The following is a 55,520-nucleotide window of genomic DNA, read 5'->3' as shown; positions in this document are numbered from 1 at the left end:
GAAATTTGCGGCAATTCCCGCCATGCTCGACCGGACGCCGGCCTTGATCGCCCGCGGCGGATGGCTCGACTGCGAATGCCTGCTCGGCCCCGTCGATCATCCCTTTCACATCTCGATCCGTCGCGGCGCCATTGTCGATATGACGCCGGCGCCGGTTCTGATGCGGTCCTGGCGGTTTGCTTACCGGGCTTCGCCCGTGGCCTGGGCCGAATACTGGCAGCCGATGCCGCGACCGGGCTGGCACGATCTTCTAGCGCTGACCAAGCGGAAGCAGGCGACCCTTGAAGGCGATCTGCATCCCTTCATGACGCATTTGCAGTATTTCAAGGACCTGCTCGCGCTTCCGCGTGCGCATGGCAGAGAGACCGCATGAACGGCGCGATCGAACCGATGGTCGGTCGCTATGTGCACGTCGATATCGGCGGCGAAGACCATCGCATTTATTTCGAAGAGAGCGGCGCGGGCATTCCTCTGGTCTGCCTGCATACGGCCGGCTCCGACGCAAGGCAGTGGCGGCATCTGTTGTCGGATGCGGAACTGACCAGGCATTTCCGCATCATCGCCTTCGACATGCCCTGGCATGGCAAATCGAATCCGCCGGAAAGCTGGGACGGCGAGGAATATCGCCTCACCACCGCGCGCTACACCGAGACAATCCTGGCGTTCTGCCGGGCGTTGAAACTGGAAAAGCCGGTCGTGATGGGCTGCTCCATCGGCGGCCGCATCGTGCTTAATCTCGCAATCGAACAGCCCAGAGAATTCCGCGCGCTGATCGGGCTCGAGGCGGCCGACTTTCAGGCGCCGTGGTATGATACCAGCTGGCTCAACCGGCCTGACGTTCACGGCGGCGAAGTCTGCGCGGCGCTGGTGTCGGGCCTGATCGCGCCGCAAAGCCCGAAAGGCCCGCGAGCCGAGACGCTGTGGTGCTACAAGCAGGGTGGACCCGGCATATTCAAGGGCGATCTTTACTTCTACCGGGTCGACGGCGACCTGCGCGGGCGCATCGAGGGGATCGACACGACAGCCTGTCCGCTCTATTTGCTTACCGGAGAATACGATTTTTCCTGCACGCCGGAGGATACGGTCCGTACGGCGGCAGCCATCAAGGGCGCGCACGTCACCACCATGGCGCAACTCGGTCATTTTCCGATGAGCGAAAACCCGGCGCAGTTTCGAACCTACATCGCGCCAATCCTTAACCAGATCCGCCTCGACCAGATTCGAAAACATTCCAAATCGGATAGCAAGTCGGATAAACAGGGAGTCACTTCATGAAAAGAACGTTTATTGCAGGCGCAGCCTTTGTTGCGAGTGCAACCTTGGCCGTTGCGCTGTCGGCGAGCCCGGCGCTCGCGCAGGAACTGACGGGAACGCTGAAGAACATCAAGGAGACCGGCGCGATCACGCTCGGCTATCGCGATTCTTCGATTCCGTTCTCCTATCTCGACGACAACCAGAAGCCCATCGGCTACGCCATGGACATCTGCTACAAAATCGTCGACGCCGTGAAGAAGGAACTCAAGCTCGACAAGCTCGAGGTCAAGCTCAACCCGGTCACGTCAGCGACGCGTATTCCGCTGATGGCCAACGGCACCGTCGACCTCGAATGCGGTTCGACCACCAACAACGCCGAGCGGCAGAAGCAGGTCTGGTTCACCAATACTCACTTCCTCACCGCGAGCCGTTACGTCTCGAAGAAGGCGAACAACATCAAGTCGATTGACGACCTCAAGGGCAAGTCGGTGGTTTCGACCTCCGGCACCACCAATATCAAGCAGCTCAACGAAGCCAATGCCGCGCGCGGTCTCAACATCAACATCATCCCGGCAAAGGACCATGCCGAAGCGTTCCTGATGGTGGAAAGCGACCGCGCCGTCGCCTTCGTGATGGACGACATTCTGCTCGCGAGCTTTGTCGCCAGCTCCAAGGATCCGAGCGCTTACGTCATCTCGACCGACGCGTTCTCCAAGCCGGAGCCTTACGGCATCATGGTTCGCAAGGACGACGTCCCCTTCAAGAAGGTGGTCGATGCGGCGACCGCCGCGCTCTACCAGAGCGGCGAGGGCGCAAAGATCTACGACAAATGGTTCATGCAGAAGATTCCGCCGAAGAACCTCAACCTGAACGTACCGCTTGGACCGGAGCTCAAGAACGAGTTCGCCCATCCATCCGATTCGCCTGATCCGGATTCCTACAAGGCGATGTAAGTTGGATTAGACGGGGGACACATGCGGCGCTTGCGCGGGATAAGCCTTGCCCTGGCGGCGGCTTACATCGCCGCGCAAGCGATTCTGGGCGTTGCACCGGCGCGGGCCGAAGAGCTCTCGGGCACGCTCAAGAAGATCAAAGAGACCGGCTCGATCGCGCTCGGCTATCGCGACTCTTCGATTCCCTTTTCCTATCTCGACGACAGCCAGAAGCCCGTCGGCTATGCGATGGATATCTGCTACGCGATCGTCGATGCCTTGAAAAAGGAATTGAAACTCGACCGGATCGCGATCGAACTGGTGCCGGTATCGTCGTCGACCCGCATTCCCTTGCTTGCGAACGGCACCATCGACCTCGAATGCGGCTCGACCACCAACAATCCTGAACGCCAGCGGCAGATCACCTTCAGCTACACTCACTTCCTCACCGCGACGCGCTTCATTTCCAAGAAAGCGAACAAGCTCGACAGGATCGAGGACTTGAGGGGCAAGTCGGTGGTTGCGACGTCCGGCACCAGCAACATCAAGATGCTGATCGAGACCAACGCCGCACGCAATCTCGGCATCAATGTGATCCACGCCAAGGATCACGCCGAGGCGTTCCTGATGGTCGAGAACGACCGCGCGGTCGCGTTTGTGATGGACGATATTCTGCTGGCGGCTTTCAAGGTCGGCTCCAAGACCCCCGACGCCTACGCGATTTCGTCCGACGCGTTTTCGAAGCCGGAACCTTGCGGCATCATGCTGCGCAAGGACGACGCTCCCTTCAAGAAGGTGGTCGATGCGGCGACGTCGGCGCTCTACCGGAGCCCGGAAGGACCAAAACTCTACGACAAATGGTTTATCTCGAGCATTCCGCCGAAGGGTCTCAATCTCAATGTGCCGATGGGGGCGGAGCTCCGCTACGAATTCGCGAACCCGTCCGACTCCTCGGATCCCGATGCATACAAGGTGATGTAGGGATCACGGATGGGACGGCCCGGTCCTTGCATAGGCTACGCCAAGCGTGTTGGCTAAAGAGTAATAATCGTGTTTCGTACTGCTGGAGTGGGGATGATGGGGATGAATTGCGCACGCGCGTTGGGAGTTGTGTTGGCCGCGGCATTTTTCGCCGGCCAGGCCGACGCTGACGAACTTACCGGCACGCTGAAAAAGATCAAGGATACCGGCGTCATTAACATCGGTTATCGCGAATCCTCCATTCCTTTCTCCTATCTCGACGACAACCAGAAGCCGGTCGGCTTTGCGATCGATATCTGTCTCAAGGTCGTCGACGCCGTGAAGAAGGAGCTGAAGCTCGACAAGCTCAATGTCGAATTCAATCCCGTGACCTCGTCGGGACGCATTCCCTTGCTTGCGAACGGCACCATCGACCTCGAATGCGGCTCGACCACCAACAATCCTGACCGGCTGAAGCAGGTTGCCTTCACCAACACCCACTTCCTGACCGCAACGCGTTTCATCTCGAAGAAGTCGAGCCACCTCAATTCGATCGACGACCTCAAGGGCAAGACGGTCGCGTCGACTTCCGGCACCACCAATATCAGGCAACTTACCGAGACCAATGCCGCGCGCAATCTCGGCATCAATATCGTTCCGGCCAAGGAGCATGCGGAGTCGTTCCTGATGGTCGAGACCGACCGCGCCGTCGCGGCCGTGCTGGACGATATCTTGCTGGCGAGTTTCGCGGCCGGCTCCAAGGATCCGGACGCCTACGTCATTTCGACCGACGCGTTCTCCAAGCCTGAACCTTACGGGATTATGCTGCGAAAGGATGACCCAGCCTTCAAGAAGGTGGTGGACGCCGCCACGGCTGCGCTTTATCAGAGCGCGGAAGGCGAGAAGCTCTACGCAAAGTGGTTCTTGCAGAAGATCCCGCCGAAGGGGTTGAACCTCAACGTGCCCATGGGTGCGGAATTGAAGAAGGCGTTCGCGAAGCCGACAGACTCGCCGGACCCGGATTTCTACAAGGCGATGTGAGCGACGATGCGAGATCTGACTTAGGGCAGGTGGGACAGCGGTGGGACAGCGGCCTTGAATTATCATTGGAACTGGCACGTTTTCTTCGAGCCGTCGCCGAACGGCACCGGCAACTATCTCGATATGCTGCTGTCGGGGCTCGAGGTGACGATCGTCACCGCGCTCGCGGCCTGGGTCATTGCGCTTGCGACCGGCGCAGTCGTCGGGGTGATGCGCACGTTGCCGTCAAAGGCTGCCAATCTGTTCGGCTTCTGCTATGTCGAGTTCTTCCGCAACATGCCGCTCCTGGTGCAGCTCTTCCTGTGGTTCTTTGTGCTGCCGGAACTGCTCCCCTCAGCCTGGGGGATCTGGCTGAAGCAGCTGCCGAACGCACCGTTCTATACGGCCGCGATCGGCACCGGTCTGTTCATGTCGGCGCGCGTCGCCGAGCAGACGCGGGCCGGCATCAATTCGCTGCCGCGGGGCCAGCGGATGGCGGCGACCGCGCTCGGCCTGACCACCTCGCAAGTCTATCGTTACGTGCTCTTGCCGATCTCGTTCCGCATCATCCTGCCGCCGCTGACGTCGGAATTCCTCTCCACCATCAAGAACACCTCCGTTGCGCTCACCATCGGCCTCATTGAGCTCACTGCCGAAGCGCGTGCGATGCAGGAATTCTCGTTTCAGGTGTTCGAGGCCTTCACGGCTGCAACCGTGCTATACCTCATGATCAACATCGTCGTCGTCATCTTCATGCACTTCGTGGAGCGCAGCGTGGCGATCCCCGGCTACATCACCGGGAAATAGAAGATGTTCGCCAATTTCGATTTCGACGTCATTTACCGCTCGCTCAGCTACCTGTTTGTCGACGGCATGACCTTCACGCTGATGCTCACGGGTCTGGCGACCCTCGGCGGCATCGTCTGGGGCACGCTGATCGCGATGATGCGGCTCTCCGGCATCTGGATCCTGTCGCGCTTCGCCCAGCTCTATGTCGACCTGATGCGATCGCTGCCTTTGGTGCTCGTGATCTTCTGGTTCTACTTCCTGGTGCCCTATATCGGACAGTGGCTGACCGGCGCGTCGCGGCCGGTCCGCGTCGGCGCCTTTGCCTCCTCGCTGCTTACCTTCACGCTGTTCGAAGCGGCGTATTTCGCCGAGATCATGCGCGCCGGCATCCAGTCGATCTCAAAGGGACAGCCGGCGGCGGCGTCCGCGCTCGGCCTGACCTACGGGCAGACCATGCGTTACGTCGTGCTGCCGCAGGCCTTCCGCAACATGTTGCCGGTGCTGCTGACGCAAACCATCGTGCTGTTCCAGGACACTTCGCTGGTTTACGTGCTGTCGATCACCGACTTCCTCGGCGCCGCCAGCAAGGTCGCGCAGCGCGACGGTCGGCTGGTCGAGATGTACCTGTTCGCGGCCGTCGTCTACTTCGTCATTTCCGGCATCGCGTCTTTCGGCGTGCGGCGCCTGCAGGCGCGTATTGCCATCGTTCGTTAGAGAATATTCGGGGTTGTCATGATCGAGATCAGCCACGTCGACAAATGGTACGGTACGGCCTTCCAGGCGCTGAAGGATTGCACCACGAGCGTCGCCAAGGGCGAGGTGGTGGTGGTCTGCGGCCCTTCGGGATCGGGCAAATCGACTCTGATCAAATGCGTCAACGCGCTGGAGCCGTTCCAGGGCGGCACGATCACGGTCGACGGTGTCTCGGTCGGCGACGCCAGGACCAATTTGCCGAAACTGCGCGCGCGGGTCGGCATGGTGTTCCAGCACTTCGAGCTGTTTCCGCATTTGCGCATCATCGACAACCTTTGCCTCGCACAGGAAAAGGTGCTGGGACGCTCGCATGCGGACGCGGTAGTGAAAGCCTCAAAACTGCTCGACCGCGTCGGCCTGAAGGATCACGCGCAGAAATATCCGGCGCAACTGTCCGGCGGCCAGCAGCAGCGTGTCGCGATCGCGCGGGCGCTGGCAATGGACCCGATCGCGATGCTGTTTGACGAGCCGACCTCGGCGCTCGATCCCGAGATGATCTCGGAGGTGCTCGACGTCATGGTGGACCTCGCGCGATCCGGCATGACCATGATGGTCGTGACCCACGAGATGGGTTTTGCCAGCAAGGTCGCCAACCGCGTCATCTTCATGGACCAGGGCGAGATCGTCGAGGACGCGATCAAGGACGATTTTTTCAACAAGCCGCGCAGCGAACGTGCGCAGAAGTTTCTGTCGAAGATCCTGTCGCACTAATTCCTCAGTGCAGGCAATGCCGGAATAACGTCAGGTTATACCGATAATGCTTTTCGGAAGGGTTTATCCGCGGCTGCATTTTGCGTATATGTCGCCGGGATGATTTTCTGCGCCTCAGGAGAACTGATTTGACCCCGATCGCGTACGTCAACGGCGACTTCGTGCCGCTCAGCGAAGCCAAGGTTTCGGTTTTGGACCGCGGCTTTTTGTTCGCCGACGGCATCTACGAGGTTTCGGCCGTGCTCGGCGGCAAGCTGGTCGATAACGACTCGCATCTCGCGCGCCTGGAGCGTTCGGTCGGCGAGATCAAGCTGCCGCTGCCGGAGACGATCGCGCGCATCAAGGAGATTCAGCACGAGCTGATCAGGCGGAACGCGCTGAAGGACGGCCTGGTGTACATCCAGGTCACCCGCGGCGCCGACGTCGGGCGCGACTTTGCGTTTCCGAAAGGGGTCAAGCCGACCTTGATGATGTTCACCTCGGTCAAGGACATCGTCAATGCGGCGTCGGCCAAGAGCGGCATCGGCGTCATCACCGTGCCCGACATCCGCTGGGCGCGACGCGATATCAAGAGCGTGGCGCTGCTGGCGCAGGTGCTCGCCAAGCAGGCGGCGGCGGAAGCAGGCGCCGGCGAGGCCTGGATGATCGAGGACGGCAGGGTCACCGAAGGTGGATCGTCTTCAGCTTTCATTCTCACCAAGGATGACGTGCTGGTCACGCGCGAGAACTCGTCGGCGATTTTGCCGGGCTGCACCCGCAAGGCGGTGGTCAAACTCGCCGAGGAACGTCAGCTCCGTGTCGAGGAGCGGGCGTTCACGATCGATGAGGCGCTGAAGGCCAAGGAAGCCTTCATCACCAGCGCCTCGTCCTTCGTGCAGCCGGTCGTGAAGATCGACGGCAAGCCGGTCGCCGACGGCAAGCCCGGGCCGATGGCCCAGCGCCTGCGCGAAATCTATATCGATTTCGCCCGCGCCACCGGAGAGTAGGGCGCCAGGCTTCTGTCTGGTTGCCTACTTGCTGTCGTAGGTCGTCAGCTTCGCGCCATCGTCGGCGACGAACACCGCAAGGATGCTTGCGGGTTCGGTCGCGCTGGCATTCTCGCTGACGAGATGGGCGCTGCCGGGCGGCTCAAAGAAGGTTTCTCCGGCTTTATAAACCTTGGCTGGTCCCATTCCCGACACTTCCGAGCGAACTTGTCCCGAGAGGACGTAGACGAACACGCTGCCAGCGTGATGATGGCTTTGCGATTTGCCGCCGGGCGCATAGGTCACAACGACGGCGGTCAGGCTCTTGCCGGGCACATTGGGAAGCTTTTCGCTTTGCACCGGCCTCGCGACGACGGGATCCTCCGCACGCGCGACGCTCGCGATGACCGCCATTGCAATGACGGCCGCCAAGGCGGTTGTGATCAAGGCCGTTCTGATCAAGGCTGTTCTGATCATGGGTATCTCCGTTCCAGCCGGCTTCAAGGCTTGAGGATCAGCTTCTGCACGCGCCAGTTCAGTAGCTCGGCGACATAAAGCACATTCTCTGACGGACACGCCATCGCGTGAATCCAGCCGAATTGTTTGAGCTGCTTGCCGGACTGGCCGAGCACGCCCAGGACCTTGCCATCGAGACTGAGCTTGTAGATGCGGCCGGGCCAGGCGTCGGAACTATAGAGGACCTGATGCGGCGGTGGCGTGATGCAGATCGACCATGGCGAGCCCGGCGCGAATGTGCCCTTGGCTTTGGTTGCCTCGTCCGGGATCTTGCCGATCGCGGGCTTTGCGTCCGGCGGCACCGGCACGTCGATCACAAATTGCCGCTCGAATTTGCCGTCCTTGTCGAACACCTGGATGCGATGGTTGCCGCGGTCGGCAACATAGACATTGTCATTCGCATCGGTCGCGATCGAATGCGGCGTGTTGAACTGGCCGGGCCCGTTGCCGGGCTCGCCCCATGACTTGATCCAGTTGCCGTCCTTGTCGGCCTTGGCGACGCGTGAGTTGATGTAGCCGTCGCTGATGAAGGTGTCGCCGGCCTTGTCCCAGGCCACGTCCGTCACCTGGCGGAAGCGGCCGTCATCCGGCGGCAGCGGTGGCTTCGGATGCTTCAACGGCTCGGTGCCCTCGTCGGACGCTTCCTGCTTGCGGCCGAACACCATCACAACGCGACCGTCGGGATCGAACTTGATCACCATGTCCGAGCCCTTGTCGGTCACCCAGATGTTGTCCTGGGGATCGACCTTCACGGTATGGGCAAAGGACCAGGCGTAGAGGTTCTTGCCGATCTCGCGGATGAATTTCCCGTCCTTGTCGAATTCCAGGAGCTGCGTGGCAGCGGCGGCGTAAGCGGGGCCGGTCGTATTGCCGCGCGACAGCGCGAACACATGGCCCTTCGAATTGACCGCGACGCCCGACACTTCGCCGAAATACATGTTGGTCGGCAGCTTCAAGGGATTGGAAACGGACTCGAAATTGATCGTCGGCACGGCCTGCTGCGCGAGAGCCTGTGGCGCCACCAATAGCGGCAAAACAAACAGCCAACGCCTCATGACTTTCTCCCGAATGCTTTTCCAAAGTGTTCTCGTTGCCGCGGAGGCTAGTTCAAGTGAGCTTCCGTCGTCCATATTGGCCCATGCACGCTCATGTCATAACGGAACGTCGCTCCGCGCATGGCGCAGTACGTGAAGGTACGTGAAAGAAGTCTGCTATAAGCGTTCAAAACCACCGCCACCGGGAGGGCGCGCATGCAGTTTTCTCGCATCAAGACGGCTGTATTTGCGTTCGTGCTGGCTTCGTCGGGTCTGTCCGCCTGCGCGGGGGCATTTGCCGCCGCAACCTATCCCGAGCGGCCGGTCAAGATCGTCGTGCCGTTTGCGCCGGGCGGTGGCACCGATGTGGTCGCGCGCACGCTGGCGCAGGGGATGGAACAAGACCTCGGCGCTTCCGTCTTCATCGAGAACCGGCCCGGAGCGGGGACCATTGTCGGCACGCAAGCGGTCGCGGTCAGCAAGGCCGATGGCTATACATTGTTGATGGGAACGTTCGCCAATGCGGTCAATCCGAGCCTGAACGCCAAGCTGCCTTACGACGCGCACAAGGATTTTGCCCCCGTGGCGCTGATCGCGCGCTCCTTCAACATCGTCGTCGTCAATCCGAAATCGTCCATTCACACGATTGGCGACTTGATCGCCGCGGCAAAGGCCAGTCCCGACAAGCTCACTTTCGGCACGTTCGGCGCCGGCACCTCGGCGCATCTCGCCGGCGAGTTGTTCAACTCCATGGCCGGTGTCAAGCTGACGGCGGTGCCTTACAAAGGCGCAGCGCCCGGGATCACCGACCTGATCGGCGGCCAGATCGACGTGATGTTCACGACGGTGGCAAGCGCGGCCGCACTCGTCGAAAGCGGCCAGTTGCGGGCCATCGCCGTGACCTCGGCCGCGCGCTCACCGGCCTTTCCGCAACTCCCGACCGTTTCTGAAGCGGGTGTTCCCGGCTATGCGGCCGAAGCCTGGTATGGCCTGTTCGCGCCGACCGGCACGCCGGCCGATATCATCGCGCAGCTCAATAAATCGGCAGCGTCGGCCGTGCAGTCCGAGGCGTTCAAGAAGCTTGTCGTCAACGAGGGGCTGGTGACAGTCGCGCAGCCGCCTGAAGCGCTGGAGCGATACGTTCAGGCTGAGGAAGAGCGCTGGCGCCGCGTCATCAGCGAGGCCGGGATCAAGGTCGAATAGGCTGATGATTGCAATGGCCGGACGTCGGATTTAGCGGTAGGTTTCGGGTGGCGCGCCATTGGCGGCGTACCCGACGGGGCATTGGTGATGATTCTCAACGCTTCGGAAAGCCGCGTGCTCTCGCGGATCTTCGGCCTGCTCGCCGAGGACCTCACCGAGCGTGACGTGCGCGAGGCGCTGGGCCACAATCTGCTCGAGTTGTTGCAGGCCGATTATTACGCGTCCTTCGTCTGGCAGGACGATGCGCGGCGGTTCGATCACGCCGTGTACCAGAACATGGATCCGAAAAACCTCGCCAATTACGAGGCCTACTACCAATATCACGACCCCATCACCTTCAAGCTTCAGGCAAGGCGCGCGCCGACGCTGGTGACACAGGTGATGCCGCAGCGGGACCTGCTGCGCACCGAGTTCTTCAACGACTTTCTCGGCCGCGACGGGCTCTATTGGGGCGTCAACGCCTATAGCTATGTCGGCAATCGCAATATCGGCGACTTGCGCATCTGGCGTGGCCGTCGTCGCGAGAATTTCAATGGCCATACGCTGGAGTTGTTGCGCGTGATCCAGCCGGCCTTTACCGGCGCGCTGGTTCGCGCGCGCGGCGAAATGGCGGTCGATGATGCCGGATCGGCGCGGTCGCTTTCGCTGTCGGTGCGCGAACTCGAAATCGCGCGGCTGATTGCCGAGGACCTCAGCGACAAGGAAATCGGGCGCCGGCTCGGCATCGAAAGCTCGACCATCCGCACCTACGTCAAGCGCATATTCACCAAGCTTGGCGTCCGCCGCCGTAGCGGTGTCGCCAGCCTGTTGTCGAAGGATCTCTAGCTCGCTTTAATTGCTCGGCGGTGGGGGAAGCCGCCCGAACAGCTTCTCCATCGAGAGCCCGATCGCGATCAGGCGGCGGTCGCTGCCGGACGGTCCATCGAGCTCGAATCCGACCGGCAGTTTCGTTGTGGCTCCGAGTCCGACGGGAAGCTGCAAGCCGGGTATGCCGGCATTGCTGCCGGGGTCGGTATTCCGGATGAACAGCAGGAAGTTTTCGAGGCTGCTCGACTCCGGGTTTGCCGCGATCGCAACCTTCGGCACGGTCGGAAAAGCGATGGCATCAAGTTTGTTTTTCGCGAACGTGTCGCGATAGAGCGCCTGAAGCGCCGGCCGCGCCGTCTTCATTGCGGCTTCATAGGCCGGCTTGGCATCGACCACCGTGTTGTTCGGCCCCGGCAGCTTGCGCGGGATCACGAGCCCGTCATAGGTGCCCTTCACGTCGGGGCTTGCAATCGATTTCGCCACCGCTTCGATGGTGATGCCGGTGCCGGTGTGCTTGAGATAGGCCACCATGTCGTCATAGGCCTCGTACAGCGCTACCGGAAAGCCGACCTGGCCATTGAGCTCGGCGAGCTTCGGCATCTCGACATCGACCACCGTGACGCCGGCTGATTTCAGTTTGTCGATCGCTGCATGGAACGCCTTGTCGGTGTCGCCGTCGAGATTGGCAAGCATGCTGCCGACGATTCCGATGCGGACCTCCTTGAGCGCGGCCGGCGCAATCGTGCCGCCGCCGGTGATGGCGCGGTCGAGAATTGCAACGTCGCCCATGCTGGAAGCCATGGGGCCGGGTGTGTCGCGCGTGTGGGAGATCGGCGCGATGCCGCCTTGCGGATAGCGCCCGACAGTCGGCCGCAACGAGGAACAGCCGTTGAGTGCGCAGGGCAGGCGTACGCTGGCGCCGGTGTCGGTGCCGAGACCGGCGGTGACGATCCGCGCACCGATCGCCGCAGCTGTTCCCGAGGAGGAGCCGCCAGCGATTTTCGTCGCATCATAGGCATTGCGCACGCCGGGTTCGGGCCCGGTCTGGAACGTCGGATTGTAACCGGAAATGCCGAAGGCGAGCTCGTGCATATTGGTCTTGCCGATGATGATCGCGCCGCTCGCGCGCAACTTCTCGACCACCGGAGCATCCTGCTTCGGCACATAATCTTTCAGCGCAGGCGTGCCCGCGGAGGACGGCAGCCCCGCCACCTCCGTATTGTCTTTCACCACAACAGGCACGCCGCCGAGCGGCTTGCAGTTCTTGCCGGGTTTGTGGCTAGCATCGAAGGCCGCCGCGGCCTTCATGGCGCCCGCCTCGTCGAGCGTGACGAAGGCGTTGAGATTGGCCTTCGCCTTGGCGCGAGCGAGCGCGGCGGAGACCAGCGCCTTGCTGGTGATGCGGCCGGCACAGAGATCGGCGGCCGCCTGTTGGGCCGTCAGGTGGTCGAGGTCGATTGCGTTCTCGGCCGATGCAGACGACGACAGCACGGCGGGCGAGGCGGCGAGGATCATCGTTGCTAAAAGCGTCGATGCAAGGTTGTTTGGCCGGTCCATGGTGGTCTCCTGGCGTTCGAGGCGCTGTCTCAATCCTAGCCAAATCGTCCCAAAGCGCTTGTCCCCATTTTCGGGGACATTGCTCTATTTGGCCGTGTCCCGCGCGAAAATTGAATAAGGTGAAATCCTGTTGCAGTGCGGTGTTGAAAGTCTTCCAGTCAGGAATAATCCGCCCACAGCGGTGTTGCAGAGGACACGTCTTTCAGGCACTTGGCGGCAAAGGCCTTCTCGCGTTCTGCCCCTCATTCAGACCTACGGAGGATCCCCATGTTCAGTACGCTCCCGCGCACGCTCGCTGCTGCAATGCTTGCGATCACCTGCTTCACCTTGCCGGCATCGGCGCAGGAAACGCTGCGCATCCGCGGCACGATCGAGAGCGTCGACGGTTCGGTCTATACCGTGAAAAATCGCGACGGCGCCGAGGTGAAGCTCACCGTCGTCGATCCGCATCTTTACGTCGCCATCGTGAAATCGACGATGGCCGACATCAAGCCGGGCCAGTTCGTCGGCGCCACCGGCATGACGCAGCCCGACGGCAGCCAGAAGGCGATCGAGGTCCACATCTTCCCGGAATCGATGCGCGGCACCGGTGAGGGCCATTACGATTGGGACCTCAAGCCCAACACCAAGATGACCAACGCCAATGTCGAGCAGACTGTTGGCGGCGTCGAAGGGCCGGTGCTGACCGTGAAGTACAAGGACGGTGAGAAGAAGGTGCTGGTGACGCCGGAGACGCAGGTCGTCACCTATCAGATGGGCGACAAGGCCGATCTCAAGCCCGGCATCAAGATCTTCATTGGCGCAGCGAAGAAGGGTGCCGACGGCACCTGGACGACACCACGCGTCACTTACGGCAAGGACGGACTGACGCCGCCGATGTAAGGCCGCGTTTCAAAAAGACCAAAGCGACGAGATCAACTTTAACAGGGAGAGTATAATGCGTTCGGTGATTTCATTTGCGTTGGCGGCGTGTGCTGCGGTGGCAATCTCTTCACAAGCGCTGGCGCAGTCGCCCACGCCGGCCCCGTCACCCGTGCCGGAGAAAATGCCATTCGACATTCCCTACGGCATGTCAATTGGGGTTGATAAGGCAAAAGAATTGATGGCGGCGGCGGAAGCCGAAGCCAAGAAGCACAGCTGGAAAATGAACATCGCCGTCGTCGACACCAACGGCGAGCCGGTGCTGTTCGAGCGGATGGAAGGCGCGCAGATCGCCTCCGGCGCGATCTCCATCAACAAGGCGCGGACCGCCGCGCGTTTCCGCCGCGAAACCCGGCTGTTCTTCAACGCCTACGAGAGCGGCCACACCTATGTTTCCACCCTCGATCCGACGCTGACGGCGAGCCCCGGCGGCTTCCCGCTGGTTGAGAACGGCAAGCTGATCGGCGCGATCGGCTGCAGCGGCGGCACCGGCGACCAGGATGCCGTGACCTGCAAGGCCGCTGCCGACCTCGTGAAGTAACAGCGTTCTTTTCTGCAAAATTTACGGGCGTCGCGGCTTCTGCTGCGGCGCCCATCCTTTTTGTAGGGCCGCATCAATCTTTCCGCCGAAATCCACCGCAGGATACCGACATTATTTTGCAGCGCGGGACGCAAACGCGAAACGCCTTTTGCGAACCCCAAGCCCGACTGTAAAAAGAGCCGGTCTGTGCCCTTCCCAGGAACCCTTTGCCGTTAGCCGCATCTAAAGGGCATCTGATCCAGGTCAAATGGAGAAGGGATATGCTCACCTATGCATTGATTATCTTTGCGATTGGCGCCCTCGGCGGCCTGTATCTCGCCAGTCATGTGCTCCGCGAGAAGCTTGCGCCATGGCCTGTCTCGCTGTTGCACGCCGCTCTCGGTGCCATTGGCCTGCTGCTCGTCATCTACGCGGCGCTGACTCACGGCATATCGCACGCGGCGCTGACCGCGCTCATCATCCTGATCGTTGCGGCGCTGGGCGGCTTCTATCTGGCCTCCATCCACTTGCGTAGCGCGATCGCTCCGAAACCGGTCGTCTTCGTTCATGCCGGCGTTGCCATTATCGGATTTCTGACGCTGCTGGGCGCAGTCACAGGCATATTCTAGCGGCCTTAAGGCGTAACGGACCGATGCGTTTCCTGGGTCACCCGGTTCATCCGATGCTGGTCCACTTTCCAATCGTATTGTGGACCATCGCGGTGATTGCCTATGTCGCGAACGCTGCCGGCATGATCGAGGCCGCCGATGAGATCGCCGAGTATTCGAATGGCGCCGGATTGATCATGGCGTTGCTCGCAATGACAGCCGGCGGCTTCGAGCTTCGCACCATCGACAGCCGCAGCGAAGCGATGCGCGTAGCGACGTCGCACATGATGTTCATGGCAGTGGTCTGGTTCTGCTTCCTGGCGGCGTTGCTCTTGCAGGTGTCACCCGGCCGATCGGCCTCACCGCTTGTTGTCGCGTCCTGCGCGATCGCCGGATTTCTTCTGATGATCGCAGGCGCCCGGCTGGGTGGGCGCCTGGTGTATGACTTCGGCGTCGCGGTCAAGAGCCAGAGCAAGCCGTAGCCGCTCCACCGCCTCCGACCGGCATCAATTGAAATTGATGGACGAGGCGATCATCCCTTCGCTAGATAGACCTCAAGGTTGCGGCCATGACCTTCGGCATGACGCCGTTATTCAAGTTGAGGGAGGCCCGGGATGTGGGTTCTTTTGCTGGTGCCGTTTGTCGGCCTGTTGTGGGTGCCTTTCTATAATTTCCATGAGCCGGCGCTGTTCGGCTTTCCGTTTTTCTATTGGTACCAGCTTGCCTGGGTGCCGATCTGCTCGCTTCTGATCTGGCTCGTGTACCGCTCGCGCACGCCCGATGAAACGCCGTGACGTTTCGCAGCACTGACCTCAGCTAAGGCTTACCATGTCCGTTAATCTCGACTGGACGGCGCTCGCCGTTTTCCTGTTCTTCTTCGCCCTCGTCACGGTGATGGGCTTCTTTGCCGCGCGCTGGAAAGCCGGCCCGGTTGACTCCCATCTCGACGAGTGGGGACTGGGCGGGCGTCAGTTCGGCACCTGGATCACCTGGTTTCTGGTCGGCGGCGATTTCTACACGGCCTACACCGTGATCGCGGTGCCGGCGCTGGTCTATGCAGTCGGCGCCTACGGCTTTTTCGCGCTGCCCTATACGATCATCGTCTATCCTTTCGTGTTTGCGGTGATGCCGCTGCTCTGGAAGGCTGCGCACGCCAAGGGGCACGTGACCGCAGCCGACGTCGTGCACGAGGCTTACGATTCGCGCGGCCTTGAACTCGTCGTGGCGATCACCGGCATGGTCGCGACCATGCCCTATATCGCGCTGCAGTTGATCGGCATGGGCGTCGTCATCAAGGCGATTGGTCTCACCGGCGAATTGCCGATCGTTGCCGCCTTCGTCATTCTCGCGCTTTACACCTATAGCTCAGGCCTGCGCGCTCCCGCGCTGATCGCCTTCGTCAAGGACATCATGATCTACATCGTGGTGCTGGTGGCGGTGGTCGTGGTGCCGGCGAAGCTCGGCGGCTATGGCGCGGTGTTCTCTGCCGCCGATGCAGCCTTTACCGCCAAGGGCGGCGCGACCGGGCTGATCCTCAAGCCGGAGCAGATGCTGGCCTATGCGACGCTCGCGCTGGGATCGGCGCTGGCGGCGTTCATGTATCCGCACACGCTGACCGGCGTCTTTGCCTCGAAATCGGCCGATACCATCCGCAAGAACGCGATCCTGCTGCCGGCCTATACGCTGTTGCTCGGGCTGATCGCGCTGCTCGGCTACATGGCCCACGCCGCGAATCTCAAGGTGGCATCGCCGAACGACGTTGTGCCGATGCTGTTCAAGGAGCTGTTTCCCTCCTGGTTCTCCGGTTTTGCCTTCTCCGCGATTGCGATCGGTGCGCTGGTGCCGGCTGCGGTGATGAGTATCGGTGCGGCGAATCTCTTCACGCGCAATGTGTGGAAGTCCTACATCAATCCGAACATCAGCCATGCCGGAGAGGCGTCGGTCGCCAAGATCGTCTCCCTCGTCGTCAAGGTGGGCGCGCTGGCCTTCACGATCTTCCTGCCGACGCAATATGCGCTCGATCTGCAATTGCTCGGCGGTCTGTGGATCCTGCAGACGTTCCCGGCCCTGGTGTTCGGTCTGTTCACGCGCTGGTTCCGCGCCGAAGGGTTGCTGCTCGGCTGGGCCGCGGGAATCGCGTGGGGGACATACACGGCGTGGGGTAACGGGCTGAAGCCGCTGGCGACGCTCAATCTCGGCGGGTCCGCCTACGCGTTCTACACCGGGCTTGGCGCTCTGATCCTCAATGTCGTCGTTGCCGTCGTCGGCACCGCGATTGCCGGACTGATTTCGCCGCGAAAGGCTATTGCTCGATCTTGATATTGCCGGCGCGCGCGACCTCGGTCCATCGTGCGATGTCGGCGGACAAGATTTGCGCAAACTCTTCCGACGCATTGCCGACCGGCTGGATGCCGAGTGGCTTCAGCTTCGCGACGACGTCGGGCTCTTTCACGATTCGCCTCAGCTCGCTTTCCAGCTTTTTGACGATTGCCGGCGGCGTCTGTCGCGGCGCGAAAATGCCGCTCCACAACACCGCGTCCACATCGGTGCCGGATTCCTTCAAGGTAGGGACGTCGGGAAAATCCTGCGCACGGTCGGGCGAGGTGACCGCAAGCGCGCGCACTTGACCGCCCTTGACCTGGCCCGACACCGGACCGGCGTCGGCGATCGTCGCGGTTACCTGGCCGGAAATCACGGCCATCACCGAGTCATTGGCGCCCTTGTAGGGAATCTCCTGCATCGGTGCGCCGGTCTTTTGTTTGAACAATTCGGTGACGAGCTGGAAGGCGGCGGACGAGGAGGAGTAGTTCGCCTCTTTCGGGTGTGCCTTGGCAAAGCCGATCAGGTCGGCGACCGACTTGATCGGCGACGCGGCGTTGACGATCAGGATCAGCGGGAATGATCCGAGTTCGGATACCGGTATGAAATCTCTGACGGGATCATAAGGCAGCTTGGCATAGACCGCCGGATTGATCGCCATCGCGCCGCTGGCGCCCACCAGGAGCGTGTATCCGTCAGCTTGCGACTTGGCGACATATTCCGTCGCGACAATCGCGCCGCCGCCGGGCTTGTTGTCGATGATGACGGGCTGGCCGAGGCTATCCGACAGCTTTTGTCCGACGATCCGCGCAATCAGGTCGTTGCCGCCGCCCGGCGTGAAGCCGACCACGATATGGATCGCACGCGTCGGATATTTCGCCGGATCCTCCTGCGCGCGTGCGGTGGTGAAAAGAGAAAGCGCGGCGCAGGCGCTGATGACGGCATATCGGCGAGAGGCATTCATAGTGGCGTGATCTGCACATGGAGCACGGCGGCCTGGCCGTCGTCGACTGCCGTGAGGCAGCGGTCGATCGCTGCCGCGAGTTCATCCGGCTCGGTGACGCATTCGCCGTGCGCGCCGAAGGCTTTTGCGACGGCGGAAAAATCCCGCCGTTCGCCCTGGCGGCCCGAGGTCAGCCGCGACTGGAATGCGTCGGTTTCGGCGGCGACCCCCTTGGGATAGACGCGCTGTACCGCCGACTTCACTGCTTGCCAGCCGCCATTGTCGAGTACGACGGTGAAAATCGGGATCCGGTATTGCTGGGCGACCGCGTAGACGCTATCGGGTGATGAGAAATGGAATCCGCCGTCGCCGATCACCTGCACGATGCGCCGTTTCGGTTCGGCGAGTTTGAGTCCGAGCGCCATGCCGCCGGAAAAGCCGAGCCCGCCGCCGGCGAGGCCAACATAGCTGCGCGGTCTGGTGCGTTTGATGTGTTCCTGCAGGATCGGCCCATTGCGGATCGCTTCGTTCACGACAATGTCGTCCTGCGAGATTTTGCCGTTCAGACTAGCAAACAGGAAAGCCGGCGTAAGCGCGCCCGAGGAGCCTTTGTTGGCGCGGGCATCGGCGCGACGCTTGTTGATGGCGTCCCGCGCGCCGCGCCAGCTCGCGATCCGCGCAGTGACGCGTTGTCGAAACGCATCGTCAGCGCGCGCCTCGATCGCCTCGCAGACCTGGCTCAGGATCGTCGCGCAATCGCCCTGGATCCGCAGGTCGGTCGGAAAGCCCCACATCGGAAAATCAGCCTTCAACGGATCGATGTCGATCTGGATCCATTTGATCGCATCAGCGCGCTTGGCATATTGCGGCACAAAGGGCACGTCGGTATCGAGCAGCAGACCGAGGTCGGCTCCTTCCAATACGGCTGAGGGGTCGAAGCCGGCGAAGCAGGGCGACGCCTGCGACATGTTGAGATCGATCGAATTGAACTCCACAACCCGGATGCCGCAAAGTTGCGCGAGCCTCTCCAGCGCGGCCACGGCCTCTGCCTTGCGGCCGAGATAGGCGGTGAGCGCAATCGGGTTTTCCGCCGCCATCAATGCGTCCGCGATCGCCTCAACGCGCGCCGGCTCGATGCCGCCGGCCTGCACGCCGCCGTAGCGCGCCGGCGGATAGGCCGGCATCGCCGCGTCGTCCCACTCTTCGGCGAGCGTCTCGCGCGGCAGCATCATATAGACCGGACCCGGCGGATCGCTTTGTGCGAACGCTTGCGCCCGGGCCAACGCCTCTTTCACCACGACGCCCGAGGGTAGCGAATATTCCCACTTCACGTAGGGCCGCACGATGCTGGCGATATCGAAGGGGTCCTGCACGAAATGCACGTAGGTATCACGCGACCCCGTCAGTTCGCCATGCACCGTGAACGGCGCGCGGCCGGCAAACAACAGCACGGGCAGGCGATAGCGGAACAGGTTCTGGATCGCCATGCACGCATTCGCCGTGCCCGCATCGACATGCACGAACACGGCCTGCGCGCGGCCGGTTGCCAGCGCGTACCCCGCTGCCATGTGCACGGCGACGACTTCATGCGGACACAGGATGACTTCCGGATGTTTGCGGCCCTCGCGATCCCACGCCGCCAGCGCCTCGATCAGCGACACATGATCGGTGCCGAGATTGGCGAAGATATAGTCGACGCCGAGATCGACCAGCGCTTCAAGGAAATGATGTGCGGTCGAATGGCGGCCCATGCTCATGCCGCCTTTTCGGCGACGAACTTGTTGCGCAGCGTGCCGATGCCGGTGATCTCGATCTCCACCACGTCACCGGCCTTGATGTTCGGCGAAGCACCGTCGGTTCCCATCCAGATCACATCGCCCGGCCACAGCGTGAAGTATTTCGTCATCTCGACAATGAATTCCTTGACGCCGAACAGCATGTCGTTGGTCCGGAAGCGGTTGGTTGCCTTGCCGTTCACGCGCACGATGGTTTCCATCTTGTCGAGATCGGCTGAGGTTTCGATCCACGGTCCCATCGGCTTGAAGGTGTCGGCGTTTTTCGAGCGCCACAGGCCGCGATCGGCCTTCTGCCAGGTGCGTTCGCTGACGTCGTTGCCGATCGTGTAGCCGAACACGCAATCCATCGCGTTCGCGTCGGTGAGATGCTTGGCCTTCTTGCCGATCACGACGACGAGCTCGCCCTCATAGTGAATCTGCTCGGTCGCATTGGCGGGGATGACCACGTTCTCGTCGTGCGCGATCAGCGCGTTCTGCGCGCGATAGCCGACCTCCGGCCGGTCAGGCACGTTCGGCACCTCGCCGCGCTTGTTGGCGGCCTCTTTCAGATGTTTGAGGTAATTCAGCCCGACGCAATAGAAGGTGCGCGGCATCACCGGCAGTTCGATCTTGACCTCAGCGAGCGCATGCGTCCGCGGCGTGCGTTTCCATTCCCCGAACGGATCGCCGTCGACCGCGACGACGCGGTCGCCTTCGACGATGCCCCATGAGGAGGCTTTGTTTGCCGTGAATTGAAGCCAGCGCATGGATCGCCCCTTGCGCTAGTCTTCTTCCTTCACCGGCGTCGAGGTGCCGGGGCCTTCGCCCATGATCAGGAGCACGGCGTCCTCGTCCTTGGCGCCGTCCCAATGCACCTGCTTGCCGAAATGGGTGACGAAGGTGCCGGCCGGCATCGGGGTCGAGTGCTCCGGATCGAATTTCGGCCCCGTCCCGACCCACCAGGTGCCTTGCAGCACGACGATGTAGCGATCGTTCGGATGGAAATGCGGGCGGCTGAAATGGTTGCCCTTGGTCCACTTGTTATAAACCATGTAGAAGCCGGGCTTGGCGGGGTCGCCGACCACGACAGCGGATTGCGCGCCGCGCGCGTCGACCTTGCTCCAGGGAATCTGATCCGGCAATTTGGACATGAGCGCGGCCGGATTGAGCGGGGTCGGGGTCTCAGCAGCCGAAGAGATGCTCAGCGTGCCGGCAAGCGCCAGCGGCAGCAGCCAGAGCTTGTGCGCCATTTTCATGATTTTCCTCCCGTGAAAAAGTCTAAGGCTTTGTTGCGGGGACACTAGCCGGTCCGGCTCTGGTTCGGAAGGGGCGGACTTGCATGCGGGAGGTGCGCAAATTCGCGTGAGCGATGCAGGCCGCGGCAAATGTTTCGAACATGGCCGCAGCCTGGTGCGGGACGCCTCTCAGGCGCGCATGCCGATCGCAGGCCCAAACGCATAGAATTTGAAACACGTGTCTAAGGAGAACGAAAGCTCTCAGCGCATATATCAGAGCTTATGTTGGGAGTGCTTTCATGACCCTGGATCATTCCTTGCCTCAGGTGAGGAGCCAGCGGGGTTTGCTGCCGAAGGTACGCCCGCAAATTCCGGCTCGAAGGATATCTTTCTTCGTTAAATTCGATCTTTGGGTGTCGACCGCAAGAAGCGTTGACGGGCTTTGGGTCGGAAGTATCGAAGACAAGCCTTGGCCCGGCTTGAGCCGCGTCGAGAGTGCGCTCCGTCTCATCAGGGATCGAGACCCACTTAGCTACTCCCGCGTGACGCGTTATCTCGATCGAATTTGGGTGCGCATCGTCCTAGGCTCCTTGGGGGAATACCAGCGGCAACTGAACGCTTGCGTGCTTGACAAGCACTTTGTGCTTTCAGCAACCACCACCGTGGAGAAGATCGCGTCAACCATTATTCATGAGGTAACGCACGCGAGGCTGGAGCACTGGGGCATCGCTTACGATGAAAAGGCGCGTTCTCGAATTGAGGCAATCTGCGTTCGCCGAGAACTGAGCTTTGTCCGTAAGGTGCCCGGAGGCGAAATGCTTCGCGAGGGACTCGCCGCATCATTGAACTGGTACGCTAGCGAACAAGGCCTCTTTTCCGATGCGAGTTTGCACGAGAGCCATGTTCAGGGCTCTATCGAGGCGCTGCGGCAGCTTGGCGTTCCGAGCTGGCTGATCGGATCTGTGTTGAAATTACGAGGTTTGCGATTAGCGCTGCGTGGCGACGTCGATTGAATTGGTGCTGGAGGCTTGGTAAGCGGCCCGCCCATCAATATTTCAAAAACCATGCATCCCGTTTACTTATGCGGGTAAGCAATTGAAAACCCGCTAGCTGCCAAAGTCGCCGTCGATCAATTCAAGGGGAGACGGCCATGAACGGGAACGCAATTCTGGAAAACGTGCGCAAGTATCGCGCGATCGCATCGCTCTATCGTCAAACAGCCGCGTTTCGCCCTGTTCAACGGTGGTCCCTGCTGGAGCAGGCGCAGCAATGGGAAGAGCGCGCGCTGGCCGAGCTCGAAGCACATTTCGACCCGAACGAAGGGCGGACCAGTTCGCTGCAGAGCTGGATGGTGCAGACGACCACCTGGCCAATGCTTAACGCCGCTTAAGCGGCAAACGCCTCGCGAGCGGCCAAATCGGGGCAGCATTTGGCCGTCGGTTAACACCTCATTCAGCGTAATTGCAGGCGAATCCGGCGTGGATTCCTCAATCGTCACCACAATTCTCTAAGCTTGGATCGCGAGCAGGAGATGCCGGTGCTACACGAAACCGCCAGGGAAACGACGACGGCTGGTGCCTCCGGATGGAGGCAGCTCGACACCGCGCGTTTGATACTGGCCGCGGTCGTGGTGGCCTCGCATGCCTATTATTTCTTCCTCACCCCGCTCGGATATGTCCTCTTCGCTTCCGTCGCCGAATGGATGGCGCGCTATGCCGTGCTGTGCTTTTTCGTGATCTCCGGCCTTGTGATCGGCCGCAGCCTGACGGCGCGGCGCGACGGCTTCGTGCCCTTCATGATCCGGCGGGTGGGGCGGATCTATCCGCCCCTGATCGCAAGCGTCGTCCTCGTCGTGACGATTGGGCACGCGCTGCGCTGGGCCGGTGTATCGCCCGCGCCCCTCGCCGATGCCGGGCCGATGGTCAACAGCTTTTCCTATGACCTTGGCAGCACCGCTTTGTCGCTTGCGACATTCGGATTTTGCGGAAAGCTGGCCTCGGGAGCCAACATCGCGCTGTGGTCGCTGGTGATCGAGATGCGCTGTTACGTGGTCGCCGGCTTGCTGGCGCAGGCGATCCTGTCGCGCACGCCTGGCGGAAAGATGATCAGCGCCATTCTGCTGTGTGGCGCGCTCGCGCTGCTGGTGACCGACCCCATGTTCGATTCCGTCATCGCGATCTGCTACGCCGCCTTCGCCTTCGGGCTCATGCTCAGCCTTGCGGTGGAGCAGATACCGCGCCTGCTCCCCGAGGTTCGCGTCGATATTTCGTATAGCCTCTATATCCTCCACCAGCCCGTCATGCTGGGCCTCGTGCTTGCCTGCTACCGGCCGTTCTTTCCATCGCTCGCAAACGCGATCTCGCTTGGTCTTGCGGCGTCAGGCGTTGCGGTGACGCTGGCGTGGCTATCCGCGCGATGGATCGAACCATTCCGGCTGCGCCCGCTCGCGAAAGCCTATGATAGCCTGGTGCGCACATTCCTCGCGAATGTTGGTTCGGCAGCCGCATCCGCCATCAAGTGAGCGTCACGCCGCCACTTTACCTGGCTTACGATTTTTGTAACATGGCGCCATGGCCGATTTCCATGGCGTCTTTCCTTATCTCGTTTCTCCGCTTGATCCCGACGGCGCCGTTCGCCGCGACGTGCTGGCGCGCCTCTGCGACGATCTCATTGCCTCGGGCGTGCATGGCCTGACGCCGCTCGGCTCGACCGGCGAGTTCGCCTATCTCAACAGCGCCCAGCGCCTTGCCATCGTCGAGACCACGATTGAGGCAGCGAAAGGCCGTGTACCGGTCGTGGCCGGCGTCGCCTCGACCTCGACGCTGGATGCTGTCGCGCAGGCGAAGGCCTATCAGACGTGCGGGGCCGACGGCATTCTGGCGATCCTGGAGGCCTATTTCCCGCTCTCCGACGCTCAGGTCGAATCTTATTTTCGCAGCATTGCGGACGCGGTCGATATTCCCGTCGTGATCTACACCAACCCGCAATTCCAGCGTTCGGATCTGTCGCTCGATTGCATCGCGCGCCTCGCGAGCCACCCGCGCATCAAATACATCAAGGATGCCTCGACCAATACCGGACGGCTGTTGTCGATCATGAATCGCTGCGGTGATTCCATCCGCGTGTTTTCTGCCTCCGCCCATATTCCGGCCGCGGTGATGCTGATTGGCGGCGTAGGGTGGATGGCGGGGCCGGCCTGCATCATTCCGCGGCAGAGCGTCGCGCTCTACGATCTCTGCAAGGCCGCGCGCTGGGACGAGGCGCTCGTACTTCAAAGAAAGTTGTGGCGGGTCAACGAGGCCTTTGCGAAGTATAACCTTGCCGCCTGCATCAAGGCTGCGTTTGCGCTCCAGGGCTATGACGTCGGCGATCCCGTCCCGCCCCAGAAGGCGTTGTCGGACGACGAACGGAAAGCGGTCGAGGCGGTGCTGCGGGAAGTGGGGTAGGGCGGCCGTATTCTCCGTCGTCATTCCAGGGCAGCCCGTCAGGGCTGAGCCTGGAATCCATTTCTCCCAGCACTCCCATGGTACGATGGATTCCGGGTTCGCTCGCTGCGCTCGCGCCCCGGAATGACAGATGGAAGGGGCTTGGCCTGTTCCTTCCCTGTCGGCTACATTGCCAACCTGACGAAATCTCGAGGAAAGTCCGATGAACATTCTCCCCGGCAATATGCGTTTCGGTGCGGGCAAACCGGTCAAGCGTCTGGAAGACCAGCGACTGCTCACCGGCAAGGGCCAGTTCATCGACGACAAGCCGGAAGAGGGGACGCTGTGGCTCCATATGCTGCGCTCGCCGCATGCACATGCGAAGATCGTCTCGATCGATACCAAGGCCGCTCGGGCGATGCCGGGCGTGGAGGCGATCTACACCGGCGCGGACCTCGTCGCCGACGACATCGGCACGCTGCCGACGCTCTTGGTTTTCCCGCGCCCGGACGGTTCGCCGATGACCGTGCCGCCGCGCCGCCTGCTCGCCCATGAGCTCGTCCGTTACGTCGGTGAGACCGTTGCGGCAGTCGTCGCGACCTCGCGCTTTGCCGCCCAAAGCGCTGCGGAAGCGATCGTGGTGGAATATCAGGAACTGCCATCGGTGGTCGATCCGCTTGAGGCGATCGAGCCGGGCGCGCCGGTCGTGTGGTCGGAAGTGCCCGACAATATCGTGGCGCGGATGAGCTATGGCGACGCGGCGGCGGTGGACGCCGTCTTCGCCAAGGCCGACCATGTCGTCTCGCTCGATCTCAACAACCAGCGTCTCGTGCCTTGCGCGATGGAGCCGCGCTCGACCATCGCCGAAATCGAGAAAAAAACCGGCCGGCTGATCCTGCATGTGCAGTCGCAGACGCCAGGCTCGACCCGCGACATTCTCGCCGAAGCCGTGCTGAAGCGGCCGAAGGAAAGCATCCAGGTCCTGGTCGGCGATATCGGCGGCGGCTTCGGTCACAAGACCAATCTCTATCCGGAAGACGGCATGGTCGCCTATGCCGCGACCAAGCTGAACAAGAAAGTGCGCTGGCGCGGCGAGCGCTCCGACGATTTCCTGGGCGGCACGCATGGCCGCGACCTGACCTCGACGGCGGAATTCGCGCTCGATGCCAAGGGCCGCGTGCAGGCGTTTCGCGTGCGCTCGCTCGGCGGCACCGGTGCCTATATCGCGGGTCCCGGCGCGCTGATCCCGCTCATCCTCGGCCCCTTCGTGCAGAGCGGTGTCTATGACCTGCCGCTCGTGCATTACGACGTGAAGGCGGTGCTCACCCACACCGCGCCGGTTTCCGCCTATCGCGGCGCGGGCCGCCCCGAAGCGGTCTTTGTCGTCGAGCGGCTGATGGATGCGGCCGCGCGGCAATTGAAGATCGACCCGCGCACCATTCGCAAGGTGAACTACGTCAAGCCGGCGCAGATGCCCTATACCAACGCGGTCGGGCAGGTGTACGACTCCGGCGCCTTTGCGCATATGCTGGAGCGCGCGACGAAACTCGCGGACTGGGACGGCTTCAACGCGCGCAAGAAGGCCGCGAAGAAAAAAGGCCTGCTCTATGGGCGCGGGCTCACCAGCTATATCGAGTGGACCGGCGGGACCGTGCACAACGAAGCGGTCAGCCTGCACGCGACATCAGAGGGGCGCATCGTGCTCCACGCCGGCACGCAGGCGATGGGGCAGGGGTTGCAGACCTCGTTCGCGCAGATGATTTCAGATGCGCTTGGCGTCGCCATCGACAAGGTCGATATCGTGCAGGGCAACACCGATCTGGCCATCGGCTTCGGCAGCGTCGGCTCGCGCTCGCTGTTCGTCGGCGGAACGGCCGCAGTTGTCTCGGCGGCCGATCTGATTACCAAAGCACGCGAGAAGGCCTCGCAGATGCTGGAAGCGTCCGTTGAGGATATCGAGTATCGCGACGGCACGCTCACGGTTGTCGGCACCGACAAGCATGTCAGCCTGTTCGACATCGCCAAAAAGGAAGATGGCGCGCGGCTTTCCGTCAACAGCGAAGGCCAGACCGATGGCCCGAGCTGGCCGAACGGTACGCATATCTGCGAGGTCGAGATCGATCCGGACACCGGTGTCACGCGCGTGGTCCGTTATACGACGGTCGATGACGTCGGCGTCGCCATCAATCCGATGCTTGTGACGGGGCAAGTACATGGCGGCGTCGCGCAGGGCATAGGCCAGGCGCTCTACGAAGGCGTCACCTATAGCGGCGAAGGCCAGCTCATCACCGCAAGCTATCAGGATTACTGCATCCCGCGCGCCGACGACGTTCCGCCGATCGAAGTGACGCTGGACGGTTCGGCGCCATGCCGCACCAATCCGCTCGGCGCCAAGGGCTGCGGCGAATCCGGCGCCATCGGCGGTCCGCCCTGCATCGCCAATGGCGTGATGGATGCGCTCGCCGATCTCGGCATCACCTCGATCCAGACGCCGATCTCGCCGATGAAGGTTTGGGAAGCGATCCAGATCGCGAAAGTCAAGGCGGCGTGACCTGCACGATTAATCCCTCCCTCGCGTAGCGTGGGGAGGGATCAAGCGTCTGAACCTTTCCTGTCATCAAAGCGACTTATGCCGGCAGCTCCAGATATTTGCGAGCTTGAACCGGTTTATTGGGCTTACCCAATTGCGCTGTTCTGGTAGGTTTCGCGCGCGACCGTAACGGAGATTTTCGATGCGCAAGTTTTTGACCATGCTCGCAGCACTGGCGACGCTGAGCCTTACCAATTGCGGCTATAACGCGATTCAAACTAACGACGAACAGGTCAAGTCGGCCTGGTCGGAGGTGCTGAACCAGTATCAGCGCCGCGCCGATCTCGTGCCGAACCTCGTCAATTCGGTGAAGGGCTTTGCGCAGCAGGAAAAGGACGTGCTGCTCGGGGTCACCAATGCGCGCGCGAAGGTCGGCACTGTTCAGGCGACGCCCGAACTCGTCAACGACCCGGGCGCGTTCGCGAAATTCCAGGCCGCCCAGGGCGAACTCACCAGCGCATTGTCGAAGCTGCTGGTGGTCACTGAGAACTATCCGCAGCTGAAATCGGACGCGTTGTTTCACGACCTGATGACCCAGCTCGAAGGCACCGAGAACCGCATTACGGTGGCGCGCAACCGCTATATCAAGGCGGTGCAGGACTATAACGTCGGCATCCGCACCTTCCCGAACAATCTCACCGCGATGTGGTTCGGCTACAAGGAAAAGGCCAACTTCACGGTCGAGAACGAGAAGGAAATCTCGACCGCGCCGAAGGTGGACTTCAACCCGGCGCCCGCGCCGGCGAAGTAGTCTTGCCTCGATGTTTGCACGCGCTCTCGTTCTTGCATTCTTGCTGTGCTGGCCGTTCGCGGCGTCAGCGCAGGTCGCCGTGCCGACCTTGTCGGGGCGCGTGGTCGATCAAACGGCCACGCTGTCGGCTGGCGACATCGATACGCTGACGCAAAGGCTGAAGGATCTCGAGCGGCGCAAGGGCAGTCAGATCGCGGTGCTGATCGTTCCGACTACACAGCCGGAGGCGATCGAGCAGTTCTCGATCCGCGTCGCGGAGGCCTGGAAGATCGGGCGCAAGAAGATCGACGATGGCGCGCTTCTTGTGGTCGCCAAGAACGATCACAAGCTGCGGATCGAGGTCGGCTACGGCCTCGAAGGTGCGCTCACCGACGTGACATCACGGCGCATCATCGATGAGGTCATCGTGCCGCGTTTTCGCAGCGGCGACTTCGCCGGCGGGATTTCCGCCGGCGTCGATCGCATGATACGGGTCATCGATGGCGAGCCGCTGCCGTCACCGCAGCCGGAAGCGTCGCACCACGTCGACAATGCCGACCTTGGGCTCTGGTTGAACATCATCTTCAGCCCGTTCGGGCTTCTCGGTTATGCGGCGATCGCCGCCGCGATGCGCGGGCTTCTCGGTCGGCTGCTTGGTTCCGGCGCCACCGCCGGCATTGTCGGCGGCATCATCTGGCTTATCATTGGCTCGATCGCGATCTCTGCCGTCGCCGGCGTCGCTGCGTTTTTTGTCACCATGTTTGCCGATGCCATCCTGGCTTCGAGCATGAATGCAAACCGCAGCGTCGGACGCGGACGTGGCGGCTGGTCCTCCGGTTCATCGTCGGGCTCGTCCGGCGGCTCATGGTCGAGCGGTTCGAGCTCGAGTGACAGTGGCGGCTTTTCCGGCGGGGGTGGCGACTTCGGCGGCGGCGGTGCGTCGGGGAGCTGGTGATGGGGATCAAGCGCATCGGCAAGCATCTGCTCGAGCACCAATGGCGAGTGCGGCGGATTTTCCCGCCGCAGGCGTTGACCCTGATCGAGCAGGCGATCAAGGCAGGCGAGGCGACGCATTTGGGTCAGGTGCGCTTCGTCGTGGAAGGCGCGCTCGATGGCAAGCCGTTGTTCTCGGGCCAATCCGCACGCGAACGCGCGCTCGACATCTTCGCGCATTTGCGCATCTGGGACACCGCGCACAACAACGGTGTGCTGATCTATCTCTTGCTCGCCGACCGCAAGGTCGAGATTGTCGCCGACCGCGGCATCGACGCGAAGGTCGGGAGCGCCGGATGGCAGCAAATCTGCGCCGCCATGGAAACGGATTTCCGAAGCGGCAATTTTGCCGGCGGCGTCATCAAGGGCATTCAAGCGGTCTCGCGCGAGCTCGCGAAATATTTTCCCAGGCACGGCGCGGGCCCGAACGAATTGCCGGACGCGCCGGTCGTGATGTAGATGAGCGGATGTTGTTCATCATACTGAACCGTTCATTCGTCCGCGGTTCATACTGGTTGCTACATTTTGAAAGCAGAGGTTGCGCACCGCGCTGGCCTCTTGCGAAATTAACGAATGGAGCACAGTCATGTTGAAGAAATGGATCGCTGCCGGCGCCCTTGTCGGCGCCGTGGCCTTGGCGGCCGGAATGTCGAGCGCGCAGGCGATGCCGGTCGGCAATGTCGGCGACGGCGTGAGCTACGGCGACGGCGATGCGAAGATTATCCTCGTTTACGGCGGATGCGGCCCGTACGGGCACCGTGGCCCCTACGGCGGATGTCAGCCGGGCGGACAATGGGGCTTTCCGGGCGGAGGGGACCGCGGTGTCCCGCCCATTTTTGGTCCGTACGGCGGACGATGGTGCCCGCCGGGCTATCACCTCGGCCCGTATCGAGGCCGGTGCTGGCCGAACTGAGACTGCGCTTCATCAATAAGGCTCGGGAAACCAGACATCCCGGGTCTTATTGTCCGGGCGGATCAAAAGGCCCGCCGTCGGTAAACCAGTGCTTTCCGCGATAGATGATTTCGTTGCCGCCATCGACGTTGTCGATCGCCACGACATCGACCTTCTCTCCCTTCTTCAGCGCGATGCAGCCCTTCCACTGGGTCCCGCGCGGCGGGTGCCAGTGGTTGAACGCGACGAGCGAGTGCTCATGCGCCTCGGCCCAGCTTGGGCAGAACAGCGTGTTTTCGGGGATCGCTCTGATGTCTGACGCGGCGGCGGCAGTCGCCGTCAACATGAAAGCGATGATGATCGCGGTCCTGAACATGGCGCTTGTCCTTGCCTCGTTTCAGGCTTAGGTCGCCATTTCACCGGTTCAGGTTCATCGCAAGCAATTGCTTGATCGCCATGCGCTCATTTTCGAGTAGCCCCGGCCGGAGGCGGGACAGGGTCGGCCTTGATCGACGGCCGCTGCGCGACGCGATCGAACCAGGCCTTGACGTTGGTGTTGGCGGGATCGATCCCCTGACCGACCAGAGCGCCAAAGTCGAGCCAGCAATGCAGCACGATGTCGGCGAGGGTAAAACGCTTTCCGCAGAGATATTCGCGCCCGTCCGCCATCTGGCCGTCGAGCCAGGCGAGGCGATTGGCGGCAATCATCTTCAGGCCCGGCGAGGCTTCAGGGACAACTGGAATGCGTTTTTCGAAAAACTTCAGTGCCTCGCCGAAGCGATAGCCGTTCGCGAGCGGCTCGCAGATGTTGAGGTCGACGCGGCGCGTCCACATCCGGCATTCGGCGCGCTCCTTCGGCGTCGATCCGATCATCGCCGGCTGCGGCTTGATCTCTTCCAGATATTCGCAGATTGCGGTGATTTCGGAGAGATAGCTGCCGTCGTCCAGTTCGAGCGTCGGCATCTGGCCGTGCGGGTTGCGCTTGAGATGCTCCGCCTGTCGATTTTCGCCGCCGCGCAGGTCGACGGTCTGCTTTTCCATCTCGATGGCTTTCTCCGCCATGAAGATGCGGACGATGCGCGGATTGGGTCCGATCGAGTCGTAGAGCTTCACTGGCGGTCTCTCCGTATGTTTTCCAATGCGGAATGCATTGAGCAGACCTCTGAGCCGTCTGTCAAACCGGAAAGCCGCCCCGGGGCGTGGAAGCTAACCGTCATCGAGCTTGTTGAGGTCGCGCACCGACTGCATGATCGGTTCGAAATTCGAGCGCGCATCCAGCGCGTCAAACAGCTGCGCGGTGTCCGACAACAATGCGTGCGAGCGCGCAATCGCAATCCGCACGTCGTCCTGCGGCGTGTCGGATAGCCGGCCGTGGCCGGACAGCAGGATCTTCGAGTTGAGGCCTTTGAGGCGCTCCAGCGACTGGATGTAGTCGCTGATGCTGCCTGAGCCGAACACCCCGCCCATCACGCCGCCGGGCATCAGCGTGTCGGCGGCAAACAGCAAGCCCTTGTCCTGATCGAACAGGCTGATGCAGGCGGAGGTGTGACCCGGCGTGTACATCACGTTGAGACGAAAATCGCCGAGGTCGAGCAGATTGCCTTCCTCGAGCCAGATGTCGATATCGATCGGCTTGTTCGGCTCGTTGAACATCTTGCGCAGCATCGAGAAGTCGTCGCGCAGCATGATCTTGTTGGCGGCGAGCCGATGCGCCGCGATGATGGTGCGGCTCTCGTTGAAATGCCAGGCGGCGCCAATGTGATCGAGATGCTCGTGGCTCAGGATCACCATGTCGATCTTGTCCGGTGGACAGTCGAGATGGTTGAGGCATTCGAGCAGCGCCGGAAAATTCGAGGTCAGCCCGACGTCGATCATGATGGTGCGGGATCTGCCGCGCACCACGTAGGCGTTGGCCGCGCGATTCTTGAATCGCACCTGATAGACGTTTTCGGCGGCCTGGATCAGCGAGCAGACGTCGTTGTTGAGCAGGACCGGAAACGGGCTCGGTTTGCGCTCGCTCATGGGCCAACCGTCCGGAAGGCCGCGGCGTTGGAGGCGCGCAGGCGCTTGGAGAGCGCATCCATCACCATCAGCGCAAACGCCGGCTGCTGGCTGACCAGATAGACGAAGCGGGCGTGGTTGATCCGCATCACGCGGGTGCTGGGCGCCGCCGCAATCGCCGTGGCCGAGCGGGACGAGCCGTCAATGACCGCCATCTCGCCGAAGAACTCGCCCTTGCCGAGGGTGACGATGACGGTCTTGCGGCCGTCATTCAGCTTGGCGATCTCGACCTGACCGTCGAGCACGACGAACAGTTCACGGCCGCTCGAGCCTTCCTCGAAAATAACCTCGCCGACATCAAACTCGTTGATGCATTTTTCGATGGCCATGGCTCCCCTCCATCCCACCTTGTCGAGCGATGTTAGTCGGGAACGTGACCGGCGAAAACCAGCCGTCAGCCGGGACTTTGGTAGGGGCGCGGGCCTGAAGGGCCGCCTGGAAAGCGTTACCCGGCAGACAGCAATTCCTAAATTTTCGGTAAGCCGGCGGCCAGGTAAGGATTTGGCAAGATATGAAAGTTACCAAATGGTCAATCTTTTAGGGAGATTTGACCATGAGCGAGTCGACCGGCGAACAGGGTTCCCTCGATTTGGGCGCGTCCCAATCGACCGATACGCCCAGCGAACCGACGACGGCCTCCAGGGCCGAAGTGAGCGCGGCGGCGGATGCGCCGGTGTCCCAACCCCTGGTATCGGAACCCGAGATATCCGAGCCTTCAATGTCCGAGCCGTCGCGTTCGATGCCGGCGGCGTCCGAAGCGCCCAAAGCCGAGGCGATGAAGCTCGAGGCCGTGAAGGCCGAGGCGAAGCCGGTCGAGGCGAGCGCGCCGGCTGCCCAGGGCGAAGCCACCAAAGACAAGATCTCGCACATCCCCGCCAAGGTCATTGTGATGTCGCGCGGCGAGCATGCCTGGACGGACAATGGCATTCATGTCGAGCCCGAGGCCAAGGAGCAGCGAAGCGGTTTCGGCATGCGCCGCATCGCAGCGGTCGCGGCCATGCTGGCTTTGGCGACGGCAGCGGGCGCCGTTGGCGGTTCGCTCGCGACCGCTTCTCTGATGCACGGCGGCAGCGATGTCGCCGCAGGCACTGGCCAGACGTCCGCCCTGACGGCGACGCTGTCACGGATCGATGGCGACATCCAGGCGCTGAAGACCGGCCTCGATCACACGTCCAAGCTCGGCATGAGCCAGTTCAACAAGACCACCGAGCGTCTCGACAAGCTCGAGCGCGCCCAGGTCGAGCCGGCAGCCAAACTTGCCAAGTTGAGCGAGGCCATCGACAGACTGCACGCGCTGCCGGTTCCAGTGCCTGCGGTCGCGGCCGCAGCGCCTGCCGTATCCCCCGCCGCGAAGGAAACCACCGGATCGATTGCCTCGATGCCCGCCCAGCAGCAAGTCGCCGCGGCGTCGAAGAGCGACGGCAGGACCGATATCAAGGGCGACTTGAAGAGCGAACCTGGCCGCATGCCGACGCTGGACGACTGGGTGTTGCGCGACGTCGGCTATGGCGGTGCCGTGATCGGCAGCCGGCGCGGCATGTATGAGGTCTACGCCGGCGATTACATTCCGGGCCTTGGCCGGGTCGATGCCATCCGCCGCCAGGACGGCCGCTGGGTGGTCGTGACCAGCCGCGGACTGATTGTCGCGCGCTAACAAGCTTCTGCATCTCACCGCAAGGTGAAAAAGACGGCGGTTGTCATGAGACAGCCGCCGTCTTTTTGCCTATGCCCTGATGCAGAGCACGGACAGTCCTCCGGAATGAGGGCCTTGGTGCGGTGTTTGTCAGGTCATGGCTTCGTTGCGTTCCCTTTTCATCTCCTTCGCGCTTGTCTTGTTGCAGTTCGGCCCGGCGCAAAGCGCGCCGCTGCTGGAGCGCGGCACGGCCGTCACTGATCCCGACGCCTTGCGTGAGCTCGATCGCGGCCCCTTTGGTCTGGCGCGGATGCTTGGCGCTTCGTCGGGCGGGCCGCTCACCGACAACGCCCTGTTCGCGCTGCCTGCCGTTGCGCCGGTCCGAAAGACCCTCGATGAGGAGTTCGACCGCTACGTCCGGCAGCACAAGATTGAGCTGCCGAACGAAACCATCGGCATCGGGCCGCAGTTCGATTTTCAACTGTTCGACCGCGACCAGCTTTATTCCGGCACGACGCGCTTTGTGCTTGCCGGAATCGTCAACCGGATGGACCGCGCTTTTGTCGATCCGGCCAGTTGCGGCGAGATTCGCCTGATCTATCGGCTGACAGAGATCGATGCGCCGCCGGTCGGCGATCACGGCGCCTCGGCGCGGCTGCCGATGACGCTCAATCTTGTACTGAAGGCGAAAGCCGACGAAAGTCCGGCGTCGCTCACCTGCGGGACGATCGCGCGGCGCTGGCTGGAAACAACGGACTGGTCGCTCACCGGCGCGGCATTGGCGGAACGGTTGACGGCAAATGACGGGCCGCTCGCTTCGATCGGCCCGGAGAATATCCTGCGCATCGAAACCAACCTTCAGATCGCGCACGTCTCCCAATCGGCGGCTCACGAATTCCGCACCGACTACCTTCTCAAGGTCTTCGACTACGATCCGAAAACAAAGTCGTTCGAGGAAGCGACGCTGGAAGACCAGATCGATCGCGAGCGTCTTGCCTCCGATGAAACTCTCAGACGCGATTTCAAGGCCTGGCTGCTCGAGCCCTCGCACTTGAGCGAATTCGATCGCGGCACAGTGCTGTTCCCGAAAGAATTTCTCGCGACGCGGGCGATTGCGCCGACGCCGATCGGCTTCTCGTCCTCGCCATCGCAGCCGGCCTACGGGATGGTGGAAGGCGAGGGCGACAATCCCGTCTTTTCGAAAGAGGATGTCGTGACGGCGCTGCAAACGGCAGCCGCGCGCGGGGTCGATTTGCAGAACATCCGCTCGATCGCGGGCTTCGAGCGCCGCCTCAACGACATCACCTGCGCCGGCTGCCACCAGACCCGCGGCATCGGCGGCTTTCATTTTCCCGGCGTCGACTGGATGGCGGAGCATCCATCCAACACTTTGATCGTGCCGGCCTCGCCGCATTTCTTCGGCGACCAGATTCGACGTCGCGAGATCCTGATCGCCATTCGCGACGGCACGAGGATCGATTATTCCCGCGGATTTTCCGAACGGCCGCAACTGCGCGGCAGCAGCGAACTCGCCGGGACGGAATATGACGACGGCTGGGGCGCGCATTGCTATGGCACGCAGGCCAAAGCCGGCGACAAGCCGGCCGGCAATGACCGCAGTTTCACGTCGTGGGGTTGCGCCAAGGGACTTGCCTGCCAGGTCATGAGCGAAACTTCGCGCATGGGCATGTGTTTTGTCGCTAGCCCCAAAGCAAACTGACGACATAAGCCTCGAAGATTGACAGTAGGCTCACTAATCGTGTTTCATCGCAAAAGCCGCGTGAGACATGCGGGGAGGAAACATGGACGACATCCTGATTGTCGGCGGCGGCATCGGCGGCCTGACGTTGGGTCTCGCGCTGCATGCGGCCAAAATTCCCTGCCGCGTCTTCGAGTCCGCGCCGGAGATCCGCAGCGTTGGCGTCGGCATCAATCTTTTGCCGCATGCGACCAAGGAACTCGCCTCGCTCGGCCTTGAGGCTGATCTGGCGAAGGTTGCAATCAAGACCAAAGACTCCACCTTCTTCAACCGCTTCGGGCAATTGATCTATCAGGAGCCGCTCGGCCGCGCGGCCGGCTACGACCATCCGCAGTTCTCGATTCATCGCGGCGACCTGCAAATGGTGCTGCTGGATGCTTTCAGAAGCCGCGTCGGCGCGGATCGCATTCTGACAAACCATCATTGCACCGGCGTCGAGCAGGACGACGCCGGCGTCACTCTGCACTTCGCATCAGGCCAAAGCGTGCGCGGCCGCGCAGCGATCGCTTGCGACGGCATCAACTCGGCGATCCGCAGGCAGTTTTTCCCGGACGAGGGCGAGCCGCGCTATTCCGGCGTCAACATGTGGCGCGGCGTCACGCGGTGGAAGCCGATCCTGTCCGGCGCGAGTATGACGCGCGCCGGCTGGCTGTCGCATGGCAAGATGGTGATCTATCCGATCCGCGAGGCCGGCAGCGACGGTCTGCAGCTCGTTAACTGGGTTGCCGAGATCGAAACGCCCAACTATCGCCGCCGCGACTGGAACAGAGCCGGCTCGCTCGATGATTTCATCGGCGCCTTCGCCGACTGGCATTTCGACTGGCTCGACGTTCCCGCCTTCATTCGCGCCGCCGACAGTGTGCTGGAATTCCCGATGGTCGATCAGGACCCGCTGCCAAAGTGGAGTTTCGGCCGCGTCACGCTGCTCGGCGATGCGGCGCACCCGATGGTGCCGCGCGGCTCCAACGGCGCGGGGCAAGCGATCCTCGATGCCAGGGCGATGACCTCGGCGCTATCTGCCGTTGCAGATCCCGTCGCGGCCTTTGCGGCTTATGAGAAGGAGCGGTTGGAAAAAACAACCCGCATCGTTCTCACCAACCGTACCAATCCGCCCGACGCAATCCTGCGCGAGGTCTATCAGCGCACGGGCGACAAGCCGTTCAAGTCGATCGGCGACGTCATCAGCCATGATGAGTTGGTCGCGCTGTCCGACAGCTACAAGCAGATTGCGGGCTTTTCCAAAGAAGCGCTTCGCGCATAGCCAATACCGTCATTGCGAGCGACAGCGAAGCAATCCAGACTAAGGAAACATGGATTGCTTCGTCGCTCCAGCGCAAAATTGCTTCGCAATTTTGTCGCGGGCTCCTCGCAATGACGAGGGTTCAGGGAAACACAGGACGATGCCGGCAACGCCAGGAAAAGACACCTCAAGCGTCGATGTCGCAAGCTTCATCGATGCCCAGCCGGTTGGCGCTTTCCAGATCAAGCTGCTGCTCACCTGCGCGACGGTGCTGCTGCTCGACGGCTTCGACACCACGGCGATCAGTTACGTCGCCCCGCCGCTGGCGAAGGAATGGAACATCGGCAAGGCTGCGCTCGGTCCCGTGTTCAGCGCGGGCCTGTTCGGCCTGATGATCGGTGCATTGCTCCTCGGCCCGCTTGCCGATCGCATCGGGCGCAAGAAGATCATCATCTTTTCCACGCTCGCTTTCGGCGTCGGCACGCTGGCCACCGCCTTTGTCAATGACGTGAATGCATTGCTTGTTGTCCGGCTCCTGACCGGGCTTGGCCTTGGCGGCGCCATGCCGAACACGGTCGCGCTCACCAGCGAATTCTCGCCGCACCGCCGCCGCGCCACCATGGTGATGGTGATGTTTGTCGGCTTTTCGATCGGGGCGGCGCTCGGCGGCCTGCTCGCCGCGGGGCTGATTCCGCAATTCGGCTGGCGATCGGTGTTCGTGGTCGGCGGCGCCGCGCCGCTGGTGCTGGCGCCAGTTCTGGGATTGCGGCTGCCGGAGTCGGTCCGGTTCCTGGCGCTGACCGGCCGCGCCGACGCGCGTGTCGCGCAGCTGCTTTCGCGCGTCAACACGACGGCCACCTTTACTCCGGCAACGCGCTTTGTCGTGGATGAGCCGGCATTGCGAGGCATTCCGGTCCTGCATCTGTTCAGGGACGGACGGACGCTTCCCACGCTGTTGTTGTGGGTCGTGTTCTTCATGAGCCTGCTCGAACTCTATTTCCTGGCGAACTGGTTGCCGACGGTGCTGAGCGATCTCGGCGCGTCGATTTCGGCCGCGGCCGTCATCGGCGCGATGTTTCAGGTCGGTGGCGTGGTCGGCACCTTCGTGCTCGGCGCCGTGATCGACCGCTTCTCTTTCCGCGCGCTGGCGCTGGTGTACTTCATCGCGGTGTTTGCGGTTGGCGCAATCGGCCAGCTTGGGCACTCGGCCGTCCTTGTGACGATCGCGATTTTCGTCGCCGGCTTCTGCCTTGTCGGCGGACAAATCGCGGCCAATGCGCTCGCGGCCGGCTTCTATCCGACGTCGGCGAGAGCGACCGGCGTCGGCTGGGCGCTCGGGGTGGGGCGGGTCGGCTCGATCGTCGGTCCGTCCGTCGGCGGCATTCTGCTCAGCCTGAAATGGGGCGTGGGTGAACTGTTCATGACCGCGGCAGCGGCCGCGCTGTGCGCGGCGCTGGCGGCGTTCCTGCTCGGACGGTTGGCGGGATTGGGTGGCAGCGGCAAGTTGGCGAATGTCAAATCCGCTTCACTGGGCTAGGCTAAGGTAGCCACCGCAGGAGATGCGCCGTGACCGATCCGACCGGGGAAAGCAAGGAACGCAATCGCGAGATCGCCGCCAATGAAACCGCGCGGCAGACCGTAAGCTCCATCCGCGTCTCGACCTGGGCGATTGCGGTCGCCCTCGTCATTGGGCTGCTCGCTTTCGGCTGGGTGATGATCAACAACAAGTAGGCCGCGCGCCGCTCACGCGTAGTGCGTCAGCCGTTTTCCCGGCAACAAGTCATAGGCCGAACGCCAACCCGGCAGATCGGCGACCCGTTGCAGCCAGGCCTTGACCGCCGGATGGCTCGCCTTGAAGTCGTATCCGGTCTCGTCGGCGGGATAATGCAGGTAGGCGATCATGGAGAAGTCAGCGACCGTCGGCCGCTTCCCCGCCGCAAAGGCGCGCTGCTGCACGTGCAGCTCCAGAATAGCGAGAAAATCGTCAAGCCGACGGCGCAGGAATTTCAGCACGGCCGGATCGGGCGAAGGCGTGAAGGTGCGCAGGAAGCGATACGTCGCCATGTAGCCCGAGAGCTTGTGATTGTCCCAGAACAGCCAGCGCAGCACTTCGAATTTTTCCTCCGCGCTTTCGCCGCCGAAGCGGCCATATTGCTCGGCGAGCTTGAGCAGGATCGGCGCGGTCTGGGTCAGGCGCACGCCGTCCTCTTCCAGAACCGGAACCTCGCCCATCTCGTTGACGGCTTTGCGCCATTCCGCACTCCGTGTCACGCCGCCAGCGAAATCCGTCCAGATCGGCTCGAATGTCTCGCCGCAGAGCGTGAGCATCAGCGCCAGCTTGTAGCTGTTGCCGGATTCCGGGAAGTAATGCAGCCGGTAGCTTGGCATCTTGAACTCCTCATCCTACGGCGCCCGAAGCCTTCAGGCTCCGGATCGCTGCCTCGTCGTAACCGGCCTCGCGCAAAATCTCTTCGCTGTGTTCGCCGATTTCTGGCGCGCGTCTCGGTTTGACCTTGTCGCTGCCGTCGACCCAGATCGGGCTGTTGATCGTCAGCATCGTATCGTTCTCGAACGGCACAAGCACGTCGTTCTCGATCATCTGCGCATCGTTTGGAATATCGTCGAGAATGCCGACCACGCCGAACACGAGGCCATTGCCGTCGAGCGCGACGCGCCATTCGGCGAGCGGCCGTGTCGCGAACACCTGATCGAAGATCGCAATCAGTTCCAGCGAGCGCGCGTGACGGTCCGCCTTGGTGGCAAACCTCGGATCGTTGACGAGATCTTCGCGGCCCAGGCAGCGGGCGAGTGCCGGCCATTGCCGCTCCTCGTTGAGCAGCGACAGGATCAGCCAGCGGCCGTCCTCGCAGCGATAGTGATTGGTCACGGCGTTGAGCGCGCGCTCGCGCGGCCGCCGCTCCTGAAATCGCGCCCCGCAGAGTTTGGCCTGCGCCAGCACGCCGGCTGCCCACAATCCGTTCGCCATCAGGTTCGAGGAGACGTGCGAGCCTTCACCGGTCTTCTCGCGCTTGTAGAGCGCGGTGACGATCGCCCCGTAAAACGCCATCGCGCAGGGATGGTCGCCCATGCCGGGGATCGATCGCGCCGGCGTCGTGTTCTCGTCGGCGCGCACAAGGTCCATCAGGCCCGAGCGCGCCCAATAGGCATTGCTGTCGAAGCCGGGCTTGTCCGCTTCTGCGCCCTTCTCGCCATAGCCGGTGAAGGAGGCGTAGATCAGCCGCAGGTTCTTAGGCTTGATGTCTTCGTAGGTGATGCCGAGCCGCTTGCGCACGCCGGGCGGAAAATTGGTGATGAAGACGTCAGCCTCGGCCGCGAGGCGATACAGCACCTCGCGCCCCTCCGGTTTGGAGAGATCGAGCGCCAGGCTCCGCTTGTTCCGCCCCTCCAGAAGCCAGGCGAAATTATGCGGGCTGATCGGATAGCCCGGCAACTTCGGCAGCACCCGATAGGGATCGCCGGTTCCCGGCGGCTCGATCTTGATCACTTCGGCGCCGAAGTCCGACAACACGGTGGCGGCTGCGGGCGCCGCGATGAAGCTCGCGCAATCCAGAACCTTTAAGCCTTCAAAGATGCCGCCTGCCATCAGACCGTTCCCGTGTTGCTATCTTATTCCGCGCAATGGAACGTCATTCCACGCACAGCCAAAGGTTTTGATCGATAACGGGGGTCGATGCAACGGCCCGTCTGCATGGCTCAAGATCCGGCTATTCCTCGCCGGACAGCAGTGCCGCATTGCCGCCGGCGGCGGCGGTGTTGATTGTCACGGTCTGCTCGGTGGCAAAGCGCGCAAGATAATGCGGGCCGCCGGCCTTGGGGCCTGTACCGGAAAGACCAAAACCGCCGAATGGCTGTACGCCGACCACAGCGCCGATCATGTTGCGGTTGACATACACGTTGCCGACCGCGAGGCGGTCGATCACGGCGTCGGTCATGTCGTCGATCCGCGAGTGAATGCCGAGCGTCAGGGCGTAGCCGCTGCCTTCGATCGAAGCCAGCACCTCGTTGAGCTTGCCGGCCGCATACCGCACCACATGCAGGATCGGGCCGAATACTTCCTCGGTCAGTTGACCGGCGCTTGCGAGTTCGAAGATATGCGGCGCGACATATTGGCCGGCGGGCGCGCTGCCTGCAAAGTGCGCACGCGCCTCGCGTTTCATCCGCGCAATATGCGTATCGAGGCGCGCTTTGGCATCAATGTCGATCACCGGGCCGATATGGGTGGCGGGATCGGCGGGATCGCCGATTTTCAATTCGTGCGCCGCGCCCGCGATCATCTCGATCATGCGATCGGCGACGTCTTCCTGCACAAACAAAATGCGCAGCGCAGAGCAGCGCTGGCCGGCGGAGCGGAAGGCGGAGGTAATCACGTCGTCGGCGACCTGTTCAGGCAATGCGGTCGCGTCCACGATCATGGCGTTGATGCCGCCAGTCTCGGCAATCAGCGGCACGATCGGCCCATCCTTGGCGGCAAGCGCGCGGTTGATCGCGCGCGCGACCTCGGTCGAACCGGTAAAGACCACGCCGGCGACGTCGCGGTGGGCGACGAGCGCAGCGCCAATATCGCCATCGCCGGGCAGAAGATGCAGCGCGGAAGGCGGCACGCCGGCCTCGTGCAGCAGGCGCACCGCTTGATGCGCGATCAACGGTGTCTGCTCGGCGGGCTTTGCGACCACGGTATTGCCGGCCATCAGGGCGGCGGTGATCTGGCCCATAAAAATCGCGAGCGGAAAATTCCATGGCGAGATCGCGACGAAGACGCCGCGGCCGCGCAGGACGAGAGCGTTGCTCTCGCCGGTCGGTCCCGGCATGGGCTCGCTGGCGCCAAAGAGATCGCGGCCTTGGGCTGCATAGTAGCGGCAGAAGTCGGCGGCTTCGCGCACCTCAGAGATCGCATCGTCCAGTGTTTTGCCGCCCTCGCGTTGCAGCAGCGCGATGAAATGCGGGAGGCGCTGTTCGAGAAGATCGGCGGCACGCTCAAAGTAGCCCGCGCGAGTCGCCGCTGGCGTCCGGCTCCAGGACGAAAAGCCGGCGCACGCAGCCGTAACCGCGGCATTTGCATTTTCGACTGTCGGGTCGATCACGGTTCCGATCGCCGTTGTGGCATCGGCAGGGCCGGATAACTGTCGTCTCTTGCCGTTGATGACTTTGCCGTCGATCAGCGAAGCCGCTGCGACGGGTGCGGTCTCAGTTTTGACCGCTGCCAGTAGCGCCTGCAGCGCTGCGCGCTCGCCGAACTCTAACCCGCGCGAGTTTTTCCGCCGCGGCGAATAGAGATCGGCAGGCAACGGAATGTTCGGGTGACGGGCATTTTCAGGCGCGCCGATGATGTCGGCCGGACGGCGCAACAGTTTTGCCACCGGCACTGCATTGTCGGCGGCAAGCGCCACGAACGACGAGTTGGCGCCGTTTTCCAGCAGGCGCCGCACCAGGTAAGCGAGCAGGTCGCGGTGGCTGCCGACCGGTGCGTAGGTGCGGCAGGCGAGATCAGGATGATCGGCGAGCAGTTGTGCATAGAGCGCATCGCCCATGCCGTGCAGACGCTGCAATTCGAAGCCGCCTTCTTCGCCGGCGAGTTCAATCACGGTTGCGACCGTCAGCGCGTTGTGGGTGGCAAATTGCGGGAATAGCCGCGGCCGCAGCTTGAGGAGCTGTTCGGCGCAGGCGATGTAATTGAGGTCGGTCATCGCCTTGCGCGTGAACACGGGATAACCGGACAGGCCGCGTTCCTGTGCGCGCTTGACTTCGGTGTCCCAATAGGCGCCCTTAACGAGGCGCACCATCATGCGCCGGTTCAGCGCTTTCGCCATCTCATGGGCGTAGTCGATCACTGCGCCGGCGCGCTTCTGATAGGCCTGAATGGCAAGGCCAAAGCCGTCCCAGCCGGCGAATGAGGCATCGGAAAACGCCGCCGCGATCGCGTCCAGCGACAGCTCTAGCCGGTCAGCTTCCTCAGCATCGACGGTGAGGTTGAGATCGTAAGCTTTCGCGCGCCGCGCCAGGTCGATCAGCCGCGGCGTGAGTTCGGTCAGCACGCGCTCGCGGCTCACCGCCTCGAAACGCGGATGCAGCGCCGAAAGCTTGATCGAGATGCCGGGCCGGTCGGGCAGGGGACGGGTTCCGGCCGTGGCGCCGATCGCGTCGATCGCGCTGGCATAGGCGGCAAAATATCGCTCGACGTCCGCGGCGGTGCGCGCGCCTTCGCCGAGCATGTCGAAGGAATAGCGCAGCGCGGCGTCCGATTGCGCGCGCGAAAGCGCCGCCTCGATGGTCTCGCCGAGCACGAAGTGGCTGCCCATCAGCCGCATGGCCTGCCGCGTCGCCGCGCGCACCGCCGGCGCGCCGAGGCGCTTCACCAACCGCCCGATCGTGCCATCGGGCGTTTCGCCGGGCTGAATCACGCGCGCCGACATGCCAAGCGCCCAGGCCGAGGCGTTGACCAGGAACGCCGTCGACTTGGTTTCGTGATGGATGAAATCGCCTTCGCCGAGCTTGTCCTCGATGAAGCGGTCGGCCGTCGCCGCGTCGGGCACGCGCAACAGCGCTTCGGCCAGCACCATCAGCGCCAGGCCTTCTTTGGTTGAGAGCGCGAATTCGCGCAGCATGTCCTCGACGCCGCCGAGCCGATCATCGCGCGCGCGGATGGCGCCGATCAGGCGCGTCGCGGTCTGCTCGACCCGCGCCTCGCGCTCAGCGTCAAGACGCGGAACACCCAACAGCCGTCTTGCGATCGCGATATCGTCCGCAGCGTAAGCCGCCTTGAATGCCGGAACGAAAGCAGGTTCGGATTGCATCCGACAGGCTCCGATGCAGAATCTGACCTAGTGGTCCAATTCTAACATTCGCACCCCATTCGCAGCCGCCACTTTTGCGAATGTTAGAATTGCAGGACCACTCGCAATATTTGATCCCCGTGGAGTTTGGGATTTGACATTCGCTTTAAGAACTTGTGGCCGGGGTGAGTCGCGAATGTCAAATCCACTCCACGGAGCATATCGTCAAGCAGCCCGCAAAGGAATCGGCTTTGGCGATTTACCCAGCCCGCAGCGACGGGCGTCCGTCCATCGCCGCGAGAGATGGCCTGTCTTGTTGCCTCTCTTGCGGCCTGTCCTGGCGCTTCGACCACGACACATAGTTGGCGGCCAGCGTCATGATCACGATCCCGGACAGGCTGACCATGATCTGCTGCGCAAGCGTGCCGGAACCCGTCACCAGCACAAAATAGCCTGCGAGGGAAAGGAACACGCCGACACAGAACACCGGCAGCGACTGTTCGCCGCAGACGATCAGCGGCCTCAGGATCGGCGAGACGAGACCGCGCCAGTTCTTCGGGACCAGCCTTGTGGCGAACAGCGCCACGATCACGAAGTGCAGGATGCGGTAGGGCGGTAGATTGGCCTTGTCATCCGGAATGAAAGCGTCGTGCAGCCAGCCTGGCAGCGTCTCGCCGAGCGACGGAAATCGCCCGGCCATCGTCATGGCAAGCGCAAAGACGAGAAAAGCGAGCCCGAAACTGGCCCAGACGCGTCCCTTGAAGCGCCGGACCAGCAGGCTTGCGCCGCCAAGCGCACACCAGGCGCCAAGAACGAACAGCAGCTGCCAGCAGAATGGATTGAACGACCAGCTCCCGTCCGGAAATGTGGACAGCGTCCATTCGAACTGGCGGGCGGCGATATAAAGCGCGGCCGATATCGCCAGCATCGTGTTCGGCGCCCGCAACATCAGCCACAGCACGGCGGGGAAAGACGCCATCAGCACGACCGCGAGCTGGAGCAGATCGAGGTTCAGGGCTTTCGATTGCAGCAAGAGCCCATGGGTGACGGTGCGGACCGGCTCTTCCAGAAGGCTTGCGATATTGAACTGATAGAGGATGTCGGGCGCGGCATAGCGGGTGGCAACGTCGCCGATCGACACGGCGTAGATCGCAAACAACACGATGAAGGCAGCATAGAGATGCCAGGCGCGCCGAAGCACCCGCGTCGCGCCGACGATGGTGCCGCGCTCCAGCAAGATGGGCGCGTAGGCAAGCGCGGCCAGATAGCCGGTGATGAAGACGAACACGTCGCTCGCGCCGGAAAAACCGAAGCTGCGCGAGGTGATCCAGCTCACCATGTTGTTCGGAATGTGGTTCAGAAAGATGAACCAGTTCGCGAGACCGAGAAACAGGTAGAGCCTCGTGTCGCGTGCATGACGCACGAGGGCAGCGTTGGCATTCATAACGTTAATTCGCGAAAGGCCTGGGATTGCGGTGATGTGCGTCTGCAGGTAGTGCGCTTCGCAGCGGCTTTCAACCGACCTCGCCATGATGTGAGTCAGAGGTGATGTGCAGCTCGCATTCATCGTGAACGTCACGATGCAACACGAAGCCGTGAGCTGTTGGAATATCGGCAAATAATCGAAGCGAATCAGCCGCCAGCTTTCTGCCAACCGTTAATGCCGGAATCGGCCGTCAGCAAGTCGACCGTTAATAGGTCGTTGACAGGTATTCGACGATTTTCGGCACGTCGGCGTCCGGGATAGGCGCGCCATAAACCTTGATCATCTTGGTGACCTCCGCCCGCCAGAAGTCAGCGGTAAATTTCGGGCCGCGCGGCTGGGTCGCGATGTAGTCCGCCGAGTGGCAGGCGGTGCAGTTGTTCATGACGACGTCGAGATTGGGGCCCGGCTTGAAAGCCGCGGTCTCCGGCGGCAAATTATAGGAGACGGGAGCAGCCGCGGCCGCGCCGTATTTCAAGATCAAAGCGAGCACGATGATGAGCAGGATGGCAAACAGCAGCCGTCGTTTCATGGTCGCAACTCCATTAGGCTGCGGTGACGCGGACGGTTTCGGCGACATTGCGCAAGTAACCGGCCGGATTCCAGCGCGGCTCCATCGGCTGCGTGTCGCCGGCATTGTTGGTCGCCCGAACCCGTAAGTCGTAGATGCCGGGAGCAAGTTTGACCGGCAGGGTCCATTCGCGGAACGAGTACCTGCCGAGATCGTGGCCGAGCTTCGCGGGCATCCAGGTCGCGCCGTTATCGGTTGAGACCGCGACGGCCTTGATGCCCTTGCCGCCGTCGAAGGCTATCCCTCGCAAGGTCGTCGTCTTGCGCGCCTTCAGGCGTGCGTCGTTGCTCACATTGGTGATGAACGAGCGGACCGTGAAGCGGTTGATCGGGATGGTCGCCTTCGGCGCGGAGCCGGGCTCGACGCAATTGCATGGCGTATCCGGGATCCGGTAGGCGGTCTTCATCCAGAAGCCGTCGAAGACATTGTCGATCACGGCGATTTCGTTGAGGTGCTTGACCCAGTAGGTGCCGTAGTAGCCAGGCACGATCAGCCGCAGCGGAAAGCCGTTGAGAAGGGGCAGGTCCTCGCCGTTCATGCCGTAGGCCAGCATCACCTCGCCGTCGCGGGCGTGATCGATGTCGAGCGCCTTGACGAAATCCGGCGTCGTATCCAACACCGGCCCATCCATGCCGTTGAACGTCACCTGCTTGGCTCCGGCCTTCACGCCGGCCATGTCGAGCACGGCCTTGAGCGGCACGCCGTGCCATCGCGCATTGCCCATCGCACCGTTGCCCAATTGCCCGCCGGCGACGCGCGGTTCGAAGAAGCTGCGGCTGTTGCCCGAGCACTGGTTGACCGCGACGAGTTCGACGGCCGGCAGCTTTCTGATGTCCTTCAGCGACAGTTTAAGTGGCCGGTCGATCTTGCCCTTGATCTCGAGCGTAAACTTGTCCGGATCGATGCTGTAGGGAATGTCCGCCAGGTGATAGCGCACGAAGAACGCGTTGTTCGGCGTGATCGGGCCGCCGTCGAAGACTGAAAACGGGGTTTCGAGTTGCGGCGGGCGGCTGGTCAGTCCGATCATCGGCCGCTTCTGTGGATATTTGACCAGCGGACGCTTGCCGTTTTCGAACGGAAGCACGACGCTGCCGTCGAGTGCGAACGCCTGCGATGACGGAAGGGTGGCGGCCAATGTCGCAAGGCCTATGCGCTTCAGCAGCTCCCGTCGGCTGATCATGGCGTTTCCCCGTCAGTTTTCTTGTTGGAACAAGTCCTTGTTTTGCCCGCGAGTGTGACACCTGACGTCACCAAGTCAATTCCCCGATCGACGCCCTGGGTGCGCGCAAATGCCCCGGCTCATGCAAAAACGCGAACGCTCCGGCCGCGGTTTCCGCTGCCGGAGCGTTTGACGTGAAGCACGATCAGTAGGCGCAGACGTTCACGGTGCGGAAGCGATAACCGTAGGGCGTCAGCACGCGCTGGGTCATGTAGCAGCTGTCGTCGACATAGCCGACGCCGATGCCGAAATGGCCGAAGTGGTGATGATACCCACCCCAGCCCCAGCCGCCCCACGGCTTGGCGGAAGCGGCGGACGGAGCAAGCACGGCGGTGCCGAGAGCAAGGGTAGCAACGAGAGCAATCGTCAGTTTGCGAAACATGGTCGTTCTCCTCGAATGTGCGCAGGCCAGGCTGCGCGTTGCAGTTTCACCCCTTGCCCGTCAGTCGCGCCGTAAGAGGCGCGGGTTCGGGTGGGTTCGACCAGGTTCGAGGAATTTTTTCTGAATGGTTGTTCAGGTTGGCTTTTGGTTAAGACCGCCGACAGGTGTTGCTGCCGTCATTGCGAGCAAAGCGAAGCAATCCAGCCTTCGAAAGTGTTTCTGGATTGCTTCGTCGCTTGCGCTCCTCGCAATGACGGAAATCGGTCAAGCAGCCACCGTCAGTTCATTTTCAACGAGCGTTGACAGTGCTTCCGCTCTCTCGGCCACGCACACGCGCATCGGTTCCATGCGGCCACGGATTTCGACGTCCTGCTGCGGCAGGGCATCCGGCGAAAGGCCCGCGGTGGCGCGCACTTCGTCCGAGCAGATCACCTCGCAGCCAAGGCTCTTGGTCATGTCCTGCAACCGTGCCGCGACATTGACCGCATCGCCAAGCGCGGTGAACACGATGTGATCCCGATAACCGATGTCGCCGACGATCACCTCGCCGCCGTTGATGCCGATGCCGAAGCGGATCGGCTCGCGCAGGTCGTTCTTGAGGAACTGGTTCAATTCCTCGATGTGAAATGAAATGCGAGCCGCCGCTTTCAGCGCCTGGCGGCAGGCGGTCTCGCGGCTGGTTGCAAGGCCGAACAGGGCCAGTTGCCCGTCGCCGAGAAACTGGTTCGGCTGGCCGCCGCATTCGATCACGGCCTGCGACACCGCGCCGAGGAAGCGGTTGACGATGAACACCGTGTCGAAGGGCAGGCGATTTTCCGCGAGCTTGGTCGAACCGCGCATGTCGACGAACATGCTGACGAGATAGCGCTCCTCGCCGATGTGCGACGGGCCGCCGTGACGCGCCGCGATCTGCGGCGTGAAGATCTGGAAGAAGGAAAGGTCGGTCTCGGGCCGGAGCTGACAGGCAAGCCGTATCGACGGATCGGAATCGCCGACGCGATTGAGCACGAATGCCTCGCGGTTGGATGGTTGCGGCAGCAGAGCGCAATCGCCGATCACCCGGATGCGGCAGGTCGAGCAGCGGGCGCGGCCGCCGCAGACGCTGGCATGCGGCACCTGGTGGCGCAGGCTTGCTTCCAGCACGGAAAGACCCTTCGGTACGCGGATGGTGCGGCCATTGCCGTAGGACAGCGTGATCATGCCGCCGCGCCGCTCACTGAGGGTGCGGATTCCACGCGCCGCCAGCACCAGCGCGAGCAGGCCGAGATAGCCGATCATGAAGTCGCCGGTGATGGTCTCGAGCGTGCTGGCTTCAGTCGGTGAGCCAAGCTTGCCGGCTGAAAGATTGGCCTCGCGCCACGCCGGATCGGCGCTGTCTTGCATGACAACCCGGCCGCCCTGGTAGATGCCGAGCAAAGCGAGCGTCGGCACCAGCACTGCGGCCGCCAGCAGGAACGGTGCGGCGCGCTTGAAGAACTGCTTCATTCGCAGCCAGAAGTAAAGGCCGATGCTGCCATGGACCCAGGCGATCACCAGCACGGCTAGCGTCGCGGCGAACTTGGGCGACATCGTCGCGAAGTAGCCGTGCAGCACCTGCGGATAGAGACGGTCATGGGCAAACAACGTATGACCAAGTCTGGTCGAGATGACATGCGCGGCGGCGAGCAGGGGGATGCTGAGGCCAAGCAAAAGCTGCAGCGGTTCAACCGCTTTCCAGCGGAATTGCCGGCGCTCGTAAAGCGCCCAGATGCCAAGGCTGCCATGGATAAGCAGGGCAGCGTAAAAGACAGCCGCGACCGGAGGGAACTGCCAGAACAGCATATGGTAGCGCAGGCCCCGGGCCAGTGCCTGCAGCGAGATGTTGCCGAGTGCATGATTCAGGAAATGGCTGATCAGATAGGCAAAGAGGATGAGCCCGCAGATCATGCGAACCTGGCGGACGCTGATGCCGCGGCTGAACTTTCTGATCCTGACTGACGTTGGCGCGATCATGTCCGGTCCATTATTCCACTAGACACCGGAAACTAGCGTTTAATTCCGCGCCGCACGAGTGGCGGGGTAGTTGAATTCCCCCTGTTTTGAGCCGCGACGGGACGTTGACACCCCTACCGGAGTTAGGGACAAAGCGCCGTGACGATGGCGCCTCATGACGGTTTCCGCGGTGACGCGGACAAATCAACTTTTCGGCTGTGGCTCGGCGTCATCGCGCTGATCGCGGCGATGACCGTGCTGCGCGGCGTCTATGCCGGCCTCACAGACTTGCGAACGGACGAGGCCTATTACTGGACTTGGTCGAAGGAAAACGTGCTTTCGTTCCTCGACCATCCGCCGATGGTCGCCTGGTTCATCCGCTTCGGCACGGCGATCTTCGGCGACACCAGTTTCGGCGCCCGCTTTTCCGGCCTCATTGCGATGTTGCTGACGCAAGCGCTGCTCGCCGACATCGTCTGGCGCGTCACGCGCGATATCCGTGCTTGCTTCGTCGCGGTCGCGATGATGGAGGCGTCGCTCTACTACGGAATGCTGACGACCAAGATAGGCCCCGACGTTCCGCTGGTGCTGTTTGTCACGGCGATGACGTGGGCGCTGGTGCGGCTTGCCGAAAGCGGCGACGCGCGGTGGTGGCTTGCGGCCGGCGTCTTCGCAGGGCTCGCCGCGCTGTCGAAATTCACGATGGCCTTGCTGCTCCCGGCGGTGCTTGCGTTCACGTTGGTGCCGGCCTGGCGCTGGCGCTGGTTGCGCAGCCCCTATCCCTGGGCCGCGGCGGCGATTGCAGTGGTCCTGTTCGCGCCGGTCGTGATCTGGAACATGCAGCACGACTGGGCGTCGTTTCGCTTTCAGGCGGTGCGGGCGACCTCGGCGACCGCATCTCATCCATTCTCGCTTCGCACGCTCGGCGAATTCATCGGCATGCAATTCGGCCTGGTCGGCTTCGTGCTGCTGCCGGTGGTCCTGACCGGCGTCGCCTTGACGGCGTGGCGCGGCTATCGCCGCAGGGAGGCGGTCGCCATCCTGTTGTCGACGGCAGTCGCCGTTCCCTTTCTCTACTTTCTCTGGAAGTCGCTGACCTTGCGGGTCGGCGATACCTGGCCGATCTTCATCTGGCCGTTCGGATTTGCCGCCGCCGCCATCAACCTCACGGCGATGCCGAAGGAGGGCTGGTCCGCGGACTTTGTCGCGACGTCATGGCGCTGGGCGAAGATCGCGATCGTCTCCGGTGTCGCCTTCGTCGTCGCGGTCATGTTCTACTACCTGGCAGCGCCCTTCAATCTGATCGGCCGCAGCGATCCGGTCGGCGGCGAGGCCGGCTACCGGCCGCTGGTCGAGCGTACCGAGGCCGAGCTGCAAAAGACCGGCGCGACCTGGATCGCCACCACGGATTATCGCACCACGGCGATGCTGCGATTTCTTCTGCACGATCGCGTGCCGGTGGTGCAGCTCAACGAGCGCGGCCGCTATCAGGGTTTTCGCGCGCCCGACGTGAGCCGGATCGAAGGCCATGCCGGCCTCTATGTCGGGCTGAAGCCTTTCGACAACCCGGCGATTCCGCCCTGGACGTCGATCCCCGCCAAGCGCGAGCCGCTGGAAACCGTTGACCGCGTCTGGCGCGGCATCGTGATGGACCGCTATACGATCGAGAAGTTTTCAGGCTGGACGCCGGAGCTGTCACCGCCAGAGGACTCGCCATTGTTCGGTTGGCGCTGGCTGGCGTAGGGCCTTCGAAATCACGCCTCGTCAGCATCCTCGCGCTTTCGCAGGAGGTCTTTTGCGAGATCGGTGAGCGCGGGCCGCGGCAACGCCGTGAACGGCAGCGGACGGGTGAGGTCGATGGCAGCGAGGCCCAGTCGCGCGGTCAGAAGGCCGTTGAGGAAACCTTCTCCCAGCCGCTGGGACAGTTTCGCCGTGAGCCCGTGCCCGAGCAGCTGCTGGATCACGCTGTCGCTCGCCGCCATGCCGCCGGTGATGGCAAGATGCGCCAGCACGTGACGCATCAGCTTGATCATGCCGAGCGTGCCGGGCCGTCCGCCGTACAGCAGCGCGAGTTGCCGGATCAGGCGCATCGAAGCGGCGAACACGAAGGCGACGTCAAATAGCGCGCGCGGACTGATCGCGGTGACGAGCGAGACGTGCTGGGCTGCGCTCGATATCAAAAGCCGCGCTTCCTGATCGAGCGGGCTCATCAACTCGCGTTCGGCGAGGCGAATCATGTCGGCGCCGTCGATGATGTCGCCGGCGTGGTTCGCCAGCGTGGCGCGAGCGCGCGCCAGATGCGGGTTCTGGTGCGCGATCTTCAAGAGGTCACGCAACACGGCGCGGCTTTGGTTGCGGTCGTCACTTGCGATCACCTCAGTCGCGCGCGCGTGCAGCTGTTCGATTGCTCCAAGGCGCATCAGGCCGGCCGCCTCCCGCGCGCCGATGACGAGGAATGAGACGATCGCGATTGAGGTCAGCGCCAACCCCAGCACGCCGAGGCTGTCGCTGCGCGCAAACAGATTCTCGATCAGCTGCGTGACGCCAAGGGCCGCCGCCAGCAGCACCAGTCCGCCGACCGCGCCCCAGAACAGCGCGCCCCAGCGGAAGCGCCGCTCAGCGGGAAGGATGGTCGGCTCGACGACCGCAGGCAACTGCGGCGCGTCGACTTCCGGCGTGATCTGAACCGTGCCGCGCGAGGGGCGGCTCGTCTCGTCCGGATCGGTGACGACGACGGAGGGGTCGTCGAGCTTGAAGGTCGCGGGCCGGCGGTAAGGAGGCTTCATTGCAGCCGGTCTCCGATCAGGAACTGCAGCGCCCGGTCGAGGCGGATGTGCGGCAAGGCGTCGCCAGCACCCAGGCGGGGTGGCCGGAAGCGCAGGAAACGAAAATCAGCGTCGGCTTGCGCGCTGGCAAGGCCGCGAAAGGCGCTCTCGCCTTCAAACAAGGCTTGCGGATCGTCCGGCAATTCGCCGGGAAAGGTCGCGACTTCCGCGTTGCCGTCGAAGATCTCGCCGTCGGCTTTTTCGCCTGCGATCGGCGTTCCCAGGATCGATGGCAGGTTGTCCCGGTCGCGCGTCACTTGCGCCTCGCGCGTGGCGCGGATGGCGGCCAGCGCCACCACGTCGATGGCGGCGCCGGTATCTTCCGCACGCATCACGGCGCGGTTGACCGCGTGGCGCAGCACGGCTTCGAGCCGGTCGTGGCTCGAATGATGCAGGTGATCGGCCTTGGTCGCCGCAAACAGGATGCGGTCGATCCTGGGGCGGAACAGCGCGTTGAGAAACGTGCCGCGGCCGATGCGGAAGCAATCGAGAATGCCGGCCAAAGCGGCTTCGAGATCAAGCAGCGCGTCAGGTCCCGAATTGAATGCAGCGAGCGCATCGACCAGAACCACCTGACGGTCGAGCCGCGCGAAATGGTCGCGGAAGAACGGCCGCACCACGACATCCTTGTAGGACTGATAGCGCCGCCGCATCATCGCCCACAGTGAGCCTTCCGGCGCGCTGCCGTCTTCGGGAACCTCTAGCGGCGCGAAAGTCAAAGCCGGCGATCCCGCCAAGCTCCCCGGCATCAGGAAGCGGCCGGGAGGCAACAGGCTCATGGCGAAGCGCTCGTCGCGGCATGCGCGCAGATAGTCCGTAAACAGCCGCGCCGAGGTCAGTGCCGCCTGTTCATCGGCAGGCGCTTCCGCCTTCAGGTCGGACAGGTATGCATGCCATTGCGAGGCAAGGGGGCTGCGGGCGCTGCCGCGCGACAGCGCAAGACTCTCTTTCGACCATTGCTCGTAGCTCTTGTTGAGCAGCGGCAGGTCGAGCAGCCATTCGCCGGGATAGTCAACGATATCGAGCGTGAGCGTGCGCTCGGCGCCATTCTGGCGCTGATAGTCAACGACGAGCCGCAATTCGCTGATGTCGACGGTCGAGTTCGGCCAGGCTCGTTCCGCGATCAGGGTGTGGACATGGCGTTCATAGTCGAAGCGCGGCACGGCATCGTCCGGCTGCGGCTCGAGGCGGGCGCGGGCGATCCGCCCCGAGGCGAGCGGCTCGAACACCGGAAAGCGTCCACCGCGGGTGAGGCCGTGGATCAGCGCCGTGATGAACACGGTCTTGCCGGCCCGTGAAAGTCCGGTGATGCCGAGCCGCAGCGTGGGGTTGAAAAGGCCTTCGCTGAAGTCCCTCAGCGCGCGGGCCGAGATGCGCGCCTCTTCGACCATGTCGGAAAAATCAAAGGCCATGCGCTCGTGGTCTAACTCGGCAGGGGAACGGCCGGCTCGGGAAAAGAAGCTTGGCAAATCAATCACAAATTGGCGATTGATGGCGCAAAATCAAGCTTTCACATTTAGGTCGCGATTTCCTCCTAGTGGTCCGATTCTAACATTCGCATCCCTCCTCGGTGGGCACTTTTGCGAATGTTAGAATCAAAGGACCACTAGCGAAATATATGTTTCTAGTGGAGTTTAGGATTTGACATTCGCTTAACGAATTCGCGGCCAGATTGATGGCGAATGTCAAATCGGCTCCACTAGCCGCTTAGGGGATCTTTGACGCAGATCAAGCTACTATCTGTTTCATTGAAGAAACCTGTATCCGTGATGACCGTCTTCAGACTGAAACAGCTTGCCTCTCATTCGGCCCATGCGGCAGCCGGCGCCATCCGCTGGAATTACGACCGCGCCGAACTGATCGCCGACGGCATCGTCCATGGCGTTGGCGTATTCTCCGCCTTGATCGCAGTGACAGTTCTGATCGTGCTCGCGGCGGTGTTCGCTTCCGCCTACGAGGTCGTCACGGTTTCCGTCTACGCCGCGGGCCTGCTCGCGATGCTCGGCTTCTCCGCCGCCTATAATCTCTGGCCGGTGTCGCGGCGCAAATGGCTGCTGCGACGTTTTGACCATTCGGCGATCTATGTGCTGATCGCCGCGACCTACACGCCGATCTTCGCGCAGCTGCAGGACCGCGCATTTGCGATGTCGCTGCTCGCAGGCGTCTGGGGCGTCGCGGTGATGGGCATCGCAGTGAAGCTGATCTTCCCTGGCCGCTTCGACCGCCTGGCGGTCGGGCTTTACCTCGCCATGGGCTGGAGCGGCATCATCGCCTATGACGCCGGCCTCTCCTCGCTGCCGCAGATGGCACTCTGGTTCATTCTCGCCGGTGGCCTGCTGTACAGCTTTGGGGTAATCTTCCACGCATGGCAACGGCTGCGGTTCCAGAATGTGATCTGGCATTGTTTCGTGCTTCTCGGCGCGGCGTGCCACTACACGGCCGTGCTCGATCTGGTTCTGGCGTAGGTTCGATCCTCAAACATCAGGTTTTGCGATGCTCGTGAGCGGCAAAATCGTCGTCGTCACCGGCGGCGGCAGCGGCATTGGCCGGGCGCTGTGCGAAGCGTTTCATCGCGCTGGCGCCGCCAAGGTCGTGGTCGCTGACATCGACGTGACGCGCGCGCGAACGGTAGCGGCTTCGGTCGATGGCGCGGCATTCAAATGCGACGTCGCCCAGGAAAAGAACGTCCTTCACGTCATCGAGGAGACCGAACGCCTGTTCGGCCCGATCGCATTGTTCTGCTCCAATGCCGGTATCGGCACCGGTTTCGATCCGCTCTCGGTGAACGCCGGCGGCACCTCGGATGAGCCGTTTACGCGAAGCTTTGCCGTTCATGTCATGGCGCATGTCTATGCGGCACGACATCTCGTTCCGCGCTTCAAGGCGCGCGAGGCGGGGTATTTCCTCAACACGATTTCCGCGGCCGGATTGCTGTCGCAGGTCGGAAGCCCAGCTTATTCGACCACCAAGCATGCGGCGGTGGGCTTTGCGGAGAATCTTGCGATCTCGCACAAGGCCGACGGCATCAAGGTCTCGATCCTCTGCCCGCAGGGCGTCGACACCGAGATGTTGCGCTCGATCCCGAAAGGCCCGCAGTCCGGCGACGGCGATCTTGCGCCGGAGCAGGTGGCAGCCGACGCGCTCAAAGGCATCGAGCAGGAGACGTTTTTGATTTTGCCGCACCCGCAGGTGCTCGGCTATATGCGCAAGAAGACCGAAAATTACGACCGCTGGATCGGCGGCATGGCCAAGATCCAGGCGAAGCTCAGGGATGAGTTCGGCAAGTGACGGAAGGTCACGCCATCTAAACCGCTGTCATCACCGGGTTTGTCCCGGTGATCCACGTCTTACTTATACTTGTTTGGGAGACAAAGACATGGATGGCCGGGACAAGCCCGGCCATGACGAGGAGAGCGCTATAACGCGCTAGCCATTCCTGGCATAAAGCACCGGCACGGCGGAATCGACCATCACCTCGACGAGGCTCGTGCCGTTGTGGGAAAGCGCGCGCTTCAGCGTAGCCGCCAGTTCCGATGATTTCGTCACGCGCGCCGCGTCGCAGCCCATGCCCTCGGCGATCTTCACAAAGTCGAGGCCGGGCATGTCGAGACCCGGGACGTTGCGCACCTGCATCACCTGGCTGAACGAGCGCATCGCGCCGTAACCCCCGTTATTGATGACAATGACGGTCAAAGGCAATTTGCGCTGCGCCGCTGTCCACAAAGCCTGGATCGAATACATCGCCGAGCCGTCGCCGATGAGGCAGACGGTGCGAATGTTCGGCTGCCCCAACGCAATGCCGACCGCGGCCGGCAGGCTGTGACCCAATCCGCCGCTCGCCATCGTGTAAAAACTGTCCGCGCCCGCCATCGGCATGAAGTTCTGCATCGCCGGACGGTGCGAGGGTGCTTCCTCGACCAGCGCGGCGCCGCGCGGCATCGCCAGGCCAAGGTTGTGCAGCAGGAACGCGGCGGGAATCGGATCGGCGGCCGCGGGCGCGGGCGGCAGCGCACGGCCTTTCGGCATGGCGCGCTTTGTCTCGCCAGCCATCTCGATCAGAGCTGACAGCGCCGGCTTCATGGTTGCGACGATGCTGGTGCCGGCCGGCGTCACGGCGGCGGCTTCCGCGTCGT

The 55,520-nt window shown here is 62.5% G+C and carries 56 protein-coding genes (2 of these 56 cut by a window edge); 34 read left to right on the top strand and 22 right to left on the bottom strand.

Translation table 11 applies throughout. The features are described 5' to 3' along the window. From VFB05_RS20415 to VFB05_RS20375, 9 genes are all read left to right on the top strand, one after another. On the top strand, positions 1 to 373 hold the 3' portion of the coding sequence (locus VFB05_RS20415) for a hypothetical protein (RefSeq protein ID WP_325015483.1). The gene continues 38 nt to the left of window position 1, outside the view; the window shows 373 of its 411 coding nt (coding positions 39-411); the start codon falls outside the window, past its left edge; it ends in the stop codon at positions 371 to 373. After that, the gene (locus tag VFB05_RS20410) at positions 370 to 1,275 is read left to right on the top strand and encodes an alpha/beta hydrolase (protein WP_325015481.1); all 906 of its coding nucleotides are present in this window, start codon (positions 370 to 372) and stop codon (positions 1,273 to 1,275) included. Before VFB05_RS20415 ends, VFB05_RS20410 begins: the two co-directional genes overlap by 4 nt. Then, positions 1,272 to 2,207 carry an amino acid ABC transporter substrate-binding protein gene (locus VFB05_RS20405; RefSeq protein ID WP_325015479.1) on the top strand — a complete coding sequence of 312 codons (936 nt, stop codon included), beginning with the start codon at positions 1,272 to 1,274 and terminating at the stop codon, positions 2,205 to 2,207. Before VFB05_RS20410 ends, VFB05_RS20405 begins: the two co-directional genes overlap by 4 nt. A 21-nt stretch (positions 2,208 to 2,228) precedes the next feature. Continuing rightward, entirely contained in the window at positions 2,229 to 3,167 is a 939-nt protein-coding gene (locus VFB05_RS20400; protein WP_325015477.1) for an amino acid ABC transporter substrate-binding protein, read from the top strand. Positions 3,168 to 3,269: 102 nt separating this feature from the next. Then, positions 3,270 to 4,187 (top strand): amino acid ABC transporter substrate-binding protein, encoded by a 918-nt coding sequence (locus VFB05_RS20395; protein ID WP_325015475.1) that lies wholly within the window; start codon positions 3,270 to 3,272, stop codon positions 4,185 to 4,187. 54 nt (positions 4,188 to 4,241) lie between these two features. Continuing rightward, a complete protein-coding gene (locus tag VFB05_RS20390) occupies positions 4,242 to 4,973 on the top strand; it encodes an amino acid ABC transporter permease (RefSeq protein ID WP_325015473.1) in 732 nt (243 codons plus the stop codon). A gap of 3 nt (positions 4,974 to 4,976) precedes the next feature. After that, positions 4,977 to 5,669, top strand: coding sequence for an ABC transporter permease subunit (locus tag VFB05_RS20385; protein WP_325015471.1), 693 nt, complete (start codon positions 4,977 to 4,979; stop codon positions 5,667 to 5,669). Positions 5,670 to 5,687: 18 nt separating this feature from the next. Continuing rightward, on the top strand, positions 5,688 to 6,419 hold the full coding sequence (locus VFB05_RS20380; protein WP_325015469.1) for an amino acid ABC transporter ATP-binding protein: 732 nt from the start codon (positions 5,688 to 5,690) through the stop codon (positions 6,417 to 6,419). A gap of 128 nt (positions 6,420 to 6,547) precedes the next feature. Beyond that, positions 6,548 to 7,405 carry a D-amino-acid transaminase gene (locus VFB05_RS20375; RefSeq protein WP_325015467.1) on the top strand — a complete coding sequence of 286 codons (858 nt, stop codon included), beginning with the start codon at positions 6,548 to 6,550 and terminating at the stop codon, positions 7,403 to 7,405. Positions 7,406 to 7,429: 24 nt separating this feature from the next. On the opposite strand, the gene VFB05_RS20370 is transcribed toward VFB05_RS20375, so the two are convergent. Continuing rightward, positions 7,430 to 7,861 carry a cupin domain-containing protein gene (locus tag VFB05_RS20370; protein ID WP_325015465.1) on the bottom strand — a complete coding sequence of 144 codons (432 nt, stop codon included), beginning with the start codon at positions 7,859 to 7,861 and terminating at the stop codon, positions 7,430 to 7,432. 23 nt (positions 7,862 to 7,884) lie between these two features. After that, positions 7,885 to 8,955: a peptidyl-alpha-hydroxyglycine alpha-amidating lyase family protein gene (locus VFB05_RS20365; protein ID WP_325015463.1), complete on the bottom strand. Its 1,071-nt coding sequence runs from the start codon at positions 8,953 to 8,955 to the stop codon at positions 7,885 to 7,887. Between the two features lie 195 nt (positions 8,956 to 9,150). On the opposite strand from VFB05_RS20365, the gene VFB05_RS20360 reads away from it, so the two are divergent. Together VFB05_RS20360 and VFB05_RS20355 are read left to right on the top strand one after the other, a co-directional pair. After that, a complete protein-coding gene (locus tag VFB05_RS20360; protein ID WP_325015461.1) occupies positions 9,151 to 10,137 on the top strand; it encodes a tripartite tricarboxylate transporter substrate binding protein in 987 nt (328 codons plus the stop codon). 87 nt (positions 10,138 to 10,224) lie between these two features. Continuing rightward, positions 10,225 to 10,962, top strand: coding sequence for a helix-turn-helix transcriptional regulator (locus VFB05_RS20355; protein WP_325015459.1), 738 nt, complete (start codon positions 10,225 to 10,227; stop codon positions 10,960 to 10,962). 6 nt (positions 10,963 to 10,968) lie between these two features. Here VFB05_RS20355 and iaaH read toward each other — a convergent pair whose 3' ends face one another. Beyond that, positions 10,969 to 12,402, bottom strand: a complete 1,434-nt coding sequence (gene iaaH / locus VFB05_RS20350) for an indoleacetamide hydrolase (protein ID WP_325015634.1) — start codon at positions 12,400 to 12,402, stop codon at positions 10,969 to 10,971. A 366-nt stretch (positions 12,403 to 12,768) separates the two neighbouring features. On the opposite strand from iaaH, the gene VFB05_RS20345 reads away from it, so the two are divergent. The 6 genes from VFB05_RS20345 (at position 12,769) to mctP (ending at position 16,869) form a co-directional block, all read left to right on the top strand. After that, positions 12,769 to 13,383 (top strand): hypothetical protein, encoded by a 615-nt coding sequence (locus tag VFB05_RS20345; protein WP_325015457.1) that lies wholly within the window; start codon positions 12,769 to 12,771, stop codon positions 13,381 to 13,383. A 55-nt stretch (positions 13,384 to 13,438) separates the two neighbouring features. Continuing rightward, positions 13,439 to 13,963 carry a heme-binding protein gene (locus VFB05_RS20340; RefSeq protein ID WP_325015454.1) on the top strand — a complete coding sequence of 175 codons (525 nt, stop codon included), beginning with the start codon at positions 13,439 to 13,441 and terminating at the stop codon, positions 13,961 to 13,963. Positions 13,964 to 14,223: 260 nt separating this feature from the next. Continuing rightward, entirely contained in the window at positions 14,224 to 14,571 is a 348-nt protein-coding gene (locus VFB05_RS20335) for a hypothetical protein (RefSeq protein WP_325015453.1), read from the top strand. A 23-nt stretch (positions 14,572 to 14,594) separates the two neighbouring features. After that, the gene (locus VFB05_RS20330) at positions 14,595 to 15,032 is read left to right on the top strand and encodes a DUF2231 domain-containing protein (RefSeq protein WP_325015451.1); all 438 of its coding nucleotides are present in this window, start codon (positions 14,595 to 14,597) and stop codon (positions 15,030 to 15,032) included. A gap of 132 nt (positions 15,033 to 15,164) precedes the next feature. After that, positions 15,165 to 15,344 (top strand): DUF3311 domain-containing protein, encoded by a 180-nt coding sequence (locus VFB05_RS20325; protein ID WP_325015449.1) that lies wholly within the window; start codon positions 15,165 to 15,167, stop codon positions 15,342 to 15,344. A 34-nt stretch (positions 15,345 to 15,378) separates the two neighbouring features. Next, positions 15,379 to 16,869 carry a monocarboxylate uptake permease MctP gene (mctP, locus tag VFB05_RS20320; RefSeq protein WP_325015447.1) on the top strand — a complete coding sequence of 497 codons (1,491 nt, stop codon included), beginning with the start codon at positions 15,379 to 15,381 and terminating at the stop codon, positions 16,867 to 16,869. On the opposite strand, the gene VFB05_RS20315 is transcribed toward mctP, so the two are convergent. From VFB05_RS20315 to VFB05_RS20300, 4 genes are read right to left on the bottom strand one after another with little or no spacing between them, the layout of a single operon-like run. After that, complete coding sequence (locus VFB05_RS20315) at positions 16,853 to 17,833, bottom strand: tripartite tricarboxylate transporter substrate binding protein (protein WP_325015445.1); 981 nt, start codon at positions 17,831 to 17,833, stop codon at positions 16,853 to 16,855. The genes mctP and VFB05_RS20315 overlap by 17 nt on opposite strands. After that, positions 17,830 to 19,563 carry a thiamine pyrophosphate-requiring protein gene (locus VFB05_RS20310; protein ID WP_325015443.1) on the bottom strand — a complete coding sequence of 578 codons (1,734 nt, stop codon included), beginning with the start codon at positions 19,561 to 19,563 and terminating at the stop codon, positions 17,830 to 17,832. Before VFB05_RS20310 ends, VFB05_RS20315 begins: the two co-directional genes overlap by 4 nt. A gap of 2 nt (positions 19,564 to 19,565) precedes the next feature. Continuing rightward, complete coding sequence (locus VFB05_RS20305) at positions 19,566 to 20,354, bottom strand: fumarylacetoacetate hydrolase family protein (RefSeq protein WP_325015441.1); 789 nt, start codon at positions 20,352 to 20,354, stop codon at positions 19,566 to 19,568. Positions 20,355 to 20,369: 15 nt separating this feature from the next. Then, positions 20,370 to 20,843 (bottom strand): cupin domain-containing protein, encoded by a 474-nt coding sequence (locus tag VFB05_RS20300; RefSeq protein WP_325015439.1) that lies wholly within the window; start codon positions 20,841 to 20,843, stop codon positions 20,370 to 20,372. A 278-nt stretch (positions 20,844 to 21,121) separates the two neighbouring features. On the opposite strand from VFB05_RS20300, the gene VFB05_RS20295 reads away from it, so the two are divergent. The 9 genes from VFB05_RS20295 (at position 21,122) to VFB05_RS20255 (ending at position 29,473) form a co-directional block, all read left to right on the top strand. Beyond that, positions 21,122 to 21,835 (top strand): hypothetical protein, encoded by a 714-nt coding sequence (locus VFB05_RS20295; RefSeq protein ID WP_325015437.1) that lies wholly within the window; start codon positions 21,122 to 21,124, stop codon positions 21,833 to 21,835. A 137-nt stretch (positions 21,836 to 21,972) separates the two neighbouring features. Continuing rightward, positions 21,973 to 22,212 carry a hypothetical protein gene (locus VFB05_RS20290; RefSeq protein ID WP_325015435.1) on the top strand — a complete coding sequence of 80 codons (240 nt, stop codon included), beginning with the start codon at positions 21,973 to 21,975 and terminating at the stop codon, positions 22,210 to 22,212. A gap of 147 nt (positions 22,213 to 22,359) precedes the next feature. Continuing rightward, on the top strand, positions 22,360 to 23,343 hold the full coding sequence (locus VFB05_RS20285; protein WP_325015433.1) for an acyltransferase family protein: 984 nt from the start codon (positions 22,360 to 22,362) through the stop codon (positions 23,341 to 23,343). 49 nt (positions 23,344 to 23,392) lie between these two features. Beyond that, positions 23,393 to 24,268, top strand: coding sequence for a dihydrodipicolinate synthase family protein (locus VFB05_RS20280; RefSeq protein ID WP_325015431.1), 876 nt, complete (start codon positions 23,393 to 23,395; stop codon positions 24,266 to 24,268). A gap of 202 nt (positions 24,269 to 24,470) precedes the next feature. Then, positions 24,471 to 26,798: a xanthine dehydrogenase family protein molybdopterin-binding subunit gene (locus tag VFB05_RS20275; protein ID WP_325015429.1), complete on the top strand. Its 2,328-nt coding sequence runs from the start codon at positions 24,471 to 24,473 to the stop codon at positions 26,796 to 26,798. Between the two features lie 181 nt (positions 26,799 to 26,979). Continuing rightward, positions 26,980 to 27,588 (top strand): LemA family protein, encoded by a 609-nt coding sequence (locus tag VFB05_RS20270; RefSeq protein ID WP_325015427.1) that lies wholly within the window; start codon positions 26,980 to 26,982, stop codon positions 27,586 to 27,588. 10 nt (positions 27,589 to 27,598) lie between these two features. Beyond that, entirely contained in the window at positions 27,599 to 28,522 is a 924-nt protein-coding gene (locus VFB05_RS20265) for a YgcG family protein (protein ID WP_325015425.1), read from the top strand. After that, complete coding sequence (locus VFB05_RS20260) at positions 28,522 to 29,019, top strand: TPM domain-containing protein (protein WP_325015423.1); 498 nt, start codon at positions 28,522 to 28,524, stop codon at positions 29,017 to 29,019. Before VFB05_RS20265 ends, VFB05_RS20260 begins: the two co-directional genes overlap by 1 nt. A gap of 127 nt (positions 29,020 to 29,146) precedes the next feature. Next, positions 29,147 to 29,473 (top strand): GCG_CRPN prefix-to-repeats domain-containing protein, encoded by a 327-nt coding sequence (locus VFB05_RS20255; protein ID WP_325015421.1) that lies wholly within the window; start codon positions 29,147 to 29,149, stop codon positions 29,471 to 29,473. Positions 29,474 to 29,519: 46 nt separating this feature from the next. Here VFB05_RS20255 and VFB05_RS20250 read toward each other — a convergent pair whose 3' ends face one another. From VFB05_RS20250 to VFB05_RS20235, 4 genes are all read right to left on the bottom strand, one after another. Next, entirely contained in the window at positions 29,520 to 29,828 is a 309-nt protein-coding gene (locus VFB05_RS20250; protein ID WP_325015418.1) for a hypothetical protein, read from the bottom strand. Between the two features lie 86 nt (positions 29,829 to 29,914). Continuing rightward, the gene (locus VFB05_RS20245) at positions 29,915 to 30,565 is read right to left on the bottom strand and encodes a glutathione S-transferase family protein (protein ID WP_325015416.1); all 651 of its coding nucleotides are present in this window, start codon (positions 30,563 to 30,565) and stop codon (positions 29,915 to 29,917) included. 93 nt (positions 30,566 to 30,658) lie between these two features. Next, positions 30,659 to 31,474, bottom strand: a complete 816-nt coding sequence (locus VFB05_RS20240; protein WP_325015414.1) for an MBL fold metallo-hydrolase — start codon at positions 31,472 to 31,474, stop codon at positions 30,659 to 30,661. Further along, positions 31,471 to 31,842 carry a cyclic nucleotide-binding domain-containing protein gene (locus VFB05_RS20235; protein ID WP_325015412.1) on the bottom strand — a complete coding sequence of 124 codons (372 nt, stop codon included), beginning with the start codon at positions 31,840 to 31,842 and terminating at the stop codon, positions 31,471 to 31,473. Before VFB05_RS20235 ends, VFB05_RS20240 begins: the two co-directional genes overlap by 4 nt. Positions 31,843 to 32,066: 224 nt before the next feature. Here VFB05_RS20235 and VFB05_RS20230 point away from each other — a divergent pair, with 224 nt between their 5' ends. The 5 genes from VFB05_RS20230 to VFB05_RS20210 all read left to right on the top strand — a co-directional run bounded on the left by VFB05_RS20230 (position 32,067) and on the right by VFB05_RS20210 (position 37,876). Continuing rightward, positions 32,067 to 33,167, top strand: coding sequence for a hypothetical protein (locus VFB05_RS20230; RefSeq protein WP_325015410.1), 1,101 nt, complete (start codon positions 32,067 to 32,069; stop codon positions 33,165 to 33,167). 136 nt (positions 33,168 to 33,303) lie between these two features. Beyond that, positions 33,304 to 34,866, top strand: coding sequence for a hypothetical protein (locus VFB05_RS20225; RefSeq protein WP_414643224.1), 1,563 nt, complete (start codon positions 33,304 to 33,306; stop codon positions 34,864 to 34,866). Positions 34,867 to 34,948: 82 nt separating this feature from the next. Then, entirely contained in the window at positions 34,949 to 36,166 is a 1,218-nt protein-coding gene (locus VFB05_RS20220) for a flavin-dependent oxidoreductase (RefSeq protein WP_325015406.1), read from the top strand. Between the two features lie 139 nt (positions 36,167 to 36,305). After that, positions 36,306 to 37,682, top strand: a complete 1,377-nt coding sequence (locus VFB05_RS20215) for an MFS transporter (protein ID WP_325015404.1) — start codon at positions 36,306 to 36,308, stop codon at positions 37,680 to 37,682. Between the two features lie 29 nt (positions 37,683 to 37,711). Next, complete coding sequence (locus VFB05_RS20210) at positions 37,712 to 37,876, top strand: hypothetical protein (protein WP_325015403.1); 165 nt, start codon at positions 37,712 to 37,714, stop codon at positions 37,874 to 37,876. 12 nt (positions 37,877 to 37,888) lie between these two features. On the opposite strand, the gene VFB05_RS20205 is transcribed toward VFB05_RS20210, so the two are convergent. The 8 genes from VFB05_RS20205 to VFB05_RS20170 all read right to left on the bottom strand — a co-directional run bounded on the left by VFB05_RS20205 (position 37,889) and on the right by VFB05_RS20170 (position 48,583). Next, positions 37,889 to 38,533 (bottom strand): glutathione S-transferase family protein, encoded by a 645-nt coding sequence (locus VFB05_RS20205; RefSeq protein WP_325015401.1) that lies wholly within the window; start codon positions 38,531 to 38,533, stop codon positions 37,889 to 37,891. Between the two features lie 10 nt (positions 38,534 to 38,543). Continuing rightward, positions 38,544 to 39,749, bottom strand: a complete 1,206-nt coding sequence (locus VFB05_RS20200) for a CoA transferase (protein WP_325015398.1) — start codon at positions 39,747 to 39,749, stop codon at positions 38,544 to 38,546. Between the two features lie 121 nt (positions 39,750 to 39,870). Beyond that, complete coding sequence (putA, locus tag VFB05_RS20195) at positions 39,871 to 42,957, bottom strand: bifunctional proline dehydrogenase/L-glutamate gamma-semialdehyde dehydrogenase PutA (RefSeq protein ID WP_325015396.1); 3,087 nt, start codon at positions 42,955 to 42,957, stop codon at positions 39,871 to 39,873. A 238-nt stretch (positions 42,958 to 43,195) separates the two neighbouring features. Beyond that, positions 43,196 to 44,380, bottom strand: a complete 1,185-nt coding sequence (locus VFB05_RS20190; protein WP_325015394.1) for an OpgC domain-containing protein — start codon at positions 44,378 to 44,380, stop codon at positions 43,196 to 43,198. A gap of 247 nt (positions 44,381 to 44,627) precedes the next feature. After that, positions 44,628 to 44,951: a cytochrome c gene (locus VFB05_RS20185; RefSeq protein WP_325015392.1), complete on the bottom strand. Its 324-nt coding sequence runs from the start codon at positions 44,949 to 44,951 to the stop codon at positions 44,628 to 44,630. A gap of 13 nt (positions 44,952 to 44,964) precedes the next feature. Next, complete coding sequence (locus VFB05_RS20180; RefSeq protein ID WP_325015390.1) at positions 44,965 to 46,170, bottom strand: molybdopterin-dependent oxidoreductase; 1,206 nt, start codon at positions 46,168 to 46,170, stop codon at positions 44,965 to 44,967. A gap of 184 nt (positions 46,171 to 46,354) precedes the next feature. Then, positions 46,355 to 46,591, bottom strand: coding sequence for a hypothetical protein (locus VFB05_RS20175; RefSeq protein WP_325015388.1), 237 nt, complete (start codon positions 46,589 to 46,591; stop codon positions 46,355 to 46,357). A gap of 264 nt (positions 46,592 to 46,855) precedes the next feature. Next, a complete protein-coding gene (locus VFB05_RS20170) occupies positions 46,856 to 48,583 on the bottom strand; it encodes an adenylate/guanylate cyclase domain-containing protein (RefSeq protein WP_325015386.1) in 1,728 nt (575 codons plus the stop codon). A gap of 144 nt (positions 48,584 to 48,727) precedes the next feature. Between VFB05_RS20170 and VFB05_RS20165 the strand changes: the two genes are divergently transcribed. Further along, the gene (locus VFB05_RS20165; RefSeq protein ID WP_414643227.1) at positions 48,728 to 50,305 is read left to right on the top strand and encodes a glycosyltransferase family 39 protein; all 1,578 of its coding nucleotides are present in this window, start codon (positions 48,728 to 48,730) and stop codon (positions 50,303 to 50,305) included. An 11-nt stretch (positions 50,306 to 50,316) separates the two neighbouring features. On the opposite strand, the gene VFB05_RS20160 is transcribed toward VFB05_RS20165, so the two are convergent. Both VFB05_RS20160 and VFB05_RS20155 read right to left on the bottom strand, forming a co-directional pair. Continuing rightward, positions 50,317 to 51,348: a TIGR01620 family protein gene (locus VFB05_RS20160; protein WP_325015384.1), complete on the bottom strand. Its 1,032-nt coding sequence runs from the start codon at positions 51,346 to 51,348 to the stop codon at positions 50,317 to 50,319. Next, positions 51,345 to 52,799 (bottom strand): YcjX family protein, encoded by a 1,455-nt coding sequence (locus tag VFB05_RS20155; RefSeq protein WP_325015382.1) that lies wholly within the window; start codon positions 52,797 to 52,799, stop codon positions 51,345 to 51,347. The genes VFB05_RS20160 and VFB05_RS20155 overlap by 4 nt, the downstream gene beginning before the upstream one ends. A gap of 357 nt (positions 52,800 to 53,156) precedes the next feature. Between VFB05_RS20155 and trhA the strand changes: the two genes are divergently transcribed. Both trhA and VFB05_RS20145 read left to right on the top strand, forming a co-directional pair. Then, positions 53,157 to 53,852, top strand: a complete 696-nt coding sequence (gene trhA / locus VFB05_RS20150; RefSeq protein ID WP_325015380.1) for a PAQR family membrane homeostasis protein TrhA — start codon at positions 53,157 to 53,159, stop codon at positions 53,850 to 53,852. Positions 53,853 to 53,880: 28 nt separating this feature from the next. Further along, on the top strand, positions 53,881 to 54,675 hold the full coding sequence (locus VFB05_RS20145) for an SDR family oxidoreductase (protein ID WP_325015378.1): 795 nt from the start codon (positions 53,881 to 53,883) through the stop codon (positions 54,673 to 54,675). A gap of 138 nt (positions 54,676 to 54,813) precedes the next feature. Here VFB05_RS20145 and mdlC read toward each other — a convergent pair whose 3' ends face one another. Then, positions 54,814 to 55,520, bottom strand: partial view of a benzoylformate decarboxylase gene (gene mdlC, locus VFB05_RS20140; protein ID WP_325015376.1) — the 3' end only. 916 nt of this gene lie beyond the right edge of the window; only the last 707 of its 1,623 coding nucleotides appear in the window; the start codon falls outside the window, past its right edge; its stop codon occupies positions 54,814 to 54,816.

Origin of the sequence: Bradyrhizobium sp., from assembly GCF_035652035.1 — a bacterium.
Taxonomy (GTDB): Bacteria; Pseudomonadota; Alphaproteobacteria; order Rhizobiales; family Xanthobacteraceae; genus Bradyrhizobium.
Note: the sequence above shows the minus strand (reverse complement) of the source record. Positions and strands in the feature narration are given on the sequence as shown.

What these genes read in the sequence shown, in the direction of transcription:
- VFB05_RS20165 (WP_414643227.1), top strand. Translation starts at nt 48,728, where the DNA reads ATGGCGCCTCATGACGGTTTCCGCGGTGACGCGGACAAATCAACTTTT.
- VFB05_RS20280 (WP_325015431.1), top strand. Translation starts at nt 23,393, where the DNA reads ATGGCCGATTTCCATGGCGTCTTTCCTTATCTCGTTTCTCCGCTTGAT.
- VFB05_RS20315 (WP_325015445.1), bottom strand. Translation starts at nt 17,833, where the DNA reads ATGAATGCCTCTCGCCGATATGCCGTCATCAGCGCCTGCGCCGCGCTT.
- VFB05_RS20395 (WP_325015475.1), top strand. Translation starts at nt 3,270, where the DNA reads ATGAATTGCGCACGCGCGTTGGGAGTTGTGTTGGCCGCGGCATTTTTC.
- VFB05_RS20405 (WP_325015479.1), top strand. Translation starts at nt 1,272, where the DNA reads ATGAAAAGAACGTTTATTGCAGGCGCAGCCTTTGTTGCGAGTGCAACC.
- VFB05_RS20170 (WP_325015386.1), bottom strand. Translation starts at nt 48,583, where the DNA reads ATGATCGCGCCAACGTCAGTCAGGATCAGAAAGTTCAGCCGCGGCATC.
- VFB05_RS20220 (WP_325015406.1), top strand. Translation starts at nt 34,949, where the DNA reads ATGGACGACATCCTGATTGTCGGCGGCGGCATCGGCGGCCTGACGTTG.
- VFB05_RS20240 (WP_325015414.1), bottom strand. Translation starts at nt 31,474, where the DNA reads ATGAGCGAGCGCAAACCGAGCCCGTTTCCGGTCCTGCTCAACAACGAC.
- VFB05_RS20145 (WP_325015378.1), top strand. Translation starts at nt 53,881, where the DNA reads ATGCTCGTGAGCGGCAAAATCGTCGTCGTCACCGGCGGCGGCAGCGGC.
- VFB05_RS20215 (WP_325015404.1), top strand. Translation starts at nt 36,306, where the DNA reads ATGCCGGCAACGCCAGGAAAAGACACCTCAAGCGTCGATGTCGCAAGC.
- mctP (WP_325015447.1), top strand. Translation starts at nt 15,379, where the DNA reads ATGTCCGTTAATCTCGACTGGACGGCGCTCGCCGTTTTCCTGTTCTTC.
- VFB05_RS20290 (WP_325015435.1), top strand. Translation starts at nt 21,973, where the DNA reads ATGAACGGGAACGCAATTCTGGAAAACGTGCGCAAGTATCGCGCGATC.
- trhA (WP_325015380.1), top strand. Translation starts at nt 53,157, where the DNA reads ATGACCGTCTTCAGACTGAAACAGCTTGCCTCTCATTCGGCCCATGCG.
- VFB05_RS20275 (WP_325015429.1), top strand. Translation starts at nt 24,471, where the DNA reads ATGAACATTCTCCCCGGCAATATGCGTTTCGGTGCGGGCAAACCGGTC.
- VFB05_RS20265 (WP_325015425.1), top strand. Translation starts at nt 27,599, where the DNA reads ATGTTTGCACGCGCTCTCGTTCTTGCATTCTTGCTGTGCTGGCCGTTC.
- VFB05_RS20360 (WP_325015461.1), top strand. Translation starts at nt 9,151, where the DNA reads ATGCAGTTTTCTCGCATCAAGACGGCTGTATTTGCGTTCGTGCTGGCT.
- VFB05_RS20370 (WP_325015465.1), bottom strand. Translation starts at nt 7,861, where the DNA reads ATGATCAGAACAGCCTTGATCAGAACGGCCTTGATCACAACCGCCTTG.
- VFB05_RS20235 (WP_325015412.1), bottom strand. Translation starts at nt 31,842, where the DNA reads ATGGCCATCGAAAAATGCATCAACGAGTTTGATGTCGGCGAGGTTATT.
- VFB05_RS20200 (WP_325015398.1), bottom strand. Translation starts at nt 39,749, where the DNA reads ATGGCAGGCGGCATCTTTGAAGGCTTAAAGGTTCTGGATTGCGCGAGC.
- VFB05_RS20160 (WP_325015384.1), bottom strand. Translation starts at nt 51,348, where the DNA reads ATGAAGCCTCCTTACCGCCGGCCCGCGACCTTCAAGCTCGACGACCCC.
- VFB05_RS20190 (WP_325015394.1), bottom strand. Translation starts at nt 44,380, where the DNA reads ATGAATGCCAACGCTGCCCTCGTGCGTCATGCACGCGACACGAGGCTC.
- VFB05_RS20175 (WP_325015388.1), bottom strand. Translation starts at nt 46,591, where the DNA reads ATGTTTCGCAAACTGACGATTGCTCTCGTTGCTACCCTTGCTCTCGGC.
- VFB05_RS20310 (WP_325015443.1), bottom strand. Translation starts at nt 19,563, where the DNA reads ATGGGCCGCCATTCGACCGCACATCATTTCCTTGAAGCGCTGGTCGAT.
- VFB05_RS20230 (WP_325015410.1), top strand. Translation starts at nt 32,067, where the DNA reads ATGAGCGAGTCGACCGGCGAACAGGGTTCCCTCGATTTGGGCGCGTCC.
- VFB05_RS20270 (WP_325015427.1), top strand. Translation starts at nt 26,980, where the DNA reads ATGCGCAAGTTTTTGACCATGCTCGCAGCACTGGCGACGCTGAGCCTT.
- VFB05_RS20185 (WP_325015392.1), bottom strand. Translation starts at nt 44,951, where the DNA reads ATGAAACGACGGCTGCTGTTTGCCATCCTGCTCATCATCGTGCTCGCT.
- VFB05_RS20410 (WP_325015481.1), top strand. Translation starts at nt 370, where the DNA reads ATGAACGGCGCGATCGAACCGATGGTCGGTCGCTATGTGCACGTCGAT.
- VFB05_RS20380 (WP_325015469.1), top strand. Translation starts at nt 5,688, where the DNA reads ATGATCGAGATCAGCCACGTCGACAAATGGTACGGTACGGCCTTCCAG.
- VFB05_RS20330 (WP_325015451.1), top strand. Translation starts at nt 14,595, where the DNA reads ATGCGTTTCCTGGGTCACCCGGTTCATCCGATGCTGGTCCACTTTCCA.
- VFB05_RS20325 (WP_325015449.1), top strand. Translation starts at nt 15,165, where the DNA reads ATGTGGGTTCTTTTGCTGGTGCCGTTTGTCGGCCTGTTGTGGGTGCCT.
- VFB05_RS20205 (WP_325015401.1), bottom strand. Translation starts at nt 38,533, where the DNA reads ATGCCAAGCTACCGGCTGCATTACTTCCCGGAATCCGGCAACAGCTAC.
- VFB05_RS20255 (WP_325015421.1), top strand. Translation starts at nt 29,147, where the DNA reads ATGTTGAAGAAATGGATCGCTGCCGGCGCCCTTGTCGGCGCCGTGGCC.
- VFB05_RS20400 (WP_325015477.1), top strand. Translation starts at nt 2,229, where the DNA reads ATGCGGCGCTTGCGCGGGATAAGCCTTGCCCTGGCGGCGGCTTACATC.
- VFB05_RS20250 (WP_325015418.1), bottom strand. Translation starts at nt 29,828, where the DNA reads ATGTTCAGGACCGCGATCATCATCGCTTTCATGTTGACGGCGACTGCC.
- VFB05_RS20305 (WP_325015441.1), bottom strand. Translation starts at nt 20,354, where the DNA reads ATGCGCTGGCTTCAATTCACGGCAAACAAAGCCTCCTCATGGGGCATC.
- VFB05_RS20355 (WP_325015459.1), top strand. Translation starts at nt 10,225, where the DNA reads ATGATTCTCAACGCTTCGGAAAGCCGCGTGCTCTCGCGGATCTTCGGC.
- VFB05_RS20300 (WP_325015439.1), bottom strand. Translation starts at nt 20,843, where the DNA reads ATGAAAATGGCGCACAAGCTCTGGCTGCTGCCGCTGGCGCTTGCCGGC.
- VFB05_RS20295 (WP_325015437.1), top strand. Translation starts at nt 21,122, where the DNA reads ATGACCCTGGATCATTCCTTGCCTCAGGTGAGGAGCCAGCGGGGTTTG.
- putA (WP_325015396.1), bottom strand. Translation starts at nt 42,957, where the DNA reads ATGCAATCCGAACCTGCTTTCGTTCCGGCATTCAAGGCGGCTTACGCT.
- VFB05_RS20155 (WP_325015382.1), bottom strand. Translation starts at nt 52,799, where the DNA reads ATGGCCTTTGATTTTTCCGACATGGTCGAAGAGGCGCGCATCTCGGCC.
- VFB05_RS20385 (WP_325015471.1), top strand. Translation starts at nt 4,977, where the DNA reads ATGTTCGCCAATTTCGATTTCGACGTCATTTACCGCTCGCTCAGCTAC.
- VFB05_RS20340 (WP_325015454.1), top strand. Translation starts at nt 13,439, where the DNA reads ATGCGTTCGGTGATTTCATTTGCGTTGGCGGCGTGTGCTGCGGTGGCA.
- VFB05_RS20345 (WP_325015457.1), top strand. Translation starts at nt 12,769, where the DNA reads ATGTTCAGTACGCTCCCGCGCACGCTCGCTGCTGCAATGCTTGCGATC.
- VFB05_RS20365 (WP_325015463.1), bottom strand. Translation starts at nt 8,955, where the DNA reads ATGAGGCGTTGGCTGTTTGTTTTGCCGCTATTGGTGGCGCCACAGGCT.
- VFB05_RS20180 (WP_325015390.1), bottom strand. Translation starts at nt 46,170, where the DNA reads ATGATCAGCCGACGGGAGCTGCTGAAGCGCATAGGCCTTGCGACATTG.
- VFB05_RS20335 (WP_325015453.1), top strand. Translation starts at nt 14,224, where the DNA reads ATGCTCACCTATGCATTGATTATCTTTGCGATTGGCGCCCTCGGCGGC.
- VFB05_RS20225 (WP_414643224.1), top strand. Translation starts at nt 33,304, where the DNA reads ATGGCTTCGTTGCGTTCCCTTTTCATCTCCTTCGCGCTTGTCTTGTTG.
- VFB05_RS20260 (WP_325015423.1), top strand. Translation starts at nt 28,522, where the DNA reads ATGGGGATCAAGCGCATCGGCAAGCATCTGCTCGAGCACCAATGGCGA.